The organism is Streptomyces sp. NPDC005195 (genome assembly GCF_040608315.1).
Lineage (GTDB): Bacteria > Actinomycetota > Actinomycetes > Streptomycetales > Streptomycetaceae > Streptomyces > Streptomyces kaempferi.
Window position 1 is genome coordinate 166,366 of the sequence record NZ_JBEXHZ010000006.1, and the last position, 56,374, is coordinate 222,739.

The window sequence follows — 56,374 nt, forward strand, 5'->3', positions numbered from 1 at the left end:
TTCACCGCGACGAACGTCCGTGGCGGCACGATCGGCTTCGGCACCGGCCTCGGTACCGGTTCCGGCCCCGAGGACGGCACCGGCTTCACCCCGGTCGAGTTGCTGCTCGCCGCGATCGGGGGATGCACCGCGGCCGATGTCGATGTCGCCACCGCCCGCCACGCGGAGCCCACCGAGTTCACCGTCACGGTGACCGGCGACAAGATCAGTGACGAGCTGGGCAACCGGATGACCGACCTCACGGTCACCTTCACCGTCCGTTTCCCCGACGGCGCGCCCGGCGACCGGGCCCGAGCGATTCTCCCGAGGGCGGTCACCGCCTCCCACGAGCGGCTCTGCACGGTCAGCCGCACGGTCGAGATCGGCACCCCGGTCACCGCGACGGTCGCGGACGTCTGACCGCGTCGAGCCGCACGCGCGCCCGCTGATCCCCACCGCGGCGGCCATGGCGGCCACAGCGCCCACGGGTGTTTCGGGCGTCATCGTGGTCCGGTCGGCGTGGTCCGGCGCTCAGCGGCCGGGGGCAAGAAGGACTGCTCCTGGGGCTACTCCTGGGACGACTCCGAAGACGGCTCCCGGCCGATCTCGTCCAGGGAGTCGCCGAGCAGGGCCTTGGCGCGGGTGAGCCAGTCCGCCAGTACGGCGATCTCGTCCGGGGTGTAGTCGGCGAACAGGGCACCGAGACGTTCGTAGAAGGGGCCGTAGACCTGGAGGATGCGCTCCTGGGCGGATTCCTCCATGACCACTTGGACCCGGCGCCGGTCCTGGGGGTCGGCCTGGCGGCGGATGTAGCCGGCCTTCTCCAGCCGGTTGAGGACGCCCGTCATCGCTCCGGTGGTCAGGCGGGCCAGCTCGGCGAGGTCGCCCGCGGCCGGTGTCCGGCCCGCGGTGGAGGCCTCGATGACGAAGCCCAGGCAGGTGAGATCGGTGACGTTGAGGCCGAGCCGCCGTGCGATGTCCTGCTGGCCGAACTGCGCGGTCGCGATCATCCGGTCCATCGCGTAGAGCGCCTGGCCGGCCGTCGCCGCCGGGCGCTGCTTGCCCTTCACCACGCATCCCCTTAGTGTCTAAGTTACTTATCTCGCGAGCTAAGATAGTTCGCGTCGGGTGTCCGCCGAACCGTTCACCCGACCCGCCTTCCCGAGGAGCAGAAGTGGGCATGCACGGAGACCATGATCTGGGCCACACGGTCGCGGGCTGGGCCGGGACCACCATAGCCGTCACCGGTTGCGCGGTGACGGCGGTGGCCCTCGCGGCCGGATCCGCCACCGGGCTCTGGCTGGGCGGTGCCGTCGTCGTCCTGGCCGCCCTCACCACCTGGCTTCTCCACCTGGCGGGCTGGGGAAAGGCCACCGGACCACGCCCTGTGACGGAACAGCACTGGCGTGTCCGTGACACCTCCGCCCGGCGCGGTCACCGCGGCTGCCTGGGCTGCCGCATCGCAGGCCGCGGCGCGGCCGGCGTGCCGGGCGTCAGCCCGGTGGGCTCGCCCGCTCCGGCCGAGCCCACCCCCCTGGGGCAACCGTCGTGACCGTGACCGAACGTCCGGTCACCCTGGACGTGCCCTGGCTGCCGGGCGGACCGCAGCGCCACGAACGACGTCACGTGCCGGCTGATCGGCGCGGCGCGGTATCGGTCCTCGTAGACGGGATCGTTGAGCCAGGCACCGCGACGATGACGGCGGCGACGGTGACGGCGCGCGGACCCGCCCCTGCGCGGCTGGATCGGCGCGGCGCGGTTCACGCCTCGGTCAGGCGCACCTTGTAGCCGTCCTCCTCCATGAGGACGACGGTCACGCCGAACGGGTTGGGATGGTCCATCTCCATCGGGACGAAGGAGAACTCGACCGCGGCCTGGATCGGGGGCACGAGTTCGCCGCCGGGCCGCGGCGCGGGCGCGTCCCGCCAGTCGGGATCGATCGAGGTGACGCCCTCGGGGTCGCGGGCCAGGACCCGTTCCTCGTAGGGGAACTGGTGCAGCACATGGCCGTCCTGTGTGGCGTGGACCATGTTCAGACACGGGGCCGGCCCGCTGAGGGGCAGCTCGCACGCGGTGGCCACGTCATGGGACTCCCAGGCGAGGACGACCTCGTCCGCGCCGGCCGCCGCCGCGATGTTGGACAGCTGCGCGATGCCGGTGAGCGCGTCCTCGCCGGACTTGAGCGGGCGCACCCAGATCAGCCCGACCAGCCGGCCCCGCACCAGGGGCATGATGACCGGCCGCGGTACGGCGCCCTCGGCCAGCCCCGCCGCGTAGGCCCCCTTCATCGAGTCGGCCAGCGCGTTCCACATCTGGGTCTCCACGAACTCCCCTTCACCCTCGTTCTCCGACTGTCCGCGATCACCACCGACCCTGTCACGCTCGGCCGCGCCCGTGCCAGGTGCCAGGACCACCGGCCGGTCAGGCGCCGGACGCTTGTAGGGGCTCCGTGCGCGCGTACGAGGGTCCCGCGTGACCGGAGGGTGGAGGGGAGGGGGAGGGCGTGCGGGGTCGCGGGGCGGTGTCAGTCGTCGCCCTGCCGCATCAAGATCGACTGTACGCGGAGCGCCTCCAGGTAGATCCACACCAGGGTCACCGTGAGGCCGAACGCCGCGAGCCACGACTCCTTCCGCGGAGCGCCGTACGCGACGCCGTCCTCGACCTGCCTGAAGTCCAGCGCCAGGAAGCAGGCGCCGAGGACGATGCCGACGGTCCCGAGGAGGATGCCGGGACCCCCGCTGTCGAAGCCGAGGCCGTCGCCGCCGCCGCACACCGAAGCCGCCAGGTCGACCACCAACAGGAGCAGGAAGCCCATGGCCGAGGCCAGGACGAAGCCGTGGAAGCGGCGCGTGACGCGGATCCAGCGCAACTTGTAGGCGATCAGCACACCGGCGAAGACCGTCAGGGTGCCGAGGACCGCCTGGACGACCGCACCGGGAGCGATGTATGCCGAGGTCGCGTGGGAGATCACGCCGAGGAAGGCGCCCTCGAACGCCGCGTACGCCAGGATCAGGGCCGGTGACGGCTCGCGCCTGAAGGACTGGACGAGCGAGAGGGCGAACGCGAGCAGGCCCGCGCCCGCCGCTATGCCGTACGACCGGCCTGTGCCCACGTCGTGCAGGGGCAGGATGACCCACGAGAGCACCGCGGTGAGCGCGACCGTGCCGAGCGTCAGGGCCGAGCGCGCCACCACGTCGTCGATCGTCATGGCGCCGTCGGCCGTCACGCCGACGCGGGAACGGTCCTGTGGTGGAGCGTCCTTCGACAGGCGTCGCGGGTTGCGCGAGCCGTGATCGGCGTACGGGTTCACCGTGTGCGGCCCGTACGGCTCGGCGCCGGCCGGGAGTCCGGCCGAGGCTCCGGCCGGCGCGCCGACGGTCTGCTGCCGGGGATGTCGCTCGGCGCGGCCGGCGTCGCGCGCGAACCCCCGTCGGGAGAAGACCGGATTGCTGCTCTTCATGTCACTCCTCCGTGGCCGCGTCGCGCGCGGCCCGCGCCGTGGTCGCACCGAACCCTGTGCGTCACCACCTTGACAGGTGACGCAAGGGACGGCAAGGATCGTCACCAGGCGAACCGGTGATGGTCGCGCGAGGTGGAGCCCCGGGCGGCCGGGGTGAGGGATCGCGATACGGAGAGAGGAACGAGGGAGGAACCCAATGAAGGCATCGAGGATTCTCAAGGGCCTGACGGCGATCGCGGCCGTGGTGGTCATTTCGGTCGGGTGTTTCGCGCAGATCTTCTGAGGGGTACGGCCGTCGCGGCGCCGCGGAGCGGAACCTCGCCCGAGGTGTAGTGTCCAGGTAAAGTGTCCGGTCATATTGACTGCCTGGGCGTCCCTGGGAGGCCCGCAGGACAGAGGAGGTGTCGCGCCGTGCCCAAGCCGTCCAAGCGTGACGACCTGTTGGCGTCCGCGCTGGAGACGTTCCACACGCGCGGTTTCCACGGCACCGGCATCAAAGAGATCGCCGACGCCGCCGGAGCGCCGAAGGGGTCGTTCTACAACCACTTCTCCAGCAAGGAGGAGTGTGCTGTCGAGGCCCTGCGGCTCTACGGGGCCGAGCGCCGACAGGACATGCTCGCCGACACCACGTCGCCCCCGCTGGAGAGGATTCGCCGGCACTTCGAGTTCCTGCGGGACGAGGTCGTCGACCGGGACTTCACACGAGGCTGCATGTTCGGCAACTTCGCCACGGACGTGGTCGACCACAGCGAGGAGATCCGCTCGGCCGTCGCGGACAGCCTGCGGTCGTGGAACGGCGCGCTCGCGGCGGCCCTGACGGAGGCCCGCCGCGACGGTGCCGTACGGGCGGACCTCGATCCTGACGCCACGGCCCGCTTCCTCTGCAACGCCTGGGAGGGAAGCCTGATCGAGGCCCGCGCCACCAAGTCCGCCGCCGCTTTCGACACATTCTTCGGCATGGTCTTCGAGACGGTCCTGCGCTGACGTGCGCGCGCCGTGGCCGGGTGTGGGCCGCTCGGGCACGGCCGGCCCGGCTGCCTAATCGAACAGCGGGCCGACCGTCCTTGTCCGTTTGATCTCGTAGAAGCCGGGGGTGGAGGCGACGGTCAGTGTGGCGTCCCACAGACGGGCGGCCTCCTCGCCCCGGGGAGCCGGGGTGACAACGGGACCGAAGAACGCGACCTTGCCCGTGCCGGGTCCGGGCACCGCGATGACGGGGCTGCCCACGTCGGACCCGACGAGGTCGATGGCCTCGCGGTGGGAGGCACGCAGCTCCCGGTCGTAGGCGTCGGTGTCACCCGCGTCGGCGAGGCTCGTGGGCAGTCCGGCGTCGCGCAGCGCGGCCTCGATGGTCGGGCGCGTCCTCGGCTCCTCCCGCAGATGGAAGCGAGTACCGAGCGCGGTGTAGAGGGGCTCCAGTACGGCGGGTCCGTGCGCCCGGGCGGCGGCGATCAGGACGCGTACCGGTGCCCAGGCCTGGCCCATCAGGACGCGGTGGTGCTCGGGCAGTTCGTCGAGGCGGCCCTCGTTGAGGACGGCCAGACTCATGACGTGCCAGCTGATGGCGAGAGGCCGGACCTCCCCGACCTCCAGCAGCCAGCGGGAGGTCAGCCAGGTCCACGGGCACACCGGGTCGAACCAGAAGTCGACGGGAGTGCGGGGGAGGGATTCGTTCATGAGAGGTTCCAAACGCGGTGGTGGGGGCGGGCCGGGGGCCTGGTGGGCGGTAGGCGGTCGGCGGGAAATGGGCTGCGGGAAATGGGCTGCGGGAAAGGCGGTAGAGCGGCTCCTGAGGGGGTGACGAGCCAGCGGTGCGGCGACTCCTGAGTGGGCGACGGCACAGGGAGCGACCGCGTCACAGAGCCGCGGCCAGGCGCGCCAGGGTCTGCCCGGCACCCTCGCGGCGTGCCTGCCGGTGGCCGGTGCCCGCCCACAGGTGCAGAGCGTCGGCGTCCCCCGCTCGGGCCGCCTGTTCGCGGAGCCGGCCGGTGAGATGATGCAGGGCCGGATATCCGTACGGGGCCTGGTCCCCGTACAGATCGGTGAAACGGTTGCGCAGGGCGCGGGCGGGGCGGCCGGTGAAGGCCCGGGTCACCACGGTGCCTCGGCCCCCGGGGTCGGCGAGAGCCGCCTGGTGGACGGGGGAGGCCCCGCTCTCCTCGGTGCGCAGGAGCACGGTGCCGACCATGGCGGCCTGTGCCCCGGCCGCCATGACATGGGCGACGTCGTCGGGTGTGGTGAGTCCGCCCGCGGCGATCAACGGCAGACCGACAGCCTGGCGGATCATGGCAGTCAGGTCGCCGACCGGTACCTCGGGGGGCGGCAGCCGCGGTGTCAGGGTGCCGGAGTGGCCGCCCGCCGCGGCGGCCTGCACCACGAGGACGTCCACGCCCGCTTCGGCCCCGGCGCGCGCCTCGTCCACACTGGTGACCGTCTGCGCCACCAGGCTTCCCGCCTTACGCAGCCTGGCCACCACGGCCCGTTCGGGGATCCCGAACGTGAAGCTGACCACGGGTACGGGGTCCTCGGCGAGCAGGCCGATCTTCTCCGCGAACGCGTCGTCGTCCTCGACCGGGACATGCCCGCTCAGGTCGACGTGGTGGCGGTCGGCCGTTGTCCGGACGAGCGCGGCGTAGCGGTCGAAGGCCGCGCGGTCCACCGGAAGCGGATTGGGCGCGAACACATTGACGCCGAACGGGATCCGCTCGGCACGCGCCGCGGCGACACGCTCGGCCAGCGTCCGAGCGGTGGCGTAACCGGCCGGGACGAAGCCGAGGCCTCCGCTGCGGGCCGCGGCCACCAGCAGCGCGGTGGTCGTGGCACCACCCGCCATGGGCGCCGCCAGAACCGGCGTCGTCACGCCCAGAGCCGCGAGCAGGCTGTTCATGGTGCTGTGCCCTTCTTCCTGACGTCGACGGTCGCGGTGACGGCCGACGGTGACGGATGTTTCCCGTCGGCCGGCGGGTCGCCGGGACGCGGCGAACCCCAGGTCTCCAGACTGCGGCCTGCGACGCGGTCGACGCCACGACCGGCTTCCTCCCCACTGGTAGGTGCGGCCTCGCAGTGGCCGGGGGGTCGGCGGCCATGCCGTCAGCGTTTCGTGCTCGCGGTCGCCAGGGAGCCTCGCTCGCACCGTCGTTGGGAGGCCGCGCCTTCCATCGGGGAGGAAGCCGGTCGTGGCGTCCGCCCCGGCCGTAGCCACAGGATGAGGGCGTGGACATCCGACAGCACGCCCCCGGAGCGACCGCCACCTCGTACCCCGGCCGATCCGGCCGGACCCGACCCGCTCGGGCGGACCCGACGCGTCACCTCACCAGGGCCGCGTACCCACCCACAAGGACGTCTTCATGAGCGCAACCATCCTGCGACGCTCCGAGGACCGGTCGGCCGGCCTGCTCGGTTCCCCCTGGGTCCACGTGGCACAGGCGGCCGCGGCCCTGGCGGTCGGCATGGGCGTCGGGCGCTTCGTCTACACACCGATCCTTCCCCTGATGCACGCTCAGGCGGGTCTGTCCGCCGGGGCAGGCGCGAACCTCGCCACCGCCAACTACGTCGGCTACCTGATGGGCGCGCTCGCCGGTATCCTGCGTCCCGCGCTGGTCCGTTCACCCGAGGTCCTGCGCGGCTCCCTGATCGTGCTGACCGGCACGCTGGCGGCGATGCCCCTCACGCACAGCACCGCCGGATGGACCGCGTTGAGGCTGACGGCCGGTGCGGCCAGCGCCCTGATCTTCGTCATCGCCGTCAGCTCACTCCTCAGTCACCTGCGCGACCGCCCCGCGCACCTCCCCGGCTGGGCCTTCGGCGGAGTCGGCGCGGGGATCGCCCTGTCCGGCCTGCTGGTCCTCGCCCTGCGCTCGGTCGCCGACTGGCGGGCCGCGTGGTGGGGCTCCGCGGGCCTCGCCGCGGTCTTCGCCGTCCTGTCGTGGAACCTGCGCGTCGAACTGCCGCGCGCCGAGGTCACAGGCCCCGGGGCCGTGACCCCGACGCGGTCCGCCCGTACGCACCGTTGGTTCACCGCGCTGTTCGTCGGCTACACCCTGGAGGGTGTCGGCTACATCGTGGCCGGCACCTTCCTGGTCGCCGCGATCGACCAGGCGTCCCCGGGGTGGATCGGCAGCGGCGCCTGGGTGCTGGTCGGCCTGGCGGCCGTGCCGTCCTCGGCGCTGTGGGCCTGGCTGGGGCGCCGCTGGTCCCGCCCCGACCTGCTGTTCGCGGCGCTCGTGATCCAGGCCGCCGGCATCGCGCTGCCCGCTCTGGTCGCAGGAGTGGCGGCGGCGCTGGTCTCCGCGTTCCTGTTCGGCGCGACGTTCCTCGGGATCGGTACCCTCGCGCTGGCCACCGGGGCCCATCTGCGGTTCCCCCGCTCGGTGGCTCTGCTGACCGCGGGCTACTCCGTCGGCCAGATCATCGGCCCCCTGGCCGTCGCGCCACTGCTCCACCACGGTTACCACCAGGCCCTGATCCTGGCCTCGGCCGTAGTCCTCGCCGCCGCCCTCACCGCGCTCGTCCTGCGGATCGGCTTCCCCCAGGACATGTCAAACGACATGTCCGACGAGATGTCCGACGAGCGACGCACCCGGCCGGCTTCGTAGGCTCGGCGCGAACGGACCCGGGTCCCCAGGTGTCATGGGTTCCCGGCGGCCCGGACCGGGGCCGCCGGGAGTCCGGTCATCGGCCCGGAAGCCGTGTCGTGATCTCCTGCAGCACCCATCCGTTGCCGTCCGGATCGCTGAACGACAGGAACGAGGAGTAGCTCCGGCGTTCCGGGTCCGGGCCCGGGACCCGGCCCTCGGTTCCGGCCCGGTGGAACACTCCGCCCGCGTCGTGGAACACCTCGCTCACCTCGACGCCCCGGTCGGCGAGCGCGGCGTGGGCCGCCTCGATGTCGGAGACGACGAGGTGCAGGCCCTCCGAGGAGCCCGGTGAGGCCGCGCTGATCCTCGTGCCGAAGATGATCGAACACGGTGAGCCGGGCGGGGTGATCTGCACCACCCGGAAGCCCTCCCCGTCGGTGAAGTCGGCGTCGAGCCGCCATCCGAGCTTCTCGTAGAAGGCCTTGGCCCGGTCGACGTCGGTGACCGGCACCACCACGACCTCGAGTTTCATGTCCATGACGGCTTGCTCCTGTTCGCGGGTATACGTTGCCGCTGACCGGCGTCGGCCGGGTGGCGGCGAAGGACGTCGACCGGTGTCGGTCCGTTCCGGTGGTCACCGCTCATGTACCTGAGCGTCTCCGTCCTCTCCACGTCCACCGTTGGGCCGGGGGCGGCCGCTCGCAACCCGTGCGGGGCGCGGCGGCCCGCGGCGCGGACGGGCCCGGATGACCGGGTCGGGCGGGACGGGCGGGACGGGGAGCGCGGGCTGTCGGCGGGCCAACCGGTCCGCTCCGACGACCGACCGCTCCGACGACCGACCGCTCCGACGACCGACCGCTTCGGCGAAGGCCTCCGGTGCTGTGCTTCCCGGTGCGCGACTTCGAGGCGGGGTCAGGTTCGAGGCGGGGTCAGGCCCGGTCCGGCCCGTACAGGCCCGGTCAGGCCCGTACGGCGTCGAGCACGACACGGAAGCGCGCCTCGCCGGACATCATGCGCTCGTATGCCTTCGGCGCCTCGGCGAGCGGCATCCGCTCGATCAGCGGAAGGACCCCGTGCCGCACGCTGAAGGCCAGGTTGTCCTCGTTCTCGATCGGGGTTCCCGTCAGGCTGCCGGTGATGGTCCGCGTACTGAGGACGAGGTCCGGCGTGGACACCGATATCGGGTCGGTGCCGACTCCCACCACGATCATGCGGCCGCGCGGGGCGAGTCCGGTGAGCAGGGGAGTCATCGAGGCGCCGCTGGCCGCCGTCGCGACGATGCCGTCGGCGCCGCCCAGTCGCGCCAGCGCCTCCCCGGGGTGCTCGGCGGCGCTGTCGATGTAGTCGTCCGCGCCGAGTGAGGCCGCCAGCGACGCCTTCTCCGCCCCGCGGGCGATCGCCACGACCCGGTGGCCGAGCCTGGCCGCGTACTGCACCGCGAGATGTCCGAGACCTCCGATGCCCTGCACGGCCACGAGCGACCCGGGCCGGCTGTCCAGCTGGCTCAGGGCGCTGAGGCTCGTCAGGCCGGCGCACAGCAGCGGGGCCGCCTCGGCCGACGAGATGCCCTCCGGAATCCGGGCCAGCGCGTTGGACCTGGCGTACATCACCTCGGCGTACCCGCCGTCGACGGTCGTCCCCGTCTGCTCCTGGTCGGCGCAGTTGACGAAGTCGCCGCGCCGGCACGGGTCGCACTCACCGCAGTGACCGGCCAGGAAACCGACGCCCACCCGTTCGCCGACCCGCCACGCCCGCACTCCCTCGCCCACGGCGTCGATCGTCCCGACGACCTCGTGACCCGGAACGACGGGCTGCGACGGATCGGGCCTGAGGCCCTCGACGGCGAGCACGTCGGAGTGGCACACCCCGCAGCTCTCCACCCTGATCCGTACGTGGCCCGCGCGGGGCGGGACGAGCTCACGGGTGGTCCATGCGAACTGCCGTGATCCGGTGACTTCGAATGCCTGGTACGTGGACACGCTTCTCCTGGGGGTGCGCGGCGCCCGGTTCTAGTCCCGCGTGGGAACTCCCGTCGGCCTGCCGGTCCTCGCGGTTGCGGGCGGCGCGGCCGGGGCCGCGGGCGATCCGCGGAGGCGCTATGAAGACAATATGACCGGTCGTCTTAGGCGTCAACGCGTACCCCAGGCCATGTATCCGGGATCACGGGTACTCCAGATCCCGGACAGTGTCACCGCTCGAACCAGTGACTCTACTCTTCCTCGCGAAAAGCCGTCCCCTCGCGCTCGTAGGCGCGCAGGCCGTCGACGGCGCGGTGCACGGTCTCCGTATGCCCGAACAGGCCCGGCATCCCGCCGGTGTGCAGGAGGACGCTGCGCTGCCCCGGGCGGATGTCTCCGTCCCGGACCGCGGCGGTCAGGCCGGCCATGGCGCGCCCGCTGTAGACCGGGTCGAGGACGAGACCCTCGGTGAGCGCCGCCGTACGCATCGCCTCCAGGACCGGTTCGTGCAGCACCCCGTATCCCGGGCCCACTTGGTCGGTGCGGATCCGCAGGGAATCGGCGGCGATGTCGCGGCCGGTCAGAGCGCCCGCGAGCCCGGCGACGATGACGGCCGGCTCTGCCACCGCCCCGCAGTGAACGCCGAGGACGCGCCGCTCCCCGAGTGCGCCGATCAGTCCCGCCATGGTGCCGCCGGAACCCAGGGCGACCACGACGTGCTCCACATCGGGCAGTTGGGAGAGCAGCTCCTCACCGCCGTCCACATATCCCCGTGCGCCGAGGGGACTTGAACCGCCGAAGGGGATGGCGAAGGGGCGCGCCCCGTCGTGGCTCAGCTGACGGCACACCTGGTCGGCGACGTCGGCCATCGCGCTCGGCTCGCTGTCGCCGGCCCAGAAGACCCTGGCTCCGAAGAGACTGTCGAGAACGAGGTTGCCGGAACCGTTCACGGCACTGTCGCGGGTGCCGGGGAACACGAGCACGACGTCGAGCCCGAGGCGGGCGCCGGCGGCCGCGGTGAGACGGGCGTGGTTGCTCTGCGCGGCACCGGTGGTGACCAGCGTGTCCGCGCCGGCCGCGAGGGCGGCGCCGACGGTCCACTCCAGTTTGCGGGCCTTGTTGCCACCGCCTCCCAGACCGATGAGGTCGTCCCGCTTGATCCAGAGGTCGGCCTCGCCCAGCCCCAGCGCCACCGCCAGCCGCGGCGCACGCTCCAGCGGTGTGGGCCATGTCGACAGGGCGATCTTGTCACTCATGAGATCTCCAGCTCGTCGAGTGGTACGCGCACCACCGATGGCGGATGGGGAGAGGAACTGTCGTGGCGGAGCACGGAGTCACCGTACGGCGGGCCCTTCCGGCTCCCGTCGGCCGCCCACCCGGGCGGGGACGGGGACTCGCGCGCCCGTCCACTCCCGGGCGGGAACTACAGGGCCAGCAGGGCCTGTTCGACCACTTCGGTCAGTGCCGGGTGGATGTACAGCACGTCCCGGGCGATCCTGTCCACCGTCAGACCGAGTTCCATGGCCTGGATCAACTGCTGGATGAGTGTCGCGGCCTGTGGGCCGATGATGTGCGCGCCGAGGATCGTCCGCTCGACAGGATCGGTCAGGATCTTCACGAAGCTGGTGGTGTCCTCCAGCGCCCATCCGTACGCGGCGTCCCCGTAGTCACGGACACTCACGAGGTGGCCGACGCCGCGACGGCGGGCCTCCTGCTCGGTCAGCCCGATACTGGCGATCTGCGGGCTGGTGAAGACCGCGTGCGGGGCGGCCTTGTGGGGCAGTGTGCGTATGTCCTCGGGATGGAGCAGGTTGTGCCGCACGAGCCGGACCTCGGCATTCGCCATGTGCTTGAGCTGGAAGTGATTCGCCGTGTCGCCCAGGGCCCATACCCCCGGTACCGACGTGCGGTAGGCGCTGTCCGTCACGATGTGGCCGTGCCGGTCGAGGTCCAGACCGCCGGCGGCGGCGTCCAGCCGGTCGGTGTTGGGCCGGCGGCCGACGCACACCAACAGCGCCGCGGCCCGGACGACATGGTCGCCGTCCGGGCAGGACACGGTGAGCGCGACGCCGTCCTCACGCCCTTCGACGGAGGTGACGGCGGCGTCGAGGAGTACGCGATGACGCCGCGACGCCAGGTCGGTGAAGCGTGCCGACACCTGCTCGTCCTCCGCCATCAGCAGACGCGGCCCCCGCTGCACGATCGTGATGTCGGAGCCGAACGCGCCGAAGACATGGCCGAACTCGGCGGCGATGAAACCGCCACCGATGACGACCATGGACGCGGGCACCTCGTCGATCCGCATGATGGTGTCCGAGGTGTGGTAACCGACGGTGCCGAGACCGGGGATGTCCGGCACCACGGGCCGTGATCCGACCGCGACGACGAACGTGTCGGCGGTGATCCGCTCGGCTCCCACCCGCAACACCTTCGGTGCGACGAACCGTCCCTCCTCGGTGTACACGTCGATGCCGTTCTCCCTGCGGTAGTTCAGCGCGCTCGCGTGCAGCGGATCGATGCGGTGGAACACCCGGTCGCGGATGGCCTTCCAGTCGACGTGTTCGACGGTCGCGTGGACGCCGAGACGTGCCGCCGCCCGCGCGTCCTCGACCGCGTCGGCCGCGACGACGAACATCTTGCTCGGAATGCAGCCCCGGTTCAGGCATGTGCCGCCGAAGCGGTCGGGTTCGACGAGGGCGGTGCGGAGATGAGCGAGTTCTTCGTTGGGCAGCATGTTTCCGCTGCCCGCTCCCAGAACCACGAGATCGTAGTGACGCACGTCCGTTCACCTTCCGTCGACGAGCCGTCCGGCCTGGCGCCGCACCGCCCGGGGGTGAGGGAAGTGCCCGCGCCACCCCGCTTCCCTGTCGCGCGGGCACTTCGACCTGCCGGGGGCGATCCGGGTCATCCGGAGGACCCCGCGTCCTGCAGGGGCTGCTCCGCCCAGACCGTCTTTCCGTGCCGGTGATGGCGGGAGCCCCACTGGGCGGCGAGGCTGGCGACGATGAACAGGCCACGGCCCGTCTCGTCGACCGTGCGGGCGTGTTTGACGTGGGGGGCGCTGGTCGCGCCGTCGCTCACCTCGCAGGTCAGCATCCGGTCGAGGATCAGCCGTAGGCGCAGGGGCGGGGCGCCGTGACGGATCGCGTTGCCGACCAGCTCGCTGACGATGAGTTCGGTGGTGAAGGCCGTCTCCTCGTCCACCCCCCAGACCTCGAGCTGGCGGCGCGCCGCGCGCCGGGCGAGGGGTGCGGCCTCGGGATCAGACGGCAGAGGGACCGTCCGTACGCGGTCCGCGGGCAGCGCGTGGGTACGAGCGATCAGTATCAGTGTGTCACCGGTGGGCCGGTGATCCGTGAGCGCGGCGGCGAGGTCACCGCAGAGTTCCGGCAGGGGCCTGGCACCGACGGAGTCGAGGAGCGGGCGCAGGGGACCGGAGGGTGCCAGTACCTTGTCCGCCGCGGTGGTCGTGCCGATCGCGAGGGTGGTGCCTTCGGGGAGGGCGACGGTGGTCGCGGGGAAGGGAGCGCTGCTCATTTCGGCGAGAAACGGTCCCGGTGGGACGGGCAGTTCGGTGGAGGTGCCGTCGGGGAGGACGGCGACGGGCTGCGGGAGACCGGCGCGGGCGAGGGTGCAGGTGAGTTCGACCGGGTCGTAGATCGCGACGGCGCAGCCGGTGGTGAGTGACTCGCGGCACATGGGATCCCCGGGCGGCAGGGCGGCGCAGGCCTTGGCGAGACGGCCCGCGGTGTCGCTCAGGCGTGCCAGCAGCTCGTCGGGTTCCAGGTCCAGGGCGGCGAGGGTGTGGACGGCCGTGCGCAGGATTCCCACCGTGACGGCCGCGCCGATGCCCTGCTTCGCCACCTCACCGACGACCAGCGCGGTCCGTGCGCCGGGCAGCGCGATCGTGTCGGACCAGGCCCCGCCGCCGTCCGGGTCGGGAAGGAACAACCGGGCGATCTCCAGGGTGTTCGGGGTGCCCGAATGCTGGGGCAGAAGCCTGCGTTGGACCGTGGCGGCGATGATCCACTCACGCATGTACCGCCGGGCGGTCTCGACGCAGAGCGAGGTGTGCGCGCACACGGCCGAGGCCACCGCGACGTCGTCCTGCGTGAAGGGGTCCTCCTGCCGGTGGCGGTAGAAGCTGACCACGCCCAGAGCCTGGCCGCGCACCGCCAGCGGAGCCACGATCAGGGAGTGGGCGCCGGATCGCTCGATGGCATCGGCACGGGACGGGTCGGCGGTGAGCCAGTCGGTGTCCTCCCCGATGGAGAGAAGGCGTGGCCGCAGGTCGGACAGCACACGCGCGAACGGGGTGCCTCTCGGCAGGGGGCGCACGTCTCCGACCGGGTAGGCCGAGACCGGACCCCGGAAGGCGGCCCGGCGCAGCACGGTGTCCTCGTGGACGGGTACCAGCGGAGGCTCCTCTCCGTGGACGACGTCCTCGATCACCTCGACCACGGTGATGCCGGCGAAGCCGGGCACGACCGCCTCCACCAACTCCTCGCACACGGCACCCACGTTCATTCCCTGTCCCACCTGGGTGCGTACGACCTCCAGCAGGGCCAGCCGGTGATGGGCGTTCTCGCGCTCGGTGACGTCGAGCGCGGACGCCACCAGTCCGAGCACATCGCCGTGGGAGTTCTCGAGGCGGACGTACGAGACGGAGTAGATACGTCGTCCGAACTCAGCCGGCGCGTCGGCGAGGGTCCGTACGAGCCGGCTGACCACCGGCTCACCCCCGTCCAGGACCTGCTGCGCCACCGCGGCCTCTTTTTCGGGGTCCTCCAGGTCGTAGGCCTGGGCGAAGTACGTGCCGGCCAGGTCTTCCGCCGGCGTGCCGGACGGACCGTGGGTGGCGCCGGGCACGCGGGCCACCCGCAGCTGATGGTCGAGTACGTGCAGTCGTGCCGGGGAGTGGGCGAACATGGCCTCCAGGATCGCCACGTCCTGCCCCGACACCGCGTCCTGCGCCGCGAGGACCTGCCACATCACGGAAGTGCCCCGCAGCACCGGCTTGACCAGTACCGGAATGCCGGCCGCGAACCCTGCCCGACGCCCTTCACCGTCAGCCGTGGTCTCGCGCACGAGCGCGGTCACCGCGTGACCGACGGCCTCCTCGGCGGACCACCCGAACAGTTGCTCGGCCTCGCGTCGCCACTCGACGATCCGGCCGTCCTCATCGATGAGCACGAGCACGTCACCGCTGGGCATTCGACAGCACCTCCGCTTCCATCGGTTCCTGCCCGCCCCGCCCGTACGAATGAACGGGTCTACGCCACTGGTGACTTGGGCGTCCGGACCGGCGAAGTGGACGACGGGGAGCCGCACCGGGACGGCGGCACGCGCGGGGGCCGGGGACCGGGCGCGAACATCGCGGGGGCAGAGCACCACCGTGTCCTGGGCCGGGAGACACCGTCCCGGTCAGGACAAGAGGGGGGAACCGCCGTGTCATGGCCGCTCTACCGCCGCAGCGCGTCCATGTGGAGCGCGGCGTCCGCGGCCGCCTCGTCGGGAGCCCGGCCGTGCTCACGGGCGGTCATGTAGGCGGCGTACCAGTCCCACCAGTCGTGCTCCGGAGCGGTCGCCTCGTAGAATCCGTGGTGCTCCGCGGTCTCCTGCAGGAGTGCCGCCAACGCGGTGACGTCCATGACGAAACCTCCTCGGTCGTACGGGATCCCGTCACCGTCCGGGAAGTCGTACCTGGACCTCCTTCGAGCCGGCTGCCCCATGCTGTCCGGGTCGCCGGACGACGCGGACGTGGCGGGACCGCGACGTACGGATCCGATCCGGCCCCCGGTTCCTGGACGCCGGAGTCATGGGCTTCGTGGAACACGTCCCTCGCGTCGGCGTCCCCGGACCTCGGTGGAAGCGCGGGGCGCGGCCGACGTCGGAGGGACCGACTGACGTCACAATTGTCGCTTACTGGACAAGGTCCGGCGAGGCGAGTCGTCGTACCCGGTGCCGCGACCGGTTCGGTGACGCGCGCGGACGGATCGTGGACGGCCGCCCGTCCGCTGGCGCCCGCCCGCCGTCACCGACGACGCGCCCGCGCCCCGTGCGGCGCCGTCACGAACTCCGCCTCCGGCTCAAGCCGCGCGCGTGACTACCGTACGCGTTGCTCGAGTTACGGTGGGAAACGGGATCCGGGTGGCGAGGCGGTGGTGACGGGCGCCGAGTGCGACCCCCTGGGCTGACGCGCCGGCACAGCCGCCCGTCAGTGGGCGGTGCCGGTCTGCCAGGCGATCCGGTCGCCGACCGCGATGACCATGTTCCCGGTCTCCAGCACCTTGAGCGTCGCGCCGTCGGCGCCTGGGGTGTTGCTGGCCCACAACGGCTTGCCCTGGGCGCTGTAGACCACCAGGTTGCCGTCCGCCTGGAGCACGGCCGTGTTCCCCGCGCCCTGGGTCCGGCTCGCCCAACGTGCCGTGCCGGACTCGTCGTAGAGCACCAGGTTGCCGTCCGTCTGCATGATCAGTCGCGAGCGCACGGTCTGCACGAACTTCCCGACCTCGAACGTGAAGGGGGGCTTCAGCACCAAGGCGTCGGGCAGGTGGCTCCCGTCCGCGGAACCGCCTGCGCCTGCGCCTGCGCCTGCGCTTGAGCCCGAGCTGGGGGTCGCGTCCGCGCCTGCGCCCGCGGCGGACGGGGATGCCTTCGCTCCGCTTTCGGAGGGACCGGCCGACCTGTCGGCGGCACGGTCGGCACTGGTGGAGGGGGTGGCGCGCGCGGACCCGGAGCCGTCGTCGCCGAAGGCGTGGAACAGGAACAGCGCGGAGGCGGCGACGGCGACCAGCGCGCCCGCGCCGATGGCGGCAGCCCTTCCGCGCCGTCCGTTGTGGGGCCCTGTGCCGTCCGGCCGCGCCGTCGGAGCGGTCACCGGGTACGCGCCGTCCGGGTGGGCGCCGTATGTGCCCGCCGTGTAGGGGCGCGCGAGGGGGCCGGGGCCCGCTCCCGGTGCGAGGAGGGTGCCGGGTTCGGCTTCCCGGGTGCCGACCGCGGTGGCCGTCGTCATCGGCGGGGAGAGCGGCGCCGTCGCGTCCGAGAGGCCGGCCGCCATACCGCTCCCCGGACCGCCTCCCGCACCGCTTCCCGGGCCGGCGACGGTCGCGGCACGTTCCCGTTCCGGGGCGGGGCCCGCGGCGAGTGCCCGCTGGTAGGCGGGATGCTGGACCAGATCGGTCTCGGCCTGGCAGAGTTCCACGATCCGCTGCAGGTGGGGACGCCGGGCCGGATCGCTGTGCACGCAGGCCGAGATGAGCTCGGCGACGCCGGGGTCCACACCCCGCAGGTCGATCTCCCCGTGCACCGAACGGTAGGACACGGCCGCGAACGACCCGTCCCCATAGGGCGGTCGGCCGGTGACGGCGAACGCCAGCGTGGCGCCCAGGGCGAAGACGTCCGCTCCCGGACCGGTCTCGCTGCCCGTGATCGTCTCCGGTGCGATGTACCCGGGACTGCCCATCGCGCTGCCGACCTGGGTCAGGTCGGAAGGACCGCTGTTGCGGGCGATGCCGAAGTCGATCAGCTGAGGGCCGGTGGCGGAGAGAATGACGTTGTGCGGCTTGAGGTCCCGATGCCACACCCCACGGACGTGGATGGCGTCCAGACCCTCGGCCAGCGCGGCCAGCATGATCCGCGCCAGGTCTGCCGCGAGCGGTCCGTGGGTCATGACGGCGGCGTGGAGCGTGGGCCCCGGCACGTACTCGGTGGCCAGCCAGTACGGGGGTGTGTCCAGTTCCGCGTCGATGAGTGATGCCGTGTACGCGCTGCGGACCGTGCCCAAGGTGTCCACCTCGCGCCGAAACCTGCTGAGGGCGTGCTCGTCGTGGCGGAGGTGGTCGTTGATCACTTTGACGGCGACCGGACGGCCACCCGGCGAACGCGCGAGGTACACCCTCCCCATACCGCCCTCACCGAGCCTGCCGACCAGCCGGTAGCGGCCCATGTGTGACGGATCGGAGCCATCGAGCGAATGCACTGGACCTGTCCTCCTGAAGTGGAACCCACAGTCACCGGATCCGCCGTGAGGTCGGCTCGGCCGGGCTCCAACTCCGTTGCCCAGTGGGGTGCGAGTACCAGTCCGTCGACTCCACGTCTGGACCGGACACCGACATAGTAGAGGGAGACGACACCCTCGCCTCACCCGATGCGGTGGTGTCACCCCGGCTGTGCGGCCGGCCCTTCACCGAGGCAGCCGAGAGGCGGAGAGGGGCTCCAACTCGCCCGTCCGGAACGGAAGTTGCGGGACGCCTTCGCGGGAACACGCGGCGGGGCGAAGAGCCCGTCCGGGTTCGAGGACACAGGTGTCGACGGGGGAGGGGCCAGGCGGCGCCCCATGGCATGCGGAACACAGGGCCTTGGGGCCCGGCGGTCCGGGCGCGCCCTGCCATGGCACGGTACGGCCCCGTCCTGGGCGACGTCGGCACCGTATGGGCCACGCCCGTGCCGGCCTACAACTTCCTGCCGGAGCCGTCCTGAACGGAGGGGCCGGCGTCGCCGGGACGGCGGGGCCTGTAGGCGTGGACGGCGTCGGCCAGGGCGCCGTCCTGGCCCTGGCCACGGCTCCGGAGCCCGTGGACGACACCGCCGATGTCGGTCTCGGAGCGGTTCTGGCTGAGTTTGAACTTCGCCTCGATACGGGTGATGGAGAGTTCGACGCCGACGATCGCGCGCAGTTGGCCTCGGAGGTAGGGGGCCGGAGCGTCGTCGACGGACCAGGGGGTGGCGGCGCCGGCCTCGTGTTTGTCGGTGAGCCTGCGTACCTGGTCCTCGACCCACGCGGGGTCGTCGTGGACGAGCAGGTTCCCGTGGACGTGCGCGGTGATGTAGTTCCAGGTCGGAACGTGTCGATGGTGCTCGGCCTTGGAGGGATACCAGGTGGGTGTGACGTAGGCGTCGGGGCCGCGCACGATGACCATGGCCTGGCCGGCCGTGGGCAGCTTCCACTGCTCGTTGTTGCGGGCCATGTGCCCGATGAGGGAGCCGTGCGCACCGGCCTCGGGGTCGTGCACGAAGGGCAGCAGGGTGGCCTGGAGGCCGTCCTCGGTCACCGTGACCAGGTCGGCGGCGCCATGGCGGTTCAGCAACTGCCGGACGTCCTCGTCGGTCGGGGAGAAATGTCGCGGAACGTACACGGTCGGCCTTTCGCGGACGGGGGCGGGTGGGCCGTCCTGTCCCTGGGGGCGATATCGCACCGGAATTGCACTAGTGCAATACGTCATTTGAATTAGTGTAAACGTAGCAAACGGTCGTCTCTCGCGAAAGGGACGCGGGGCGGCGGGGGTGGCGCCCACGTGGCCCCGGACCCCGGCCGGCGGCGCCGTCGGCCGGGACGGTCCCACACCGTGACCAGTAGATTGGGCGTTCCTTGGAAGCGCGCATGTCCACGTTCAGGTGGACGCGGTGGGGGCCGGTGCGTGAGGCGCGCCCGGCCGAGGATGCCGAAGAACGGGAGAGGGATGTCGGACAAGCGCCGGGACGGCGGCCGTCCGCACGGCGAGCTCGTCGCGGAGGTGCCGGCCGTGCTGTCGGAGGCCGGAGAGCCGTTGACCGCGCGGCAGGTCGACGCGGCGCTCGGCAGGGGGCCGGTGAGGACGACGACGGCCACCATCCTGACCCGGCTCCACGAGAGGGGCACGGTGCGCCGGATCCCGTCGGGCCGGGGCCTCGCCTGCGAGCAGGTGCGGGACGCGGCCGGGCTCCTCGCCGGGCGCATGCGCCACGAGACGGGGAGGGAGCCGCGTCGTGACCTGGTGCTGAGGCGCTTCGCGTCCTCCCTGTCCGCGAACGACGAGGACACGTCGCGGCGCCTGCTTCTCGAAGCCGGGGACGGCTCCGAGTGACCTGCGTCCTCGGCCTGGTCGTGCTGGCCCTCGCGTTTCCGTGGGGCGCCTCCGCGGCCGCTCGCCGTCTCGCCGGTGTTCTTCCGCCCCGGGAGGCGTGCTGGACCCTGACGGCCGCGGCGGTCCTCATGGCAGGCGGCACGATCGCGGCGCTGACCGGCCTGTTCCACGTGCCGTTCCTCGCGGCACTGGAGCAGGTGCCCCTCACGCGGGTGCGGGAGGCGTGGCCGGCGGTGGTCCCGGTGGCCTGCGTGGCCGGTGCGGTCCTGCTCGTCCAGCTCGTGCTGCTGGTGCGGCGGTGGTTCCAGCACCGTTCGCTGCTCAGGCGCGCCTGGCGGTCGGCCGCCGAGGGAACGGGCGCCGGCGACCTGCTGGTGGTGCCGGGCGGCGAGGTGGACGCCTTCGCGCTGCCCGGCCGCCGGGGACGCGGCGGCCGGATCGTGGTGACCTCTGGCATGGTGCGGGCCCTGAGGGCCAGGGAGCGCGAGGTGCTGCTGGCCCACGAGCGCGCCCACCTGTCCGGCCGCCACCACCTGCTGTCGGCCGTGGTCGACCTGTGCACGACCGTGCACCCCGCGGTGCGGAGCCTGCGGGAGTCGCTGGGCTTCCACCTCGAGCGATGGGCGGACGAAGCGGCGGCGGCCGCCGTCGGTGACCGCAAGGTGGCGGCGGCGGCCATCGCCCGGGCGGCCCTGGCCGGAGCGTCGCAGAGGCGGCGTACCGGTGGCGGGTATCCGCTGCTGTCGGTGACGACCGGGCCGGTGCCCCAGCGGGTCGAGGCGCTGCTCCGGCCGGCGCCCGCGGCACCGCAGGGGGGAGCCCGGCAGGCGGGTGCCCTGGGTCTGGCGCTGGCGGTGGCCGCTCTGGCGCTGGCGGCCCTCGCGCTGGCCTACAGCCTGCACGAGTACGTGGAGTACGCGGCCGTCGCCGTTCGAGGACTCTGACCCGCGGACATTCGAGGAGGCTGACCCGCGGCCAGTCGAGAAAGCCGGTCCCAGCCATCCGCCGGGCGAACGGACTTGACGCCTTCCCGCCGGGGGGAGCGACCTGGCCGGACCGACGTGAGGCGGGCCGGCGGAGAGGTGCCCCGGTTCAGCTGCGGATCAGTCCTACCCTTCGCTCGGTGGCGGGCGTGCGCGGGCCGGACGCGGTGCGGTCGGGGACGACGTCGGCGCGGCCGGAGACCAGGGCGTGGTCGTGGGTGACGAGGACGACCGCGAGGCCCCGCCCGGCTCGCGGGGCGGCGAGGGGGCCGGGGACCACGGCGTGTTGTGCCGGTGGAGCTCCCGGGGCTGTGGCCGCATGCCCGGGACCGGGTCCACCGGCCGCCGGATATTCGCCGGACCGCTCCGGCCGTCAGGCCGGCAACGCCGTGCGGCGTTCCTGGATCTGGGCGTGGGCCATGAGGCCGAACAGGGCGGCGAGCAGCACGGCGGACGAGCCGGCGGTGCCGAGGTCGAGTCCGCCCTTGGCGTGCGGTTTGGTGAGGAAGTCACCGGCGGTGGCGCCCAGCGGCCGCGTGAGGACGAAGGCGATCCAGAACAGCAGGACGTTCGGCACCACCGGGACCTTCATCAGCGCGACGAGGACCGCCAGCACCCCGGAGACGAGCAGCGCCCCGCCGAGGTAGCCGAGGCCGGAGCTGTCGGAGAGGAAGTCGCCCATGGACGTACCGAGCGTGTTCGAGACGAGGATCGCCGACCAGAACAGGGCCTCGGCGCGGAAGGTCACGATGTCGCGGATCTGGAACGTCATCCCGGTCAGTTTCCAGGCGAGGAAGATCGCGAGAAGGATCGAGACCAGGATGGCGGCGCCTTCGGGGTAGCCCAGCCCGAGGCCCTGCGGGCCCCAGCCGAGCGACGTCGCCCCGTCCGAGAGGTACTTGGCGCTGGCGTCGCGGTTCATGAAGTCGGACATGGTGGTGCCGGCCATGCTGGTGGAGAGGATCACGGTCCAGTAGAAGAACGGGTTGTAGCGACGGGACCTGAGCTGGACGACCAGTGTCACCACGAACATCAGGAACAGGGCGATCGTGGTCACGAAGTAGCCGAGCTTGAGGGTCTGGGCGAACAGGTCGCCCGCCGTCTCGCCCAGGGTCGTCGCGGCGATCTTCATGATCCAGAACGCCAGAGTGACCTCGGGCAGCTTCTTCATCACCGAATGCGTCGACGTCAAGAGAGTGCTCCTGTCGTGCCTGGGGGATTCGACGTCCGTCGGACCCTGACAAGGTCCGGCTGAACTCATCCGAACCACCCCCTCGTGACGGACAGCACACACCGCCGCCGGTCCATAGGTCCCCATCCGGAGGTGCTCGATCCCGCTGTGCCCCATGAATCCACCCGACAGGGCGACGGCGGAGGTGTCTCCCCTCGCGGCACCGCCGAAAGAGGCGTACGGAGCTATGCGTTCCGGTCCGGGCCGCCGTCCTTGCGGCCGGCCGCCTCCTGCCCGTCGTGCCGCTCCTCCTCGTCGACGGGGACGAGCAGGGTGAACGTGGTGGGGTCGGCGTTCGTCAGCAGGAGCCGGCCGCCGAGGGAGGCGGCCAGGTCGCGGGCGAGAGCGAGGCCGATCCCCGTGCCACCGGCGTCACCGCCCGAGTGGCCGCGGTCGAACAGGCGGCCGGGCTCGATGTCCAGTACGCCTTCGTCGGCGACGTCGAAGGCCAGCGCGCCGGCGAGGTCACGTACCGAGACCCGGACACTGCCCCGCCCGTGCGTCCGCGCGTTGTCCAGTACGACGCCGAGGATCTCGGCGACCGGTCCGCCCGGAACGCGTACGTCGGCCGGGGCGTCCTGCACCCCGCACTCCAGGCGCCGTCCGTCCTGCGCGAAAAGTCCGTGCCACAGTTCGTCGGTCTCCTCCAGTAGTGCGGCCACCGGGCGGTCGGACGCGGGCCGGTTCGGTGGGAGCGGCGAGCCCGCCAGGCGCAGCACCTCCTCCACGGTGTGGTGCAGTCGACGGGTGGCGGCCAGGGCCTCCCGCAGGACCGGCCGCAGTCGGCTGTCGTCCTCCTGAGAAAGGCCCGCCTCCAGGGTGAGCTGGAGCCCCGTCAGCGGTGTGCGCAGCTGGTGGGAGGCGTTGGAGGTGAAGTTCCTCTCGTGTCGCAGGAGTTCGGACAGGCTGTGCAGCATGTCGTTGTGCGTGAGGGCGACTTGCCGGATCTCGGCGATGGCGCTGGGGGCGGCACGGGCGTTCAGGTCGCCGGCGGTCACGGCCCGGCAGTGCCGGGAGAGGTCCTCCAACGGGCGGGCGAGGGCACGTGCCTGGTGCCGGGCGACGAGTACGCCGACGGTGAGGGCGAGCACGGCCGCGCCGAACAGCGCCGCCCAGCCGAGGAAGACCTGGGTACGGACGGCGGACACGGGGGAGGAGGTCCGGACGACGCCGATGACCTTCTCGTTGTGGGAGACGGGCACGGCGACGACGAGTTCGCCGCCCGACCCGGTGCGGGCGATGACGCCCCCGAGCGACCGGCGCACCGCCGTGTCGCCGGTCCGGGGGCCGCTGCCCGCGCGCAGCCGCGGGGCGGGGTCGTAGAGGCCCAGATGTCCGGCCCCTCCCGGTGACGGCAGTTCGACGGGGTCCCCCGTCGTGTAGTCGGGACTGACGCGGACGGCGGCGGCGAGAGCGGAACGTTCGAGGGTGTCGCGCTGGTGGGCGTACAGGGAGGACCTGATGGCGAGAGCCAGGGGGATCGCGAGGAGGATCAGCGCGACCAGCACCGCGGTGACCGCCACCCGCACGACACGCTGTCTCATGTCACTCATCATGCGGGCCCCCGGCTTCGGGGCGCGGGGCGCGCCACGCGCTTTTGCCGTCGTCTAACCCTCGTCGTGCGGAGCGTTAACCAGGCGGTTCCTAGCGTTGCCGACAGGACCGCCCGTCCCGGGGCGGTGGCCGGTTTTCCAGGAGGGCAGTGGCCATGTCGCGCGCACGTACTTACGGTGTCGTCGCACTCGTACTCGCGGCGGCGGTGAGCACCGGATGCTCGGGGGCCTCCGCCGGCCCGGACCCGGGTCCCGCCCCGGGGTCGAAGGAAACGTCCGGCGCCGCCGCGCCGCCCACCGAGTCCAATCCCCCCGGTGACATCCCCGACAACCAGGCGTACGTCGCCCATCGGCCCTCCGGGGGCGGATTCACGGTCAAGGTGCCCGAGGGGTGGGCCCGTACCGCGCAGGGCACCGCCACGGTCTTCACGGACAAGCTGAACCACGTCCGCGTCGAGGCCGTCGCGGCCTCCGCGGTTCCCACCGTCCCCTCCGTCACCGGCCAGATCGTCCCGCGGCTGAAAGGGCAGGTCCCGAAGTTCGGCGGAGCCGAGGTGACGCGGGTGACCCGGCACGCGGGACCGGTCGTCCTGCTGAAGTACCAGGGCGACAGCGCCGCCGACCCGGTGACCGGGAAGGTGGTGCGCGACGCGTTCGAGCGGTACGCGTTCTACCGCCAGGGGCACGAGGTGGACGTCACGCTGTCCGGGCCCGTCAACGCCGACAACGTGGACCCCTGGCGGATCGTCAGCGACTCCTTCGCGTGGCAGTGAGAAGGAGCATCGTGCCTGTCCCCGCATCCCCGTTCTGGTCACGCGTCCGCTCACGCACCCGGCCCCCGGCCCCGCACCGGCCGCCCGCGCAGTCCCCGTCCGGGTCCCCGGACGCCCTCGAAGCACGGGAGCTGTACCGCTTCCTGCGCGCGGGTGACGAGGAGACCCTCGCGCTGCGCGGGGTGTCGCTGCGGGTCCGGCGCGGCGAGACGGTCGCCGTCGTCGGACCGTCCGGAGCGGGCAAGTCCACGCTGCTGTCATGTCTCGCCGGCCTCGACGAACCCTCGGGCGGCGAGGTGCGGGTTGCGGGCGTGCGCATCAGCCACCGCCCCGAGACCGAACGCGCGCGGCTGCGCGCCCGCCACATCGGCGTGCTGCTCCAGACCCGCAACCTCGTGCCCCACCTCGACGTGCGCGACAACGTCCGCCTCGCCCAGAGCGCTGTACGCGGCCGGCCCGACGTGCGGGCCACGGAACTGCTCGGACAGGTCGGACTCGCGGGGCGGGTCCACGCGCTGCCCCAGCAGCTCTCCGGCGGGGAACTGGCACGGGCGGGACTGGCCGTCGCCCTCGCCAACTCCCCGGAGGTCCTGCTCGCCGACGAGCCCACCGGTGAACTCGACGGCGACACCGAACGCCTGATCCTGCGCATGCTGCGCGACCGCGCCGATCTCGGCTGCGCCGTACTGATCGTCACCCACAGCGCCGAGGCCGTACGGGTCGCCGACCGGGTGATCACCCTGGACGACGGGAGGGCGAGCCATGTCCCCGCGTGAACCACTGACGCGCCACGGCGAACCCACCACGCCGCCGGCCGCCGGGCCCGGGGCCCCGGACGACGCTCTGGTCGTCTGCCTGGACGCCGCCCTCACCTTCGGCCGCGGCACCAACGCCGTGGTCGCCGTGCACGGGGCGTGTCTGACCGTGCGGGCCGGTGACCGGCTCGCCATAGTCGGGCCCTCGGGGTCGGGCAAGTCCTCGCTGCTGCATCTGCTGGCCGGACTGGAACGGCCGACGAGCGGCACGGTCGTCCGGCCTGCCCTGGACGGCCCCCGCGACATCGGGCTCGTCTTCCAGGGCGACAGTCTGGTCCCCGCCCTCGACGTCGCCGAGAACACCGCGCTGCCGCTCGTGCTCTCCGGGACGGCCGACGCCCGGGCTCGGCGGGCGGCCGTCGAGGCGCTGGCTCTGGTGGACGCCGCCGACCTGGCGGATCGTCTGCCGGAGGAGATCTCGGGGGGCCAGGCGCAGCGCGTCGCGGCCGCCCGCGTCCTCGCTCAGGCTCCCCGGCTCATCCTGGCCGACGAGCCGACCGGACGCCTCGACCACGCCACCGGTGCCCGTGTCCTGACGGCCCTGCTGACCGCGGCCGACGAGACGGGCGCGGCCCTCGTCGTCACCACGCACGACCCGGCGGTCGCGGCCCGTCTCACCACCCGGCTCACCATGCGCGACGGCCGGCTGCTGGGCACGGCGGAGACTGCGCCCGGCCCCGCGGAGACCGCGCCCGGCCCGGAGGCACGGCCGTGAACCTCCTCGCCACCCGGTCGGTCATGCGCACCCCCCGCGATTCGGAGACCCCGTCATGAACACCGCATGGGCAGGCGGACTGGCCCGGCACCGCACCGGCCGGCTGCTGGCCGCCGTCGCAGGGGTCGCGCTGGCCGTCGCCCTCATCGCCGCACTCGGCTCCTTCCTCACCGCGTCGAAGGCGACCATGACCCAGCGCGCCGTGCGCTCGGTCGCGGTCGACTGGCAGGTCGAGGTCCAGCCCGGCGCCGACCTGGGGGCGACGCTGTCGCTGATCCGGCACACGCCCGGCATCCGCACCGCCGTCCCGGTCGGGTTCGCCCACAGCAGCGGGTTCACCGCGCGGACCGGGGGCAGCACCCAGACGACGGGCCCCGGCATGGTGCTGGGCGTGCCCGACGGATACACGCATCTGTTCCCGGGCCAGGTACGCCGGTTGACCGGCGCGGCCGACGGCGTCCTGCTGGCCCAGCAGACCGCCTCGAACCTGCACGTCGCTCCCGGCGACACCATCGGCATCCGCCTCCCCGGAAGCGGCCGGGAACAGGTCCGGGTGGCGGGCGTCGTCGATCTCCCCCAGGCGGATTCGCTGTTCCAGAAGGTCGGCGCACCCGGCCAGTCGCAGCCGGCCGCGCCACCCGACAACGTCGTCCTGCTCCCGTCCGCCCGGTTCGCCTCCCTGACCGCCCACGCGGGCGACGCCGCCGCCGTCACCACCCAGATCCACGCCTCCCGCGACGCCCGGCTGCCCTCCGACCCCGCCGCCGCCTTCTCCGCGGTGACCGGAGCCGCCCACAACCTCGAGGCCCGCGCCCTCGGCGGGGCGCTCGTGGGCGACAACCTGGGCGCCGCCCTCGACTCAGCCCGCCAGGACGCCCTCTACGCGCAGATCCTCTTCCTGTTCCTGGGCGTCCCGGGCGCGATGCTGGCCGCCGCCCTGACAGCCGCCGTCGCGGCCGCCGGCGGTGAACGGCGCCGCCAGGAGCAGGGCCTGCTGCGACTGCGCGGGCTGCCGCCACGGCGCATCGCCGCCCTGTCGGGCCTGGAGGCCGCGCTGGTGGGCGTCACCGGCGGCCTGGCCGGAACCGGGCTCGCCGCGCTGACCGGCCGATTCGCCTTCGGCTCCGCCTCCTTCGGGGCACGGACGGCCTCCTGGCTCGTCTGGTACGCCGTCGCCTTCCTGCTGGGCGCCGCCGTGGCGGCGGCGGCCGTGCTGATCCCCGCGCTGCGCGACCTGCGGTCCGTGACCGTCGCCGACACCCGCAGGCCCGGACGCCGTACCGGGTCCGCGTGGTGGATGCGGTACGGGCTCGACCTCGCCCTGCTGCTCGGCTCCTGGCTGGTCTTCCGGGCGTCGTCGGGCAACCAGTACGCCCTCGTCCTCGCCCCGGAGGGTGTGCCGAGCGTCTCCGTGTCGTACTGGGCGTTCCTCGGCCCCGCACTGCTGTGGGCGGGCTCCGCGCTGCTGCTGTGGCGGCTCACGCTCCTCTCGCTGACCCACGGCCGGCGCCTGCTGACCCTGCTCTCACGTCCGCTGGCCGCGGACCTGGCCGGGACGACGGCGGCCGTCCTGTCCAGGCGGCGACGCCCGCTGGCCCGTTCCGTGGTCCTGCTGGCGCTCGCGGTGTCGTTCGCGGTGTCCACGGCGACGTTCAACACGACCTACCGTCAGCAGGCCGAGGTCGACGCGCGGCTGACCAACGGCGCCGACGTCACCGTCACCGAGCCGCCCGGGGCCGCGACACCGCCCGGCGCGGCAGCCTCCCTGAAGGTCTCCGGCGTGCGCCGGGTCGAGCCGCTCCAGCACCGGTTCGCCTACGTCGGCTCCGACCTCCAGGACCTCTACGGGGTACGGCCCCGGACGATCGCCTCGGCGACCTCACTCCAGGACGCCTACTTCTCGGGAGGCAGCGCCAGCGCACTCATGGACCGGCTCGCACGCCAACCCGACGCACTGCTGGTCAGCGCCGAGACCGCGCACGACTTCCAGCTGGCGCCCGGTGACACCGTCAACCTCCGTGTCCAGGACGGCCGGACGAAGACGCTGCGCACGGTGCCCTTCCACTACGTGGGGATCGCCAAGGAGTTCCCCACGGCGCCGAAGGACAGCTTCTTCATCGCCAACGCCTCGTACGTGGCCCGGGCCACCGGCACCGACGCGGTGGGCGCCTTCCTCGTGGACACCGGCGGCACGCGTCAGAAAGAGGTCGCCGCACGACTGCGACAGCACCTGGGCACGGACTCGACCGTCACGGACCTCACCACCACCCGGGGCACCGTCGGCACGAGTCTCACCTCCGTCGACCTGGCCGGACTCACCCGGATCGAGCTGGTCTTCGCGGTGCTGCTGGCCGCCGGCGCGGGCGGGCTCGTCCTCGCCCTCGGCCTCGCCGAACGGCGCCGCACCTTCGCCGTCGCCACGGTTCTCGGCGCCCGGCGGCGTCAGCTGCGCGGCATGGTTCTGACGGAGGCGCTGCTGCTGACGACGGCCGGCCTGGCCGGTGGCGCGCTCATCGGCTGGGCGTTGTCGGACATGCTGGTCAAGGTACTGACAGGGGTGTTCGACCCGCCGCCCACGGCTCCGGCGGTGCCCGGCGGCTACCTGGCGCTGACCGGTCTCGCGGCGGCGGCCGCCGTCCTGGCCGCTGCTCTGAACGGGGTGCGTGGGGCCGCCCGCCCGGCGGTCGAGGAACTCCGGGATCTGTGACGGTGCCACCACGCTCTACGCTGCCGGGCATGCGTACGCCCACCGCAGTGGACCCCGCCCGAACCCGTCCTGTCCAGGTCCTCGTCGTCGAGGACGACGAGACCATCGGCCGGCACCTCGACACCGGCCTGCGCGGCAACGGCTACGCGCCCACCTGGAGCAGGACGGGTTCGGGCGCGCTCGCCGAGGCCGCGCGGTCCGTCCACGACGTGCTCCTGCTGGATCTCGGGCTGCCGGACATGGACGGGCTCGACGTGGCCCGTACGCTGCGCGCCCGCTTCCCGGACCTGCTGATCGTGATCCTCACCGCCCGCACGGACGACATCGACGTCATCGCGGGGCTCGACGCGGGGGCCGACGACTACCTCGTCAAGCCCTTCAGCCTGACCGTGCTGCTGGCGCGGCTGCGCGCCCACATGCGGCGCCGGACGATCGCCTCGCCGCCGCGGGAGCCGATCCGGCTCGGCGACCTGGTCGTCGACATCACGGCCCGCCGTTGCACGCTCCAGGAGCACGAAGTGCGGCTGCGCCCGAAGGAATTCGAGCTGCTGGCGGTGCTCGCCCGGCACGTGGGCGAGGCGGTGTCCAGGGAGACCCTGATGTCCGAGGTCTGGGACGAGAACTGGTTCGGGTCGACCAAGACGCTCGACGTCACCATGGCGGCGCTGCGACGCCGACTCACGGGCCCGGTGGCCCAGCCGTACCGCATTCCACGCGTCACCACCCTGCGCGGGCACGGCTACCGGCTCGAACTGCCCTGAGGGCGGCGGCGCATGCGCGGGCGGTGACATGGGACCGACGCCGCCCCGGTCACCTTCCGGGCGCCGCGGCGGCGGATATCACCGCCCGGCCGTGCCCCCTCGCGCGCAGCGGCCGGCGCTCCGTCGACGTCGTGGAGCGCGACGGGGGAAGCGGAGGAGGACGGGCGGATCCCGCGCACAACTGGCCGCGGGAGCGGGCTCAGTCGGCCCCTGTCGTGTCCGTTGGCGCTCGGGGGGCGTCGCGCCGCACGAGGCGGTAGCCCTTGCTGTCGGCGGAAGCCGGCCACGGCCGACGGCGCCCGGGGGCGGCGAGGTGCTTCGACTTCCGCGGCCGTACGCTGCGTGCGGCGTTCACCAGGGCGACCATGGCCGGCGAGGCGCCCCACAGCTTGCGGTACTGGTGCGTCGAGATGCCGGCGAGCCGGGCGGCCGCCGGCCAGGTCCCACCCCGGCTGAGGGCGAGCAGCATCACCCTGAGCTGTGCGGCCGTCACCCTGCCGTGGAGGTGCGGTCCGTGGGCGGCCGCCAGTTCACCGGCCGACTTCACGGCCGCGGCGAAGGCGGAGTCCTTCTCCAGCCAGCCGTGAAGTACCCGCTCGGGCACTCCCGCCCATAGCGCGGCCGCGCCGGGGTCGAGCCCCTGTGCCGTGGCCTGGAGTACGCCGGCCATCCGGGACACCGTCTCGTCCTGCTGGCTCGGCAGGCCGCCGAGAGGCTCGCGCAACGCGTTCTCGACCTCTTCGCGGGCGTTGAGCCATGCCACGACGTGGGCCGCGCGCCGACCGCTCTCCGGCTCCTCCGGTTCGTACACCGCCCGCCCCTGCTCCGCGACCTGAAGTGAGTGAGTGACCGACAACGAGCGACTACGACACGGTAGACGGTCTACCGAACTGTAGACGATCGGCGGGTCCCGGGTGTTCCCGAGTGCGGGGAAGGCGTGAGGCGTTGCCCCGCCATCCGTGGTCGCACAGCCGGCCCACCTGGTAGCCCCGACTCGCGCAGGTGTCGAGTATCCGGGGGAGGGCCCCCAGGGTCGCGCGCCAGGCCTCGGGCGCCGAGGTGCAGTCGGAGTCGTGGAGCAGGATGGTGCCGCCGTCGTCGAGGTCGGCGGTGACGACGCGGTGGACGGACTCGGGGGTGGCGTGTGCCGTCCAGTCCTCTCCCCAGCACGTCCACAGCACCGGGGTGAGGCCGAGGCGGTGTGCCGCGAGGTGGGCCGCGGTCGACATGACGCCGTACGGCGGCCGGAAGAGGGTGGGTGGTCGCCCGGTGAGGACGGCGACGGTGTCGCGGGCCCGGGCGAAGTCGTCGTACGTGGCGCGCGGGCCACGGAGGAGGAGCGGGCGGTGCAGCCAGCCGTGGACGCCGATCTCGTGGCCGGCGGCGGCGATCTCCCGTACGACGTCCGGAAACCGCTGGGCCTCTCTGCCGAGCAGGAAGAAGGTCGCACGGACCTCGCGTTCCGCGAGCAGTCGCAGGAAGCGCGGGGTGGACCGCGGGTCGGGTCCGTCGTCGAAGGTCAGGGCGACGTGGTCGGGGCGGCCGCGGCCCGAGAGACGGGGCATGGCGCGGTTGCGCAGCGGTCCGAACGTGGAGACCACGGGGGCGGCGTGGGCGGCGACGAGCGCCGGCAGGGCGGCCAGTGCGGCCGTGCGGAGCACGCGGTGGGCGGTCATGAGTGGTGGCTTCCGGGTCCGACGCCGTGGCCGTCCCCTGGGCGGAGGTCGTCCAGGTCGAGGCCGTGGCCGATGGTCCGCACCAGGCTGGGTCCGTCGAGCGCCGTGGCGCCTCCCGTGACCACGGCACACGCCCATACGGCGCACGCGACCGCGGCCGTGGCGGCGAGTCGACGGGGTGTGGGGCGTGCCCGGCCGGCCGGGGCCGAGCCTTCCCGCGCCGGTGCCTGCCGCGGCAGGGGGCCGCGCCGGTGCCGGCGCGCGATCTCAGCCGCCGGGCCCTGGCCGGGAGTTCGGGTGAAGAGGGCGAAGGCGGCCTCGCGCTGCCGCACTCCGAGTGTGCCGTCCGTCAGATCGGTGAGCACGGCCTTCAGATCCGCCGGGTCGCGGATCCACGCGGCCACGCCGGCCTCGTGGAGCGCGGCGGCGTTGGTCAGACCGTGGCCCGGTATGCAGCGGTAGCTCGCGACCGGCAGCCCCGCCGCGAACGCCTCCAGCGAGGTCAGACCACCCGCGTTCTGCACCAGGACGTCGGCGGCGTTCATCAGGGCGGGCATGTCGTCGACCCACCCGTAGGCGTACTCGATGCCGTCGGCGCGCAACCGCGCGGCCAGCGCCTCGTTGCGTCCGCAGACGACCACCGGTACGACCGCGCCCGAGTCACGCAGTTCCAGGGCCACCTGCCGGACAGGCCCGACGCCCCACGAACCGGCCACCAGCAGTGCCAGCGGGGCCTCCTCCGGCAGGCCGAACCTGTCCCGTGCCCGATCGCGTTCCGTCCCGGTGCGGGGCCGGAAACGCGGATCGGTGACCGGCCCGCACACCCGCACGGTCCGGGCGCCGGCGGCCCGCGCCTGGGCGGCGGTCACCTGATGGGCGGCCAGATGCACGTCCACACCGTCCGCCACCCACAGCGGATGTACGGAGAAGTCGGTCAGGTAGGTCAGGACGGGAACGGCCAGCCTGCCGTCCCGGCGCAGACTGCCCAGCACCTGGCTGGCCCCCGGGTAGGTGGACACGACGGCGCCGGTGCCCGGGCGCAGGGCGTGCAGCACCCGGCGTTCGGCCGCGCGCAGCAGCGCCCGCGCGGCCGGGCCGCCGCCTCCGGCGCGCTCGCTGCTGGAGTAGATCCGCTGATAGGCCCACGGGGCACGGACGAGCATCCGGTGGTAGCCCGTCCGGACCGCCCGGCCGAGTCCGGCGGGCAGCAGGTCCAGCAGGTCGTGGCGGTCCACGGTGAATCCGTCCGCCGTGAGGCGGCGGGCCAGTTCGGCCGCCGCGCCGTCGTGGCCGGCGCCGACGCTCGCGGAGAAGATCGCGATCCGGCCCGCATGCGGCGTCATGGCCGTGCGAGGGCCCGGCAGGGCATTCGCGACCACGGGCCGGGGAAGCGCGGGTCCGTGGAGCATGCGTTCGGCGTGGGGCATGGGCTGTTCCTCCACCGTCAGAGGGCATGCGGGATCTACAACATGTAGTAGTTCACGCTTTGAAGCCCGGAGCTTACCTCCTACGTTTAGTAGGAGATCGCCGGGTAGTCTGTCCCGAACGCGGGAGCGGGAGGTGGACTGTGAGCGAACACAGGGGACAGGAACCCCCCGGCGGATCTGCCGGATCTGCCGGATCTGCCGGATCTGCCGGATCTGCCGGATCCGGCAGACGGGCCCGCGGCGAGCTGGAGAGCGACGTACTCGCCGCGCTCTGGGCCGCGGACGGTCCGATGACCGCTCGTCAGGTACGGGAGCGTCTTGCCGCCGGCCTGGCCTACACCACGGTTCTGACGATCCTGACCCGTCTCCACGGCAAGGGCATGCTGGTCCGGCACCGCGAGGGCCGGGGATACGCGTACACGCCGGCCCGGGACGAGGCCTCGCACACCGCCCGGCGCATGCGATCGCTCCTGGAGGGCGGACCGGACCGCGAGGCGGTGCTGACCCGCTTCGTCTCCGAACTGTCCGAACGGGACGAGGAACTGCTGCACACCCTGCTGTCCGAGCACGAGGCGCGCGGCGGCGACGCGACGTCCGACGGAAGGCCCTGAGCCGGTGCGGATCAGCGTCTACGTTCCGTTCCTCGTATCCGCCCTGCTCACGCTGACGGCGCCGCGTCTGACGCGGCGGCTCTCCCCGCGCCCCGCAGCCTGGGCCCTGGCCTGCGCCGCGCTCGTCACGGCGGCCGGATGGACGGGATCGCTGGCGCTCTTGGCGTTCACCGGCATCGCGCGGATACCCCAGGTCGCCGCCGAGGGCCACTGGTCGGTTCGGGCGCTGCGAGCGGAGGACCCGGTGCACGTCACCGTCGCGGCGGGCAGTGCGCTCCTCCTGGCCGTGAGCCTCGTACGGCTGGCCGCGGCCGCCCTCCGGCACGCCCGCCAGGTCGCCCGGGCCCGGCGGGAGTGTGCCCGGCTGCCCGGAGACACCGAGCTGGCCGTCCTCGACGACGACGCGCCGCTGGCGTTCGCGCTGGCGGGTACGCCCGGACGGATCGTGGTGTCCCGGGGCATGCTGCGGTGCCTCGACGACGACGAACGCGGCGCTCTACTGGCTCACGAGCGGGCGCATTTGAACGCCGGGCACCATCGCTTCCAGACCCTCTGGCGGCTCACGGCCGCGGTGAACCCGCTGCTGCGGCCCCTGGCCGACACCGGCGCGTTCGTGCTGGAACGCTGGGCGGACGAGGAGGCCGCCGCGCGGGTCGGCGACCGCGCGGTCGTCGCCCGCGCGGTCGGGCGAGCCGCCCTGGCGTCCGCCGCCGTGTCACGCCCCAGCGCCATGGCGGCCACGGGCGGGGTCGTCCCCCAGCGGGTACGGGCCCTGCTTGCCCCGCCTCCCCCGCGCCGGACGCTGCCCTTCATGGCGGGCGCACTGCTGCTGACCCTGTGCTTCGTGAGTCTCGCCGACGCCGCGTCCGACAGCGACGAGATGGTCGACAGCGCCAAGCGTGTGCTGTGCGCCGCGCACCGCGCTCCGGCCGGCACGACAGCCGCCACGACGGACCACCGGCGGCAGCGGCACGACTTCTGCCGCCGTTACCGGGACCGTGCCGAGATCAGGGGACACCGCGTATAGCCGAGCGGTACGTGGGTTCCGAGCGGTACCTGGGTTCCGAGCGGTACGTGCGTTCCGAACGGTACGTCCGCGGACGATGACCGTTCGGCCTTCACCCTGGCGCGCCGACGCGGTGGGTCGGCGGAGGTGGGGTGGCGGAGGGGAGGCCGGGGCGATCGCTCGGTCGTGCGGGCGCGGTCCGGTGCTGTGCCGTGGTGGGGGTACAGCGGGTGAGCCACCTCATGGCCTCGTCCGGGGTGCCGATCGGGCCGGTGGCCGGTGGCCGGGCGGGCCGGCTGCGGGAAGCGTCGCTACGCGGAGTCCGACCAAGGCCCTCTCTCCCGGGCGTGGTCACCGTCGGCCCCCGCGACGCCGTCCTGACCTCGGCCGGGTGCAGGCGGCTGCCGCGGTGTCCGCGCGCCCCGCGCCGCGGCGAGCGGGCTCAGGTGCCGCTCGGCGCTGTCCAGCAGCCCCAGGTCGGCCTTGGTGTGCGCGACGGCCGCGTCGATCAGCAGGGCGACCAGTGGCTCGCCGGCGTGCGCCCTGCGCTGCTGTGCGAGGCCCGCGAGTTCCGACAGGTACGTCTGCCGCTGGGCCTCGATCAGGGTGACCAGCGCCTCCGCGCCCAGGGCGACGGCTCCCAGGAGCTTCAGGAAGACCTCGTCGCGGAAGCCGCCGGTACGTACCCAGGCGGTGGTCGCCCACGAGTCCATCTCGGCCCTGCCCGCGGGAGTCAGCGTGTACAGGTTCTTGTCGGGCCGGTCGGTCTGCGCGACTTGCGAGCGCGTGACGTATCCGTCCCGGACCAGCCGTTCGAGGATCTGGTAGAGGTGGCCGATGTTGAGGCCTCCCCACTGAGGACCGATGGTCTCCTCGAACTGGGCCTTGAGTTCGTAGCCGTGGCTCGGTCGCTGCGTCAGAAGCGCGAGCACGGCGTGGTGAAGCGGCATATACCTCCCTCCTGCATTGTGACAATATACCTGTGAATTGCGGCAATGTAGGGGAGTGGGGCTGCATCTATGGCTGCTGTGAGCGTGGCGTTGCGAGGGGTGAGCCGGCGGTACCCCGGGCTGATCGCCCTGGACGAGGTCGACCTGGAGGTCGCCCCCGGGGAGGTGGTGGTGCTGACCGGGGCGTCCGGGGCCGGGAAGTCCACGGTGCTGCACGTGACCGGCGGGATGGACCGGCCCGACGAAGGCAGCGTCGAGATCGACGGGAAGGAACTGCTGCCTCGTGACCTGGACGGCCACCGGCGGCGCATCGGGTTCGTCTTCCAGCGTTTTCACCTGCTGCCCGCACTCACCGTGCTGGACAACGTGCTGGCGCCCGTACTGCCCCGCAGGGTCGACTTCGACCGGCGTGAACGCGGCATGGAACTGCTGGAGGCGGTCGGCCTGGGCGGCCGGCCCGACGCCCTGCCGGCGGAGTTGTCGGGCGGCCAGCAGCAACGCGTCGCCGTGGCACGCGCGTTGATCAACCGGCCGGGGCTGCTGCTGGCCGACGAACCGACGGGCAACCTCGACAGCGTCATCGGCAGGGAGATCATCGACCTGCTGATGTCCCTGCGGGAGCGCTACGGGATGACGATGCTCATCGCCACCCACGATCCCGAGGTCGCCGCCAACGGCGACCGGGTGGTGCGTCTGCAGGACGGCAGGATCATCTCGAACCAGCGGATCACCGCGTCCGGCGACGTGCTCGACCGACTGGGAGGTCTGCGTCCGTGATAGCCATGATTATCGGTCAGCTCCGGCGTCGGCGCGGACGCGCCATGGCGCTGGCCGCCGGAATCCTCGTGGCGGCGACCAGCTTCACCCTGCTGACCTCGACCGTGCACACGAGCCAGGCCGGCACCGTGGGCACGGTACGCAAGAACGCCAGGTCCGCGTACGACGTCCTGGTGAGGCCGCCGAACTCGCAGACGGACGTCGAGCGGCAGGACGGCCTGGTCGCGCCGAACTTCCTGTCCGGCACCTTCGGCGGCATCACCATGGAGCAGTACCGGCGCATCGAGGGGATGACCGGAGTCGACGTGGCGGCTCCGGTCGCCAACATCGGCTACCTGATGGTCCACAACACGGTCTCCGTCGACGTGTCCCGCTTCCTCGACAGCGAGGCGCCCCGCCAGATCCTGCGCATCACTCCGATGCTCGCCGCCGGCCTGAGCACCCATCGTGCCGCCGATCAGTACGTCTACCTCACCCGCTCCCCCCTCACCTCGGGGAAGTCCGACGACGTGTTCGAGTCCGACACCCTGGAAAAGGGGGCGATCGACAGGAGCACACGGCGGTACATGATGAACGGGAAGTACAACGTGTGCTTCTACTTCAACGGGGACAAGACGGAGAAGACCCGGTGGAGCCTCGAACTGCCGATGAAGGAGAGCATCATCGGCGAGGACCTGAGCGACAGGTCCGCGTTCGACCCCGACCTGCACTCGCGGCTCAACTGCCAGTCGGGACAGGGCAAGGCCACCATCGACATCCCCGTCGCGTACCCGGTCCTGCTGTCCGCCGTGGACCCGCGGGCCGAGGACCGGCTGGTGGGCCTGCGCCGCACCGTCACCTCGGGCCGGATGCTCACCGAACATGACAAGTCGTACGTGGTGCCGCCCTCGAAGGACCCTCAGGGCCAGCGGGAAACGTACGTGCCGGTGGTGCTCAGCAGCCGCGCGCTGACCGCGGGGAAGATCAGCGCCACCGTCGAGCGACTCGACATCGGAGACCCTGCCGAGCTGCCCTCGAAGCTGGGCAACCCGACAGCGAACACCTTCGTCAAGAACCTGCACGGCACGCCCGTGGGCCGCGTCGGCGCCGACCTCGGACAGGGCTACCGCAAGGCGGTGCCCACGTACGGGGTCGACAGCCTCAACTACTGGACCGTCGGCCCGGTCACCTACCGCCGGACATCCGGCGGCGACCTCGCCGCACAGCCGCAGCCTCCGCAGAAACCCGACCTGTGGGTGACCAATCTGAACCAACAACCGGTCCCGGACGTCCCCGAGGAGAACACGGGCGCGCAGTACCGGAAGGTGACCAGCCACGCCTCCACCTTCTGCAACGGGAAGGGCGTGTGCGAGGGGCCCGACTACGGTCGCGCGTCCAGCCCGGTCATCCGCGTCGTAGGCCGCTTCGACACCGCCGAGCTGCCCGGCTTCTCCCCGCTGACCGAGGCACCGTTGGAGACCTACCAGCCTCCCCAGGTCACCGGCGAGGACAAAGCCACCCGCACCGCACTGGGCGACAAGCCGCTACGGCCCGACCGCAACCTGGGCGGCTACCTCACCCCACCCCCCACCATGCTCACGACGATGGACTCCATCACCGCGCTCACCAGGAGCCGCCGTACCCCGAGCCTCCAGGACACGGCACCGGTCAGCGCCATCAGACTGCGAGTAGCCGGAGTGACCGGCGTCGACGCCGCCTCCCGCGCACGGGTCAACGCCGTGGCCGGCAACATCCGCACCGCCTTCCCCAAGCTCCAGGTCGACGTGACCGTGGGCAGCTCACCCACCCTCCAGACGGTCGCGCTGAGCGCCACGGCGAAGGTGACGGAACGCTGGGTGGCCAAAGGCGTGGCGCTACGGATCCTCAAGGCCGTCGACACCAAGAGCGCGCTCCTCTTCACACTGGTCCTGGTGGTCTGCGCGCTGTTCCTCGGCCAGGCGGCGCTGGCCTCGGTACGCTCCCGCCGCACCGAGATCGGCACACTGCGCTGCGTGGGCTGGAGCGGCGGCGAGGTGCTCAGACTGGTCCTGGGCGAACTGGCCGTGATCGGTCTCGCGGCAGGAGTCGTGGGGGCGATGCTCGCGTACGGGCTCGGCAGGCTGCTGGGTCAGCCGGACGCCGGCGCCAAATCGCTCCTCGTCCTCCCGGTGGCGCTGTTGCTGGCCACGGGCGCGGGCCTGGTTCCGGCCTGGCTCGCCACCCGGCTCGGTCCCATGCAGGCCGTCCGGCCTCCGGTGACGGCGGCCCGCCGGGCCCGCCCGGTGCGCTCGGTGGCCGGGCTGGCGGCGGTCAACCTCCTGCGGGTGCGGGGCCGCACCCTGCTCGGCGCGGCGGGCCTCGCGCTCGGAGTGGCCGCCTTCACGGTGCTCCTCGCCCTGACACTGGCCTTCCAGGGCGAGGTGGCGGGCTCGCTGCTCGGCAACGCCGTCGTGGCACATGCGCGGACCGCCGACTACCTCAGCGTCGCCCTGTCCCTGGTGCTCGGTGCCGCGGGAGCCGTCGACGTACTGGTGCTCTCCCAACGCGAACGCGCCTCCGATCTCGCTGTACTGCGGGCCACCGGCTGGACCAACCGCGAACTCGCGAAACTGACCCTCTACGAGGGGATCGGACTGGCCCTGCTGGGGGGCCTGGCGGGTGCCGCGGCGGGTCTGGTGGCGGTGGTGGCGCTCGGCCAGGGCGTACTGCACGGCCATCTCCTCGCGATCACCGGCGCCGCACTGCTGGCCACGCTGGCCGCCACCGCACTGGTCAGCGCCGCCCTGACCGTGCCCGTCCGGACACTGTCCCGGATCGCCCCCGCCCACCTGCTGGCCGCCGACTGAACCTCTCGCCGACCGGAAATCCACCCGAAGCCCCAGGACATCCCGCAGCTACGGCGACCGTTCCGCTCCTCCGTACCGTTCGTACGCGGCGACCGGTTCCCGCTGAGCCCGCCCCACAGCCATGGCGAGCCGGCCGCCCGGCTGGGGCGGGCGATTGGCCGGCACACGGAGACTTCGGTGACCGAGGACTCCCGGCTGACAGTCGGCGCATTCCTGCTCCCGCCCTGAACGGCTCCGCCTTCCGGTCGGCGGACGGACGAGGGGCGCCTGACAGCCAGTTCGCCCGGTCCGGCGCGCTTTCCGGTCCTGGAACCGGGCTTCGTCGACCAGACCGGCTGGGCCGGCCTCACCGGTCACGTCGGCCTGACCGTTCTGGCCGCGCGGTCGAATACGAGGCCGCCGGGTTCAGGTGGATCGCTCAGAGCACCAAACGGGTTGCGCCAGGGCGCCCCGGCGCGAGGTCGAGGCGGGTGTAGCGGTGGTCGGGGTGTCCGGTCATCTGGCCGAGGGCGTCGTGGGTCAGTACGGCTTCGGGGCGGAAGTCGCGCGCGTCGCGGTATCCGAGCATGCGGGGGTGGCCCGCGCCGAGGACGGACAACGCCGTCGCGAGTTCTGGTGCGCGCGTACTGTCCGAGGCCCAAGTGGTGGTCACGACGGTCGTACGAGCCCCGCTCGCGGAGTGCAGAGCGAGCACGCCGCCCGCGAGCAGGTCCTCCCACAGGTGCGGTGCCAGGACCCACATCCGGGTCGCCGGCGGCGGATCGTCCCGCAGCAGGAGCATCTGCTCGCGCGGTGCGACCGTGGAGGACGGGCCGCGGTCGTGCAGGTCCGTGTGCAGGAGCGAGAGGACCAGCGGCGCGCCGGGGCGCAGGCCGTCGCGCAGCGCGGGCAGCGAGCGGTGCGGGTCGATGAACCCCATGGTGCCGATGGCGTATGCGGCATCGAAGGGCTCGGCCCCGGCGAGGTAGGCGACCACGTCCGCCCGCACGAACTCCACGCCCGGAACGTGGGCGTGGGTGGAGACGGCGCGCTCGTGCTGGGTGGGCGACAGCTCGATCCCGGTGACGCGCGCGTCGTGGGTCCGCGCGAGATGCACGGCGGGCGCCGGAGCCGATGTCCAAGACCCGGCGGCCTGCGATGTCGCCGAGGATCTCCGCACCCGGCCCGACCCCCTCCCAGGGCGTCCAGGCCCGTTCTTCGGGGACGGGCGGTATGTGCGAACGGGAGAGCTGGCGCTGTCCGTAGACGGTCCAGGCTCGGCTGTTGATGTCTTCGACGGACACGGGTGTCTCCTCGGGATACAGCGCGACGTGGGTCAGGTGTGCGTGACGAGGTAGGCGGTGCCTTCGCCGAGCCGGGCCCGTTCGACGGCGGCGAGGCGGGCGAAGGCCCCCGGTCCCATCAACCGACCCCTCCCTGCGAGGTGGTGGACGGCCCACATGTCGTGCTCCGGGGGATCGAGGAGAATCCGGCGGAGGCGCTCCCCTCACCAGAGGGTGTGCCCTGCGTTCCGGCTGCCCTGGCGCTGTCCTGTGGCGTGGTTGGCCCGGTCGGGCACGGGTCACGCAGGATCACGAAGGCCAGGCCTCCGGCGTCGTGCAGCGTCGGGCTTGCCCAGCCGGCCTGCAGCTGGGCGAGTTCGGCCTCGTCGAGAGCGATGCGACGCCGCTCGGCCGGGGTGTCGGCGGCGCGTGGCGTGATGACCACGATGGCGCCTTCGGGGCGCAGGCGTCGGCCCAGGGCGTGCAGGGTTCGGGCACGGGAGGTGAGTAACGGAACCACGAATCGAAGGGTGATGAGGTCGTAGCCGTCGGCGTGCAGTGGTGTCCCGTCGTCGTTCTCGTAGTTCTCGTAGTTCTCGTCGTGCTCGTCGTGCTCGTGGTTCTCGATGTCGAGGCGTAACCACCGCACGGCCAAGCCGTGTTGGGCGGCGGCTTCGGTCAGGGCGGTTTCCGACCAGTCGACGGCGTCCACGGCGTAGCCCAGCGTGGACAAGTGGGCTGCGAGTTCACCGACTCCGCAGCCGATGTCGAGGGCCCTGCCATCGGGCGGCGGAGGCGCGTGCGTGGCCAGCAGCGACCGCTCGCGGTCACTGAGTCGGCTGAAACGCCGACCGTCGGCGTAGCTGCGGTCCCATTCGTCTTGCGTGGCGAACATGCGCACGGCAGGTCCTTCCCGAGAACGGCAGCCCTGAGGGGCAGCGGACGGAGGGGTGTCAGGTCCAGCCCATCGTGGTGTAGAGCGTGCCCGCGGGGATCGCCTCCAAGGCGGCTCTGGCGTAACCCACGGTCGGTTCGGGCAGCGCGCTGAGCGGCCACCAGCGCCACTCGGTGCACCGGTCCGGCTGAAGGACGGCGGGCTCGCCGCTCCATCGGGACACGGCGAAGAAGAACTGGATACGCGGGATCGCGCCGGCGGGGTCGAGGAGGTCGACGACGTGCACGAGTGACAAGTCGGCCTCGGAGACGGCGAGTCCGCTCTCGGGCCCACTGCCCGGGCCGCCAGATCGGCTTGGTCGCCGAGCGCAGATGGAGCAGGTAGCGCCCCTCACCGTCCGTGAGAAGGGCCGCGGTGCCGGCCACGACCGGCCAGTCGATCGCGACGCGGGTGTGCCTCTTGATGAACACGTGCGGATCGCGCGCAGGGGAGGCAACGGCAGCACCGCCGGTCACGGGCTCGATGGTGATGCGCGGGCACAGCGCGGCGCGGTGGTTGCGCTGCCAGCGGCGGACCTGTTCGGCCATCTCCTGGGCGGCGAGGCGACCGGTGGGGCCGTAGCCGTGGACGACCAGCTCGTACACGCCTCCGCCGTCCTCGCCGTCGTGGACGCGCTCGGTTGCAAGGCATGCCAGCGAGGCACCGCGCACGATGGCCACACCCGGCCAGTGCCGCGGCGGCGGGTTCAGGACCCAGCGGTCGCCGCCGGGATCGACGACAAGGCGGCAGAAGCCGGGCAGCGCACCGGCGAGGAAGAGGGCGAGGGCGTCGAACGGTTCCTGGCCGCCGACGGTGACATGCGTGTGCACCACGGACGGCTCACGGGTGAGGACGGGGGCGAGCCGGTCGACCGGCAGGGGGGTGCCGTCCTCCCAGACGAGATGGACACCGGTGCCCGGAACCGTACGGCGGGTGGACTTCCACGCGCCGGCGCCCCGCATGGCCACGAAGCCGCAGACGATGAGTGGCTCTTCGCTGTGGAGGGCACCGTCGCGCTTGGTGAAGCCCATGGCCCAGGTGTACTGGTGCAGGCGCAGCGGTGCGACGAGGCGGCCGCCCTCGGCGAAGGCGCCGATCCAGGGCAGGTCCCAGCTGCCGACGGTCACGATGATGGCGTCGAAGCCTTCGTCAGGAGTGATGTCGGACGGGAGGTGTTCGGCGTCGGCGGTGACTACGCGCACGCGGTCGTATCCCGTATCGGTGAGGAATCGGGTGGCGCGGTCGGTGACGGCCGGGTCGATGTCCACGGTGGTGACGCTGCCCGCGGAGCCGACGAGTTCGGCGATGAGAGCGGCGTTGTAGCCGCCGGAGCCGATCTCCAGGACGCGGTCACCCGGCTCGATGCGGGCCGCTTCGAGCATGTCGGCCTGCAGCCAGGGGGCGGAGACGGAGCTGGTGACGCGACCCGCGTCGGTGTGGCGGGTGGCGACGATGTCGTCGGCGTACGCCGATACGACAGGAACCTCGGGGGCGAAGGCGTGCCGGGGCACGGTGCGGAAGGCGTGCTCGACGGCGGCGGTGCGGATGTGGCCGGCCGCGGTGAGCCGGTCGGTCAACTGGTGGCGCAGGGCGTTCGTCCCGTCGGTGTCGGCGGTGTCGGCGGTGTCGTCGATGGGAGGCATGGACCCGGCCGGCCTTTCGAACGGCCTGGTCACGCGGGATCCGGGACGGTGGGTGCGGCGGGGTTCGGGATGCCGGAGCTGGGTGCGTACTGGGCGGCTTGGGCGGCGAACATGGCGGCGTACCGCCCGTGGGCGGCGACGAGTTCGTCGTGGGTGCCGTGTTCGGCGAGATGCCCGTGGTTGAGGACATAGATGCGGTCCGCGTGGCGGACACCCGACATGCGGTGGGTGACCAGGACGACGGCCCGGTTCGGCGCGGCGAGACGGCGGATCCGGTCGAAGGCTTCGATCTCGGCTTCCGGATCGAGGGCGGAGGTGGGTTCGTCGACGATGAGGATGCTGTCCGCAGGGCAGGTTGCGCTGCGCCAGTGGGTACGGGCCAGGCCGATCTTCTGCCATTCGCCACCGGAGAGCTCGATGGCTCCCCGGAAGACGCGTGCCAGCAGGCTCTCCAGCCCGTTGGTGAGTTTGGTGATGACGGGGCCCGCTCCCGCGTAGTCGATCGAGGGCTGTAAGTCGTCCGGGCGCGCGTCCTGGTCCGGGCGGCCGATGCGGATGTTCATCGCCGCGGTCACCGGCCAGCGCTGGAAGTCCTGGGTGAGCAGCGAGACGCGGTCGAAGACCTGGGTGCGTTGCAGGTCCGCGACATCGGCCTCGTCCCAGCGGACCGTCCCTTCCTGGGGCAGCAACAGCCCGGAGAGGACCTTCATCAGAGTGCTCTTGCCGGAGCCGTTCTCGCCCACCACGGCGGTGACCGACCCCATGGGGAGGGTCAGCGACACGCTGTCCAGCGCCGGGCTCTCGCGGTCGGGGTAACGGTAGGTGACCTGGTCGAGGACGATGCGCTCAACCTTGGCCGGGAGCGGCGCGCCGCCCGAGGGGATGGCCCGCTCGGCAGCCTCCTGCAGGAAGCGTCCGTGGTCGCGGACGTACAGGGATTCCTCGTGCAGCTGGTTCACGTTCATCACCAGGGCTCCCAGGCTGGCGGAACCGGATCGGACGGCGATCACCGCGGTGCCGGCCACCGCCAGGCTCATGTGCCCGCTCGCGATCAGCCAGATCATGACGCCGTAGGTGGCGGCCATCGCCAGCCCGGACAGCGCCGATGCGGCCCACTCGGTGACGGCTTTGCCGGCGGCGAGCCGCTCCTGCTCGGCTTCGGCACTGTGGGCCATGCGCTCGTACCGGTCGAGCAGAAACGGCCCGACCGCGTGGATGCGGACCTCCTGCGCCGCCGTGCGTTCTGTGAGGAGATTCCCGATGAGGCGGCTGGCCCGCAGGTGCTCGATCCAGTTCATCATCGACACGTAGCGTTCCTGGGCCACCCGCATGGCGCCCCAGCCCCGGGGGGCCGCGATGACCAGCAGCATGGGCAGCAGCGCAGGGTGCAGGACGGTGAGGACACCGGCCGTGGCGACGAGCGAGATGGTGCTGTTCAGGGCCGAGACACAGGCACCGATCATGCGGCGGGCGGAGGCCGGCCCGTACTGGGCGATGTCGATCAAGCGGCGGAAGTCAGGGTCGTCGATGGCTTCGAGTTCGACGGCGGTCGCCGCTGCCAGGTACTGCGTGGTGGCGATCCGCTCGACCAGCGGTTCGAGGCGACCGGCCCGGGAGGTCGACCAGCCGGCCAGGGCGGAGTTGACGACAGCGACGCCCGCGGCGGCGAGCAGTCCGGGCAGGAGCGCGTGCAGCCGCTCGTCGGCGCTTCCGGTGCCGAGCAGGGCGTGCATGACCGCGTTGACGGCGAGCAGGCTGACAGCGGCGGCGACGCCCTGGGCGATTTCGCTGATCGCCACGGCGACGAGCGCACGGCGGTCCGCGCGCCACGCCATGCGCAGTGTGGCACCGACGAGTGGGGGCATCTGGCGCAGCGCCGACCGCATGGTCAAGTCCAGCCCCGCGTGCTCGTGTTGGGACCAGCCCATGTCATAGCGCAGCGGGCCGCCGAACAGTTCGCGCTCGGCGTCGGACACCTGGGGCTCCGCCAGGCGGACTTTCCCGAAGAAGTTCTTCACTCGTCGTCCCCCTGTGTGTACCGGTTCAGCGCCCGGTGGAACGGGCCGTGGGTGAGCGTGTCGGAGGTGTCGGCGGTTCCAGGGTGGCAGTCCGGCGGGAGATTCTCGATCGGGGCCCAGAACTGACGGGCAAACCCCGGCCGATTCTCTTGGCCGACCAAGACCGGGACACCGGGGGCGCCCAGGCGGGGGGCGCCCACCGGGTTTGTGGCAGGGCATGCCCGCGGCCGAGTCTCTTCCCGAGCCCCTGGCTCTCGCGTGCACCACCGGGGTCCGGCCGATCCGGCCCCGGTTCCGGAGCGCGCGGCGGGGTCATCGACTGGCCGGCCCCGTCCTCGAAGCCGATCGCCGCTACCCGCGGCCAGGCTTCTCGTCCGTGTCGACGGCGCCTTCCGCCCGAGCCACCGCATGGTCTCCGCTGGTGTACTCTCCACCGACACAGCAGTGTTCGTGGGGGAGTTGGGGGGCCTTGCGGTGATCGAACTGAAGATCCCGGAGATTTACTGGGACGACGAGAAGGCCGTACGCCGGCTGGTCGAGTACTTCACCCGACGACGCTCAAGCGGTGACCTGTTCTATTCCGGCGCGCACTTCGAGCGCCTGGGCGGGGGCGGGGACGCAGAGCAGGTCGCGGACCGCTTCGACAGCAACGACCTGGTGGCCATCACCACGCTCAGCGTCTCCCTCAAGCCGCACGGGGCGATGAACCTGCTGACCGACCCCGACGGGCACTGGGCGCGCCTGCTGTCGCTCATCCCTCGTGACGCGCGCTTGGAGAATCCTGGAAGCGATGCGCTCATGGAGGAGGGCGGACCTGCGTGGGAGTTGTGGGAGCGCCTGACCGGCAGCAAGCAATACCCCGGAAAGCCCGATGGTGGCGGTCCGGTTGTCGCATCCAAATTGCTGGCCCGCAAGCGTCCCCATCTCATTCCCGTCTACGACATCCGCGTCAAGCAGCTGTTCGAGCGACCGAGAGTGGACCACTCCTTCTGGGCCGCGTTGGCAGCGGCCCTGCGGGCGGACAACGGTGCCTTGCACGATCAGCTGGTCCGTCTCCGCGCCAAGGCGGGTATCGGTGAGGACGTCGGCGTCCTGCGTGTGTTCGACGTCATCGCCTGGATGCATCAGGGCTGAAGAGGCGGCGGCGAGGAGCTGAGCTTTGAGGTGGTCCGCGGTGGGGGCAGGGCAGGGGCTCCGGTAGGGGCGGGCAGGGCCTGCGGCCGACCGCCGGGGATGGTGCTGGCCGGCATCCAGGTGTTCGAACTGGCCGGCCCGAAAACCTCAGGGTTGGTCCTTGGCCCACCACAAGAACGCGGCGGCGTGCTGCTGGTTGGCGAAGCCCTCGCCGACCAGGGTGTGCAGGACGTCGTTGCTCCAGAGGATGAGCCGACCGAGTGTCCAGTCGACCGACTCGGGTGCCGGCAGATCCAGTCCGTAGACCGTCCGGGCGATCTCGCGCTTGCCGCCCGCCTCCGTCGTGTACTTGAGGATCGACAGGAACCGGTCAGGCCGCGTCACGCAGAGAACCCTGGTCAGGAGGGCTTCTTTGAAACCGGTCATGGCGAACGGCTTGGTGCCGGCCAGTAGTTCCTGCAGTCGGTCCTCGAGCGGCACGTGGGCAGGTCCGTACAAGAGGTAATCGATCGTCTGGCGGGTCGCCTTCCCGGCCGCGGCGCTGCCCATGGCGTTCCAGGCGGAGTTGAAGGTGGCCTGGTTGCCGGGGTGGGCGCCCATGTCGGAGTTGGCGAAGTCCTTGAGGAGTTTCGGGTCGCACGTCCGCAACCCGTCGGGGGAGAAGATCCTCTGGTACTTCGCCCAGTAGGCCGCCACCTCGGAGTCGAAGCCCGGCTTGGTGGCAAGGTACTGCTCCTTGAGCCGGGCCGCGCGTTCCACCCACGTGGGCTCGACGTCCTCGGGTTTCGGGAAACGGGCCCTGAGATCGTTGAAGGAGCGCGCAGGCTTCTTCGGGGCGGCGGGCTCGCCGTGCTCCCATTCGTAGCCGCAGCGGTGCTTCACGACGCGACGCCCGTCATCGAGCGCGCGGACCATGTCGATGTCCTCGTCGTCGCTGCACAGTGGGCACATGGCCACCACCATGGCTCTCCCCCCCGCTCCGCTGGTGCTCGTGCCCCGCACCGCCGGCCGGTGCACCCGCCCCTCAAGGGGCCATTCTCACATTCGGACAAGGCGGGCGGGTCCGGTACCACCCAGTCGAGGAGGACGCGGCCACTCTTGACGTCGGCGGGCCGACTCACTTCCTTGCCACGCAGGGTGCGCACGTACCGTGCTCGGGTCGGACCGCCGGTGACGCCGCGTAGCCTGAACGAACACCTCGGGCGGCCGTCCATCAACTGTCGTGGTCGGCGGGGAGAGTTGTGACCGACCGTGAGTTGTGGCCGCGCCCTCTGCAGGACAGTGGATACGGGCAACTGGCCACTGACACACTGACAGCCCAGAAGGACGCAAGCTCCAGCACGGCCCGCACCACCCCACACAGCGACGCGTGACAGGCGAGTCGTCCGCCGCGTCGTGCTGTGGCGGATTCTCAAAGGAGAGGGGATGTCCATGGCCGATACGCAGCTGACGCATCAGCAGGCTCTCGGCAAGGTGGTACAGGTCCTCGGCGGCACGTGGGATGCGCAGCGCGCCGTACTGGCCCTGAGGGTGGCGGGATACCAGCCCGCCGACCAGCGGACCGCGGAGAAGGAGGCGCGGCGGAACCTGCGCCTGCTGGCCGAGAGCGGACTGATCGTGAAGACCGACCCGGACAGGGCTGTGTACGAGCTCGCGTAACCCATGGCAACCGCCCGCCGGGTCCTCTGCGGCTGCGATACGTCAGCCATCGGCTGCGGGACGGGGGCCAGCGTTCGTGCGCACTCATCGCGTAGTGCGATCCCCCTGCGAGGCCCATCAGAGGATAGGTGTTCGCATCCATCGGTCCGCCTCGGGCGTTGGCATCGGCGTCCGCAGGCAATGGGTAAGGGACGCGATTTGCACCGGGTTGCCCCCAACGCGGCGTGTTCGCCCTCGTTCTTTCCACGATCAGTTGGAGTGCCCGCTGTCACCGAGGGTGCGCACGCCGGGCTCTCCACCCTGCGCGGGTTGCGCGACGGGGCTGCACCAAGCGGCAATCACGACATCGTGGCCCAGCGAGTCATCGACGTTGCGATGCAGGGCGAGATCGACGATGCGATCGTCGTTCGGCCTGTACGGGCGGTCCGGATCCGGCATTCCGAGCACCGGCCCCAGCGCATCGATCGCGGGCTTCCAGAGTGTGGACCAGTTGCGGCTGGCGGACAGGCGGAAGCAGAGCGCGAGTTGCAGCGGCCCGTCCGGATCCGGTACTGGCTGCGCTGCCCGACATGCCTGATGGATGGCCTCCTTCCATGCCGCCGACGTGGCGGACACGCTGGTGCGTACGGACAGGAGGGGCGGCGCCTCGGTACGGTCCGGGTGCGCCGGTGTGGCTGGTCCGACGGCGATCGTGGAGGAGGTGGCATGGCGTTTGCAGGCGAAGACGGCGTCGAACCGGCCGGCCCCGAACGCGCGTGCCAGGGGGAAGAGGTAGTTGTCGAGGTCGTGGCCGCCGCGGGTGAGCGCGATACGGTCGGCGAGCCCCACGTCGAGCGCCAGGGCCAGGTGAGCGGTGTCCCCAGCGAGAGCGGGACCGACCAGGGCCGAGACGGAGTCCAGGTAGGCGCGCAGACGCTGCTGGTTCGGGTGTGAGGTCGCGTCCCAGCTCTCGAGTACGGGCGGTTGCGACAGCCGGACGGGCGTGACTGCGGGTGGCGAGAACAGCAGGGGCATGCGGCCCAGTGTCCCTGCCGCGGGCCGTGCTCGCCTGGACTTCCGGTGGCCATCAGACTGGACTCAACTGGCCGCACACCTGGACTCTGTCACTGATCCAAGAGGGTGGAGGTGCGTCCCTCGCGCGTGGCCCCGGAAAGTTCAGCCCACCACACCGAACGGGGTGACCTGGACTCGTCCTTCGCATGGGCTGATCTGCACGGTTGGAGCCAGCCTCAGAGCCCGTGCATCGTCCGGCACCCGTATGTCGACGCCGTAGGACGGATCGATATGGCACTCCCCGCTCCACAGGATCGTGAAGGACGTGGTGTGCGCCGGGGCGAGGACGATGTCGGGAAGGTCATGTGTGGAGGTCCGGGTGACCGAGAAGTTGCGCCGTCCTGACGTGCTCTCCGGCTTGCCGCAGCGGGGTGAGGGATCGCCCGCGCCGCAGCCCCGGATGATTCCGTCACCGAAGAACGTAAGGCCGGGCCAGCCTCGCAGGTGGCATGTCGAGCCGGAGTGGTTGCGTAGGAAGATCTGTGTGGCGAAGTATCCGGGAGGGCCGGCCACTGGTGGGCCGGTATGCCCCTCCCACACCGTGAGAGCGCTCGACCCGCAGGCGGGAACGAAGGGCGCGACGGGTGCCGACGTGGCGGACGGCGCGTTGGCGGGTGTTGTGCTCGGCCTCGCCGCCGATGTCCCGACAGGTGACGGCGTGGCCGGGCGTGCGACGCGATCGCTTCCGGGCAACGCAGGCGACGCGGCGGCGTGTTGGACCGTCGCCGCCGCGGTCGGAACATCCGGGTCGCCCGAAGGCGGCGCCCCGGTGTCACTGCATGCGGTGATGGTGAGGGCGAGGAGTCCGACCGTCGCAAAGATTTTCCCCCACGCGGCCATGAGGCGGACCCTATCCGCATCCGCCATGCTCACAGGCTTGCTGTAGCAAGGCGCCATGATCCATTTGCACGAAGTTCATCGGCTTGCCGTTCGCCCCGTGGGCAGGTCCCGCGGCGCGGAATGGGCAAGCCGTCACGTTGTTCGGGCGTGGGCCTCCAGCCCAGTGGCCGGAACCGGCCGGGGCGCTTGTCGCCACCCGATCGGCGCACCCTGCGGCCCTGAGCAACCCGTGCCCGCCCTGCCTCGTGGATGTCGTCGCGTCGTGGTCGTATCCGCGGTCTGCGAGAAGCGCGTCGGGTCGGCGTCTGGGCCGGCCGACAACGCCGGCCACGGCAGGGACCTTGTCCAGCAAGGGCAGCAAGGCGCGGAGCCGGCGGGACCGTGAGCCGCGGTCTGGCAGACATGGACGGAACACTTCGGCTCGCGCGGAGGCGACCGATGCGTGGTCTGTCAGGAGACGAACATCAGCGCTGCAGCCCCTGCGAATGACCGATGCACACGCCAGTTGTAGGTAGCGCTCCTCCGTGGTGCTGGATCTCCCGGGCCTGTGTGCATGAGCCGAAGGGGTGCGCAGCTCAAGTGGTCGACGCCAACGGTCCTGTCAGGGACGGCTTCTGACTGTGTGACAGGAGGGCGGGGATGGTGAGAGCTGCCGCGCCTGCGGCGAGCAGCATGCCCGCGATGATGACGAAGCCCCGTATGTAGCCTCCTTCGGTCGGGGCGCCGCCCGCGTTCTGGGTGGCGGCCAACACGCCGGCGAGTACTCCCGAGCCGATGGAGCCGCCGATGGTGCGGAGATTGGCGTTCATGCCGGAGGCCACTCCCGTCTGCGCCGCCGGTACAGCGGTCACGACGACGTTGGCGAGGAGGGCGAGCGTGAACCCGACGCCGAGGCCGTTGACGCCCGCACCGAGGTACAAATGCCACGTGTGGTCGTGCATGAATGCGATCATGGCGCTGCCGGCCCCGCCCGTGCACGCGCCCAGCACCATGAGCCGTTTCGCTCCGAACCGGGCCGCCGCCGGTGCGGCCAGCAGTCCTGCCAGGAAGCTGAGGAGGCAGCCGGGCATCATCATCAGCCCTGACTCGCTGACACTGACGCCCAGTCCGAAACCGGAGGCGGGGGACGTCTGGGCGAGTTGGGGCACCAGGGAGCTGAAGGCATACAGGCCGAAGCCGATCAGCAGTGCGACGAGGTTGGCGGCCCACACTCCGCGGCGTCGCATCAGACGGATGTCGATCAGCGGTACCCGGGAGACGGTCTCGATCCGGATCCATGCCACCAGCAGTGCGAGGGACCCGGTGAGCAGCCCGAGGAGCTGGGGAGAGCTCCAGCCCCAGCGCGGGCTCTCGCTGATGGCGAGGACCAGCATGATCAGCCAGGCGGCCAGCAGCACGACGGGAGTGACGCTGATCCGCTCGCGGCTGCGCACCGGTGAGGACGGCACGTAACGGAACGCCGCGGCGGCGGCCGCGGCACTGGCACCGCAGGGCAGCCAGAACAGTGCACTGGAGCCGAGCGCGTCGGAGAGCGGTCCGGCCAGCACGGTGCCGCAGCCGATGCCGAAGGCCAGCAGCGAGGAGGTGAAACTGACGGCGAAGGGCACCCGCTCGGACGGGAACTCGTCGCGGATGATGCCGAACGACACCGGGAGGATGCCGCCGCCCACGCCTTGGACGGCGCGGCCCGCGATGAGCCACGCGGCGTCGGGCGCCAGCGCGGAGATGGCGCATCCGAGCGACAGGACCGCGAGGCATCCGACGAGTACCCGGTCCTTGCCCCAGGCGTCGCCAAGTCGGCCGAGTACAGGAGTGAAGACCGATGCTGACATGAGGTAGGCGGTGAGCAGCCAGGTGATCGTGGAACGGTCGGTGTCGTACTGCTCCGCCAGGGTTCCCATGACGGGGATGATGAGTGATTGGACGAGTGAGAAGGCCGTGACACCCACCGTCAGCACCATGAAGGTCGGGCGGTGGGCGGCGGCCGGTGCGTGGGGAGCCACTCAGGTCGCGCTGACGAATGAGGCGACGAGGCGGTTGAACTCTGCCGCATGCTCGATCTGGGCCCAGTGACCGCAGCGGTTGAGCAGTACCAGGCGGGAGTCGGGCACGACCGTCGTCAGGCGCAGGCTGTTCTCGAAGTGCACCACGCGGTCGTCGCGTCCGTGGATGGCCATCGTCGGGGTGGTGATGGCTCCTAGCCGGGGCGCAAGGCCGAAGAAGGCGGCCGCGGACGACTTGGCCGGCGGCGCTGTCGCCTCTTCGAGGAAGCTGCGCAGATGTTCGGGGTGAGCTCCAGCCGCCTGGGAGCGTAGGGCCGCGAGTTCGTCGGTGGCCATCGCGGGGTCGAAACACATGATGCGGACGAGGCGCTTCATGTTCTCGGCGGTGGGCTCCTGGTAGGCCGCGAGAAGCACCTTCAGTCCCTCGCTGGGCCCGTTGCCGGCCGAGAAGAGGTTGGGGCCGGGGCACGGGGCGCCCATGGTGACGAGGTGGCTGACGCGGTCCGGGTGCCGGATCGCGGTGGAGATGGCCGTCATTCCGCCCATCGAGTTGCCCACCAGGGCCGCTCGTTCGATGCCGACCTCGTCCAGGAAGTCGATCAGGGTCGCGGTGTGGTCACGGCCCGTCTCGGCGGTCTGGGTGTCGCTCTCGCCCCAGCCGGGCATGTCGACGGCCAGGACGCGGTGTTCGGCGCTGAGCGCCTCGATGTTGGGACGGAAGTTGCTCCATCCGGTTGCTCCGGGGCCGCTGCCGTGCAGCAGGACGAGGGGGTGGCCTTCGCCTGCCTCGTGGTAGTGGATGCGAAAGCGTTTGGTCCGGGCGAACCGGCTGGTGCTCTCGGCGGTGAGGGCCGGGGATGGGGACGTCACGTGCGGTGCTCCTCGTGCTGGGGCGGTCAAGTCGTGTGAGTGCCGGGTGCGCGCCTGTCGCCGGATCCGCGTACCGGTCCTGCGTGTCTCCGGTCTTGTTCAGGGACCCGGTCGGCGTGGCGTGCCGAAGGAGCTGATGTCGAACACGGTGCCGGTCACGCTGGCGGAGTTTTCGCGGGATGCCAGCAGCACGTAGGTGCCGACGTAGTCCTTGGCTGTGATCTCGCGCTGGAGGGCGGAGTGGTTGATCATCAGCTCACGCAGCGGCAGGGCATCGGTGATCTTCGTGTCGCCGAGTCCCAGGGAGGCGGGCCCCCGTAGATCGGTTGCCATGCCGCCGGGCGCCACGCCGTTGACCCGGATCTCGGGCGACAGCTCGAAGGCGAGCTGTTTGACCAGGCCGGCGCCGGCGTGCTTGGAGGCGGTGTAGAGCGGGCCGCCGCCGCCGGGGAAGAACGAGGCGTTGGACAGCGTGAAGATCATGCTGCCGCGCGATGTGCGCAGGGCTTCGGCGGAGGCCCGGGCACCCAGCACGTAGCCCTTGACGTTCACTGCGAACAGCTCGTCGAAGCCCTTGGCGAGGTCCTCGGGCGAGGTGTCCAGCAGGGACCGGGAGAAGTCCCAGACCCCGGCGTTGGCGATGAAGACGTCAAGTGCGCCGAAAGCGTCGACGGCCGTGTCCACCGCGGCGGCATTGTCCGCGGCCGAGGTGACATCGCCCTGGACCGTTCGTACGTGCTCACCCAACTGCCCTGCGACGTCCTCGAGTTTGTCCGCCGAGCGGTCGAAGACGGTGACGTGGGCACCCTCGTCGACGAACCTCTCCACGATGGCCCGGCCCATGCCCGACCCTCCGCCGGTGACCAGTACGGACGTGTTGTGCAGCCAGCCCATCGCTCAGCTCTCCTGGGGGACCGTGTAGTCGACGGGCAGGTTGACCAGCACCTCGTCGCCGTCGGCGCGTATTTCGTGCACCCGGACGGCGTTGACGGCGGGCGGGCACAGTGACCTGCCCGAGCGGAGGTCGAACTTCGCCATGTGCAGGGTGCACTCGACGACGCAGTTCTCGACCCACCCTTCGGCGAGGGAGAAGTCCTCGTGGGTGCAGGTGTCGTCGATGCAGAACAGTTCGTCCTCGCAGCGGTAGACCGACACCGGGGGAGTCGTCGCGATGCGCAGCCCCTCGTCGTCCTCCAGCTCGGACAAAGTGCACAGCCGCACCCAACGGGTCTGTATGTCGGTGGTCATGAACTCTCCTGTTACCTTTCCCCTGGCTACCGCCGCGCGACGGTCAGAAGAAGATGCTGACGCTGGGTGCGAGCAGGGTGGTCTGCTCGAAGACGATCTTGCGGTCGGCAATCCGGTACGGATAGCCGAAGCCCTCCTCCTGCGGGCGCAGGACGTCGAAGCGCTCGCCGGCGAACCAGTCCTGGTGGCGCTCCAGGCGGCTGCGGTAGACCCAGAAGTTGGTCCGCACGTCGAGAGTGCCGTCGGCGCGCTCGTCGATCCGCACATTGGTCAGCAGGCGCCGGGTGCGCGACGGCGGCTCCTCCGACCACTGGATGCCGGAGGTGACCCGGCGGACACGCCCGGCCAGCTGCCGGTGGTCGTCGTAGGCGTGGGCGCCCGTGCCGGGCGCCGCCAGCTCCTGGCCGCGCTCGCGGATGGTGCGGGTCATCCGGGTGGGGATCCAGTAGTGGGCGTCCTCGGTGAAGAGGGTCAGCCACTCCTGGTAGCGGTGGTCGTCCAGCAACTCCGCCTCGGCGAAGAGGAACTGCTCCACGCGGTGCTGGAGCTCCACGGACGTGGTCCGCAGTACGGAGCTCGTCACGGTCTCAGGCTGCTGCTCGGCGGTGGTCATGCGGACTGAACCTCCTCCTCGGAGGCCCGGCGGGCGGCGTCGAGCTCCGTGATGCCGGCCCAGGAGGTGCCGAGCATCAGGTCCTTCCATCGCTGGTAGAAGCCGCGGGCGGCGGTCTCGCTGTACACGTCGTTCGACCTGCCGGGCAGTCCGTAGGTGTCGCGTTCCTCGTAGCCGAGGCCCATCTGCGCGTTGAAGGTGTTCTGCCGCGCCTTCCAGCCGCGCAGCACCATCTGCACCTCGGTCCAGTTCTCGCCGTCGTCGGTCTCGAAGACACCGGCGGGGCTGAAGGTGAACTGACTGGTCCTGGTGATGTCCTCCTTGACCTCCTGCGGCGCGTCCGCCGGCACGAAGGTCCACGCCCAGACCTCGATCTGGCCAGGGCCGCGCGGGTGCCACACCCGCATGGTGTTGGACTGGCCGAGCCACGAGAAGTTCGGGAAGACGGTGTTGTGCGCGAAGACCTTGTGGGCGCGCTCGACACCGATCCGCTCGAATACCTTGTCGCGGTTGGCGATGTTCCACGCGTTGTACGCGGGGCCGTACTGCGGGTCCGGGCCGAACTCGGGAAGCCAGAACGATCCGGAGCCGTGACCGTTGCCGGCGAACTGGCGGCCGGGGGCCTCCTTCGGCGGCGACATCATCGCCCGCATCGCCGGGTCCTCGAACAGCGCGACGGCGGCCGAGGCGTGCGAGATCGGAGCGTGGTACATGTCGCTGGCGAACTGCTCGGCCGCGAACTTCCAGTTGCAGTCGATGACCCACTTCATCGGGCCGGGCACCAGCTCGATGCCGCCCTCGTACCGGTCCAGGATGGCGTCGAGGTAGTACGCCATCTCGCCGAGGTACTCCTCGATCTCCGGCACGTCGGCGGACCAGGTGCCGAAGATCAGCCCCTTGTAGTGGGTGACCCGCGGGACCTTGAGCGCTCCCCACTTCGACTTGTCGATGTCGCCCCGGTAGGCGCGGTCCTCCTCGGGGACGTTGATGAGGTTGCCCTCGAGGTCGTACGCCCAGCCGTGGTAGCTGCAGGTGAAGGTCTTGTTGGTGCCCTCGTCCGCGCGGCAGATGCGCATGCCGCGGTGGCGGCACTGGTTGAGGAACGCCTTGACGCTGTTGTCGCGCTGCCGCACCACCAGCACCGGGTCCTCACCCATGTACGTCTGGATGAAGCTGCCGCGCTTGGGGAGCTGGGAGTCGTGCGCGAGGAACAGCCAGGAGCGGCCGAAGACCTGTGCCAGTTCCTGCTGGTAGACGTCCGGGTCGGTGTAGATCTGCGGGTCCAGCAGACCGCCGGACGGGTCGAAGGCGGAGATGTCGATCACGGGTGGCCTCCCTTACAGGCTCGGCGCGGCGGCGGCGGCGGCGGTGGCGGTGGCGGGGGCGGGCGGCGGGGGCGGCGGCGTCGTGAACTTGTGGCCCCAGTTGCTGGGGGAGCTGTAGTGGCCCACGGTCCAGTCCGCGTCGTCGATCAGCAGGCCGTTCCAGCCGTACTCGACGTCGAAGCCGGAGGGGGTCTTCACGTAGAAGGAGGTCATCCGGTCGTTGGTGTGCTCGCCGATCGCCATGGTGAGCGCTTCGGGTGACTCGGCCACCAGATCCAGAGCCCGGCCCACGGCGTCGAGGCGGTCCACCTCGATCATCAGGTGGCCGATGCCGGACGGAGCGCCCGGGAAGGTGGCCAGCGCGATGGTGTGGTGGCGCGAGTTGCAGTGCATGAAGATGCCCTCGGCGATGCCGAAGTCGATGGTGTCGCTCAGCCGGAAGCCGAGGACGTCGATGTACCACTCCGAGGCCTTCCGGGCGTCGGAGGACAGCAGGAAGGTGTGGCCGACACCCATGTCGCCCGTCACGAAGTTCACCGCGCGCGGCGAGACGAACGTCCGGTGGTCCGTCTGCTGCCCGTAGTAGGCCTCAAGGGTGTTGCCGTCGAAGTCCTTGAAGGTGAACAGCCGGCGGACCTGTCGGCGCCTGGCCAGCTCCGGGTTCTCCGTCACTTCGACGCCCTTGGCGTCCAACTGCTCGGCCAGCGCGTCGAGCGCTGCCGCGTTGGCCGTCTCGAAGCCCAACGCGACCAGGCTGGTGGGGCCGCCCGGCTCGCCGTCCTCGACCAGGATCCGGTAGGCCCGGTCGTCCATGCGCAGCCGCAGCTCGCTGTCGGTGGAGCTGTCGGCGACCTGTGCACCGAGAATGCCGGTGCCGTAGCGGCGCCATTCGGCGACCGGGCCCCTCACCACGAGGTAGCCCAGGGCGTGGATGGTGGACATGCACTTCACCCTTCGTTGGACGCTGTGTCTTGGACTTTTTGGACTTCTTGGACTTCACGGTCTTCGCGGCGGGACTGCCGCTGGGCAGGCCAGGTGCCGGTCCGGTATGGCACCGGGGACCGCGCCGAACCAACGGGGGTGGTGCCCGGTGGCTGCGTGTCCCGAGTCTCGGTCCGAATCGGACGCGGGAACATGCGCGGT

The 56,374-nt window shown here is 71.7% G+C and carries 50 protein-coding genes and 3 pseudogenes (1 of these 53 cut by a window edge); 17 read left to right on the plus strand and 36 right to left on the minus strand.

Features of this window, described 5'->3' with window-relative positions:
- Nucleotides 1-399 carry the 3' portion of an OsmC family protein gene (locus tag ABZV34_RS10115; RefSeq protein ID WP_356273141.1) on the plus strand. The gene continues 54 nt to the left of window position 1, outside the view, so only the last 399 of its 453 coding nucleotides appear in the window; its start codon lies beyond the left edge, outside the window; it ends in the stop codon at nucleotides 397-399.
- Nucleotides 400-545: 146 nt separating this feature from the next.
- Here the strand turns inward: ABZV34_RS10115 and ABZV34_RS10120 are convergent, their stop codons facing one another.
- Nucleotides 546-1,049: a MarR family transcriptional regulator gene (locus tag ABZV34_RS10120; RefSeq protein WP_356273143.1), complete on the minus strand. Its 504-nt coding sequence runs from the start codon at nucleotides 1,047-1,049 to the stop codon at nucleotides 546-548.
- A 104-nt stretch (nucleotides 1,050-1,153) separates the two neighbouring features.
- Between ABZV34_RS10120 and ABZV34_RS10125 the strand changes: the two genes are divergently transcribed.
- On the plus strand, nucleotides 1,154-1,531 hold the full coding sequence (locus ABZV34_RS10125) for an HGxxPAAW family protein (protein WP_356273145.1): 378 nt from the start codon (nucleotides 1,154-1,156) through the stop codon (nucleotides 1,529-1,531).
- A gap of 208 nt (nucleotides 1,532-1,739) precedes the next feature.
- Here the strand turns inward: ABZV34_RS10125 and ABZV34_RS10130 are convergent, their stop codons facing one another.
- Together ABZV34_RS10130 and ABZV34_RS10135 are read right to left on the minus strand one after the other, a co-directional pair.
- On the minus strand, nucleotides 1,740-2,303 hold the full coding sequence (locus ABZV34_RS10130) for a hypothetical protein (RefSeq protein ID WP_356273147.1): 564 nt from the start codon (nucleotides 2,301-2,303) through the stop codon (nucleotides 1,740-1,742).
- A gap of 200 nt (nucleotides 2,304-2,503) precedes the next feature.
- Entirely contained in the window at nucleotides 2,504-3,439 is a 936-nt protein-coding gene (locus ABZV34_RS10135) for a Bax inhibitor-1/YccA family protein (RefSeq protein WP_356273149.1), read from the minus strand.
- Nucleotides 3,440-3,850: 411 nt separating this feature from the next.
- On the opposite strand from ABZV34_RS10135, the gene ABZV34_RS10140 reads away from it, so the two are divergent.
- Nucleotides 3,851-4,423, plus strand: coding sequence for a TetR family transcriptional regulator C-terminal domain-containing protein (locus ABZV34_RS10140; RefSeq protein WP_356273151.1), 573 nt, complete (start codon nucleotides 3,851-3,853; stop codon nucleotides 4,421-4,423).
- A 54-nt stretch (nucleotides 4,424-4,477) separates the two neighbouring features.
- Here the strand turns inward: ABZV34_RS10140 and ABZV34_RS10145 are convergent, their stop codons facing one another.
- Both ABZV34_RS10145 and ABZV34_RS10150 read right to left on the minus strand, forming a co-directional pair.
- Entirely contained in the window at nucleotides 4,478-5,116 is a 639-nt protein-coding gene (locus ABZV34_RS10145) for a DsbA family protein (protein ID WP_356273153.1), read from the minus strand.
- Between the two features lie 178 nt (nucleotides 5,117-5,294).
- A complete protein-coding gene (locus ABZV34_RS10150) occupies nucleotides 5,295-6,326 on the minus strand; it encodes a nitronate monooxygenase (protein WP_356273155.1) in 1,032 nt (343 codons plus the stop codon).
- A gap of 562 nt (nucleotides 6,327-6,888) precedes the next feature.
- Here ABZV34_RS10150 and ABZV34_RS10155 point away from each other — a divergent pair.
- Complete coding sequence (locus ABZV34_RS10155; protein ID WP_356273295.1) at nucleotides 6,889-8,034, plus strand: YbfB/YjiJ family MFS transporter; 1,146 nt, start codon at nucleotides 6,889-6,891, stop codon at nucleotides 8,032-8,034.
- 76 nt (nucleotides 8,035-8,110) lie between these two features.
- Here the strand turns inward: ABZV34_RS10155 and ABZV34_RS10160 are convergent, their stop codons facing one another.
- From ABZV34_RS10160 to ABZV34_RS10195, 8 genes are all read right to left on the minus strand, one after another.
- Nucleotides 8,111-8,554 carry a VOC family protein gene (locus ABZV34_RS10160; protein ID WP_356273157.1) on the minus strand — a complete coding sequence of 148 codons (444 nt, stop codon included), beginning with the start codon at nucleotides 8,552-8,554 and terminating at the stop codon, nucleotides 8,111-8,113.
- A gap of 421 nt (nucleotides 8,555-8,975) precedes the next feature.
- Nucleotides 8,976-9,995, minus strand: coding sequence for an alcohol dehydrogenase catalytic domain-containing protein (locus ABZV34_RS10165; RefSeq protein WP_356273159.1), 1,020 nt, complete (start codon nucleotides 9,993-9,995; stop codon nucleotides 8,976-8,978).
- 230 nt (nucleotides 9,996-10,225) lie between these two features.
- Entirely contained in the window at nucleotides 10,226-11,230 is a 1,005-nt protein-coding gene (locus tag ABZV34_RS10170) for a D-cysteine desulfhydrase family protein (RefSeq protein WP_356273161.1), read from the minus strand.
- Nucleotides 11,231-11,397: 167 nt separating this feature from the next.
- Nucleotides 11,398-12,753, minus strand: a complete 1,356-nt coding sequence (locus ABZV34_RS10175; RefSeq protein WP_356273163.1) for a mycothione reductase — start codon at nucleotides 12,751-12,753, stop codon at nucleotides 11,398-11,400.
- 125 nt (nucleotides 12,754-12,878) lie between these two features.
- Complete coding sequence (locus ABZV34_RS10180) at nucleotides 12,879-15,188, minus strand: SpoIIE family protein phosphatase (RefSeq protein WP_356273165.1); 2,310 nt, start codon at nucleotides 15,186-15,188, stop codon at nucleotides 12,879-12,881.
- 248 nt (nucleotides 15,189-15,436) lie between these two features.
- Nucleotides 15,437-15,625 (minus strand): bleomycin resistance protein, encoded by a 189-nt coding sequence (locus ABZV34_RS10185; protein ID WP_356011638.1) that lies wholly within the window; start codon nucleotides 15,623-15,625, stop codon nucleotides 15,437-15,439.
- 566 nt (nucleotides 15,626-16,191) lie between these two features.
- Nucleotides 16,192-17,955 carry a protein kinase gene (locus ABZV34_RS10190; protein WP_356273167.1) on the minus strand — a complete coding sequence of 588 codons (1,764 nt, stop codon included), beginning with the start codon at nucleotides 17,953-17,955 and terminating at the stop codon, nucleotides 16,192-16,194.
- A gap of 472 nt (nucleotides 17,956-18,427) precedes the next feature.
- Nucleotides 18,428-19,111 carry an FMN-binding negative transcriptional regulator gene (locus ABZV34_RS10195; RefSeq protein ID WP_356273169.1) on the minus strand — a complete coding sequence of 228 codons (684 nt, stop codon included), beginning with the start codon at nucleotides 19,109-19,111 and terminating at the stop codon, nucleotides 18,428-18,430.
- A gap of 324 nt (nucleotides 19,112-19,435) precedes the next feature.
- On the opposite strand from ABZV34_RS10195, the gene ABZV34_RS10200 reads away from it, so the two are divergent.
- The gene (locus ABZV34_RS10200) at nucleotides 19,436-19,819 is read left to right on the plus strand and encodes a BlaI/MecI/CopY family transcriptional regulator (RefSeq protein WP_356273171.1); all 384 of its coding nucleotides are present in this window, start codon (nucleotides 19,436-19,438) and stop codon (nucleotides 19,817-19,819) included.
- Nucleotides 19,816-20,763 carry a M48 family metalloprotease gene (locus ABZV34_RS10205; protein ID WP_356273173.1) on the plus strand — a complete coding sequence of 316 codons (948 nt, stop codon included), beginning with the start codon at nucleotides 19,816-19,818 and terminating at the stop codon, nucleotides 20,761-20,763. The genes ABZV34_RS10200 and ABZV34_RS10205 overlap by 4 nt, the downstream gene beginning before the upstream one ends.
- Before the next feature lie 148 nt (nucleotides 20,764-20,911).
- Here ABZV34_RS10205 and ABZV34_RS10210 read toward each other — a convergent pair whose 3' ends face one another.
- The 3 genes from ABZV34_RS10210 to ABZV34_RS10220 form a co-directional block, all read right to left on the minus strand.
- On the minus strand, nucleotides 20,912-21,082 hold the full coding sequence (locus tag ABZV34_RS10210) for a hypothetical protein (RefSeq protein WP_356273175.1): 171 nt from the start codon (nucleotides 21,080-21,082) through the stop codon (nucleotides 20,912-20,914).
- 93 nt (nucleotides 21,083-21,175) lie between these two features.
- Nucleotides 21,176-21,994: a hypothetical protein gene (locus ABZV34_RS10215; RefSeq protein WP_356273177.1), complete on the minus strand. Its 819-nt coding sequence runs from the start codon at nucleotides 21,992-21,994 to the stop codon at nucleotides 21,176-21,178.
- 224 nt (nucleotides 21,995-22,218) lie between these two features.
- The gene (locus ABZV34_RS10220; protein WP_356273179.1) at nucleotides 22,219-23,577 is read right to left on the minus strand and encodes a HAMP domain-containing sensor histidine kinase; all 1,359 of its coding nucleotides are present in this window, start codon (nucleotides 23,575-23,577) and stop codon (nucleotides 22,219-22,221) included.
- 164 nt (nucleotides 23,578-23,741) lie between these two features.
- On the opposite strand from ABZV34_RS10220, the gene ABZV34_RS10225 reads away from it, so the two are divergent.
- From ABZV34_RS10225 to ABZV34_RS10245, 5 genes are all read left to right on the plus strand, one after another.
- Nucleotides 23,742-24,359, plus strand: coding sequence for a hypothetical protein (locus ABZV34_RS10225; protein WP_356273181.1), 618 nt, complete (start codon nucleotides 23,742-23,744; stop codon nucleotides 24,357-24,359).
- A 131-nt stretch (nucleotides 24,360-24,490) separates the two neighbouring features.
- A complete protein-coding gene (locus tag ABZV34_RS10230; protein WP_356273297.1) occupies nucleotides 24,491-25,135 on the plus strand; it encodes an ABC transporter ATP-binding protein in 645 nt (214 codons plus the stop codon).
- Nucleotides 25,122-25,889 carry an ABC transporter ATP-binding protein gene (locus ABZV34_RS10235; protein WP_356273183.1) on the plus strand — a complete coding sequence of 256 codons (768 nt, stop codon included), beginning with the start codon at nucleotides 25,122-25,124 and terminating at the stop codon, nucleotides 25,887-25,889. The genes ABZV34_RS10230 and ABZV34_RS10235 overlap by 14 nt, the downstream gene beginning before the upstream one ends.
- 55 nt (nucleotides 25,890-25,944) lie before the next feature.
- Nucleotides 25,945-28,596, plus strand: a complete 2,652-nt coding sequence (locus tag ABZV34_RS10240; RefSeq protein WP_356273185.1) for an ABC transporter permease — start codon at nucleotides 25,945-25,947, stop codon at nucleotides 28,594-28,596.
- Nucleotides 28,597-28,625: 29 nt separating this feature from the next.
- A complete protein-coding gene (locus ABZV34_RS10245; protein WP_356273187.1) occupies nucleotides 28,626-29,357 on the plus strand; it encodes a response regulator transcription factor in 732 nt (243 codons plus the stop codon).
- A 199-nt stretch (nucleotides 29,358-29,556) separates the two neighbouring features.
- Here ABZV34_RS10245 and ABZV34_RS10250 read toward each other — a convergent pair whose 3' ends face one another.
- From ABZV34_RS10250 to ABZV34_RS10260, 3 genes are read right to left on the minus strand one after another with little or no spacing between them, the layout of a single operon-like run.
- Nucleotides 29,557-30,168, minus strand: a complete 612-nt coding sequence (locus ABZV34_RS10250) for a hypothetical protein (protein ID WP_356273189.1) — start codon at nucleotides 30,166-30,168, stop codon at nucleotides 29,557-29,559.
- 52 nt (nucleotides 30,169-30,220) lie between these two features.
- Nucleotides 30,221-31,033, minus strand: a complete 813-nt coding sequence (locus tag ABZV34_RS10255) for a polysaccharide deacetylase family protein (RefSeq protein WP_356273191.1) — start codon at nucleotides 31,031-31,033, stop codon at nucleotides 30,221-30,223.
- The gene (locus ABZV34_RS10260; protein ID WP_356273299.1) at nucleotides 31,030-32,376 is read right to left on the minus strand and encodes a glycosyltransferase; all 1,347 of its coding nucleotides are present in this window, start codon (nucleotides 32,374-32,376) and stop codon (nucleotides 31,030-31,032) included. The genes ABZV34_RS10255 and ABZV34_RS10260 overlap by 4 nt, the downstream gene beginning before the upstream one ends.
- A gap of 329 nt (nucleotides 32,377-32,705) precedes the next feature.
- Between ABZV34_RS10260 and ABZV34_RS10265 the strand changes: the two genes are divergently transcribed.
- Both ABZV34_RS10265 and ABZV34_RS10270 read left to right on the plus strand, forming a co-directional pair.
- Entirely contained in the window at nucleotides 32,706-33,071 is a 366-nt protein-coding gene (locus ABZV34_RS10265) for a BlaI/MecI/CopY family transcriptional regulator (protein WP_356273301.1), read from the plus strand.
- Nucleotides 33,072-33,075: 4 nt separating this feature from the next.
- On the plus strand, nucleotides 33,076-34,098 hold the full coding sequence (locus ABZV34_RS10270) for a M56 family metallopeptidase (RefSeq protein ID WP_356273193.1): 1,023 nt from the start codon (nucleotides 33,076-33,078) through the stop codon (nucleotides 34,096-34,098).
- A 290-nt stretch (nucleotides 34,099-34,388) separates the two neighbouring features.
- Here the strand turns inward: ABZV34_RS10270 and ABZV34_RS10275 are convergent, their stop codons facing one another.
- Nucleotides 34,389-35,027 (minus strand): PadR family transcriptional regulator, encoded by a 639-nt coding sequence (locus tag ABZV34_RS10275; RefSeq protein ID WP_356273195.1) that lies wholly within the window; start codon nucleotides 35,025-35,027, stop codon nucleotides 34,389-34,391.
- Nucleotides 35,028-35,096: 69 nt separating this feature from the next.
- On the opposite strand from ABZV34_RS10275, the gene ABZV34_RS10280 reads away from it, so the two are divergent.
- Together ABZV34_RS10280 and ABZV34_RS10285 are read left to right on the plus strand one after the other, a co-directional pair.
- Nucleotides 35,097-35,804, plus strand: a complete 708-nt coding sequence (locus ABZV34_RS10280; protein WP_356273197.1) for an ABC transporter ATP-binding protein — start codon at nucleotides 35,097-35,099, stop codon at nucleotides 35,802-35,804.
- Between the two features lie 5 nt (nucleotides 35,805-35,809).
- Nucleotides 35,810-38,629 carry an FtsX-like permease family protein gene (locus tag ABZV34_RS10285; RefSeq protein ID WP_356273303.1) on the plus strand — a complete coding sequence of 940 codons (2,820 nt, stop codon included), beginning with the start codon at nucleotides 35,810-35,812 and terminating at the stop codon, nucleotides 38,627-38,629.
- A gap of 469 nt (nucleotides 38,630-39,098) precedes the next feature.
- On the opposite strand, the pseudogene ABZV34_RS10290 reads toward ABZV34_RS10285, so the two are convergent.
- From ABZV34_RS10290 to ABZV34_RS10310, 5 genes and pseudogenes are all read right to left on the minus strand, one after another.
- Nucleotides 39,099-39,371, minus strand: a pseudogene (locus ABZV34_RS10290) (hypothetical protein); the annotation flags it as partial.
- A gap of 165 nt (nucleotides 39,372-39,536) precedes the next feature.
- Nucleotides 39,537-39,788: pseudogene (locus tag ABZV34_RS10295) on the minus strand (class I SAM-dependent methyltransferase); the annotation flags it as partial.
- Between the two features lie 242 nt (nucleotides 39,789-40,030).
- Nucleotides 40,031-40,657 carry a class I SAM-dependent methyltransferase gene (locus tag ABZV34_RS10300; RefSeq protein ID WP_356273305.1) on the minus strand — a complete coding sequence of 209 codons (627 nt, stop codon included), beginning with the start codon at nucleotides 40,655-40,657 and terminating at the stop codon, nucleotides 40,031-40,033.
- Nucleotides 40,570-42,468 (minus strand): methyltransferase, FxLD system, encoded by a 1,899-nt coding sequence (gene fxlM, locus ABZV34_RS10305; RefSeq protein WP_356273199.1) that lies wholly within the window; start codon nucleotides 42,466-42,468, stop codon nucleotides 40,570-40,572. The genes ABZV34_RS10300 and fxlM overlap by 88 nt, the downstream gene beginning before the upstream one ends.
- A gap of 29 nt (nucleotides 42,469-42,497) precedes the next feature.
- On the minus strand, nucleotides 42,498-44,486 hold the full coding sequence (locus ABZV34_RS10310) for an ABC transporter ATP-binding protein (protein ID WP_356273201.1): 1,989 nt from the start codon (nucleotides 44,484-44,486) through the stop codon (nucleotides 42,498-42,500).
- 474 nt (nucleotides 44,487-44,960) lie between these two features.
- Here ABZV34_RS10310 and ABZV34_RS10315 point away from each other — a divergent pair, with 474 nt between their 5' ends.
- Nucleotides 44,961-45,620, plus strand: a complete 660-nt coding sequence (locus ABZV34_RS10315; RefSeq protein ID WP_356273203.1) for a DUF6308 family protein — start codon at nucleotides 44,961-44,963, stop codon at nucleotides 45,618-45,620.
- A gap of 147 nt (nucleotides 45,621-45,767) precedes the next feature.
- Here ABZV34_RS10315 and ABZV34_RS10320 read toward each other — a convergent pair whose 3' ends face one another.
- On the minus strand, nucleotides 45,768-46,571 hold the full coding sequence (locus ABZV34_RS10320) for a hypothetical protein (protein WP_356273205.1): 804 nt from the start codon (nucleotides 46,569-46,571) through the stop codon (nucleotides 45,768-45,770).
- A 480-nt stretch (nucleotides 46,572-47,051) separates the two neighbouring features.
- On the opposite strand from ABZV34_RS10320, the gene ABZV34_RS10325 reads away from it, so the two are divergent.
- On the plus strand, nucleotides 47,052-47,279 hold the full coding sequence (locus tag ABZV34_RS10325) for a hypothetical protein (protein ID WP_356273207.1): 228 nt from the start codon (nucleotides 47,052-47,054) through the stop codon (nucleotides 47,277-47,279).
- 249 nt (nucleotides 47,280-47,528) lie between these two features.
- Here ABZV34_RS10325 and ABZV34_RS10330 read toward each other — a convergent pair whose 3' ends face one another.
- From ABZV34_RS10330 to ABZV34_RS10375, 10 genes and pseudogenes are all read right to left on the minus strand, one after another.
- Nucleotides 47,529-48,293 (minus strand): hypothetical protein, encoded by a 765-nt coding sequence (locus tag ABZV34_RS10330; protein WP_356273208.1) that lies wholly within the window; start codon nucleotides 48,291-48,293, stop codon nucleotides 47,529-47,531.
- Nucleotides 48,294-48,434: 141 nt separating this feature from the next.
- Nucleotides 48,435-49,229 (minus strand): DUF4232 domain-containing protein, encoded by a 795-nt coding sequence (locus ABZV34_RS10335; protein WP_356273210.1) that lies wholly within the window; start codon nucleotides 49,227-49,229, stop codon nucleotides 48,435-48,437.
- A gap of 205 nt (nucleotides 49,230-49,434) precedes the next feature.
- Nucleotides 49,435-49,521: pseudogene (locus tag ABZV34_RS10340) on the minus strand (IS5/IS1182 family transposase); the annotation flags it as partial.
- Nucleotides 49,522-49,747: 226 nt separating this feature from the next.
- Nucleotides 49,748-51,133 carry an MDR family MFS transporter gene (locus ABZV34_RS10345; protein WP_356273307.1) on the minus strand — a complete coding sequence of 462 codons (1,386 nt, stop codon included), beginning with the start codon at nucleotides 51,131-51,133 and terminating at the stop codon, nucleotides 49,748-49,750.
- A gap of 42 nt (nucleotides 51,134-51,175) precedes the next feature.
- On the minus strand, nucleotides 51,176-52,045 hold the full coding sequence (locus ABZV34_RS10350; protein WP_356273212.1) for an alpha/beta hydrolase: 870 nt from the start codon (nucleotides 52,043-52,045) through the stop codon (nucleotides 51,176-51,178).
- A gap of 99 nt (nucleotides 52,046-52,144) precedes the next feature.
- Nucleotides 52,145-52,939 (minus strand): 3-(cis-5,6-dihydroxycyclohexa-1,3-dien-1-yl)propanoate dehydrogenase, encoded by a 795-nt coding sequence (gene hcaB, locus ABZV34_RS10355; RefSeq protein WP_356273214.1) that lies wholly within the window; start codon nucleotides 52,937-52,939, stop codon nucleotides 52,145-52,147.
- A 3-nt stretch (nucleotides 52,940-52,942) separates the two neighbouring features.
- On the minus strand, nucleotides 52,943-53,293 hold the full coding sequence (locus ABZV34_RS10360; RefSeq protein ID WP_356273216.1) for a bifunctional 3-phenylpropionate/cinnamic acid dioxygenase ferredoxin subunit: 351 nt from the start codon (nucleotides 53,291-53,293) through the stop codon (nucleotides 52,943-52,945).
- A gap of 43 nt (nucleotides 53,294-53,336) precedes the next feature.
- Entirely contained in the window at nucleotides 53,337-53,906 is a 570-nt protein-coding gene (locus ABZV34_RS10365; RefSeq protein ID WP_356273218.1) for an aromatic-ring-hydroxylating dioxygenase subunit beta, read from the minus strand.
- Nucleotides 53,903-55,231, minus strand: coding sequence for an aromatic ring-hydroxylating dioxygenase subunit alpha (locus tag ABZV34_RS10370; protein ID WP_356273220.1), 1,329 nt, complete (start codon nucleotides 55,229-55,231; stop codon nucleotides 53,903-53,905). Before ABZV34_RS10370 ends, ABZV34_RS10365 begins: the two co-directional genes overlap by 4 nt.
- Nucleotides 55,232-55,243: 12 nt before the next feature.
- Nucleotides 55,244-56,173: a VOC family protein gene (locus ABZV34_RS10375; RefSeq protein WP_356273222.1), complete on the minus strand. Its 930-nt coding sequence runs from the start codon at nucleotides 56,171-56,173 to the stop codon at nucleotides 55,244-55,246.
- Between the last annotated feature and the right edge of the window lie 201 nt (nucleotides 56,174-56,374).

Excerpts from the sequence above, each read along its gene's own strand:
- ABZV34_RS10320 (WP_356273205.1), bottom strand. The coding sequence starts at position 46,571 with ATGTGCCCACTGTGCAGCGACGACGAGGACATCGACATGGTCCGCGCG.
- ABZV34_RS10220 (WP_356273179.1), bottom strand. The coding sequence starts at position 23,577 with ATGAGACAGCGTGTCGTGCGGGTGGCGGTCACCGCGGTGCTGGTCGCG.
- ABZV34_RS10150 (WP_356273155.1), bottom strand. The coding sequence starts at position 6,326 with ATGAACAGCCTGCTCGCGGCTCTGGGCGTGACGACGCCGGTTCTGGCG.
- ABZV34_RS10160 (WP_356273157.1), bottom strand. The coding sequence starts at position 8,554 with ATGGACATGAAACTCGAGGTCGTGGTGGTGCCGGTCACCGACGTCGAC.
- ABZV34_RS10135 (WP_356273149.1), bottom strand. The coding sequence starts at position 3,439 with ATGAAGAGCAGCAATCCGGTCTTCTCCCGACGGGGGTTCGCGCGCGAC.
- ABZV34_RS10345 (WP_356273307.1), bottom strand. The coding sequence starts at position 51,133 with ATGGTGCTGACGGTGGGTGTCACGGCCTTCTCACTCGTCCAATCACTC.
- ABZV34_RS10200 (WP_356273171.1), top strand. The coding sequence starts at position 19,436 with ATGTCGGACAAGCGCCGGGACGGCGGCCGTCCGCACGGCGAGCTCGTC.
- ABZV34_RS10275 (WP_356273195.1), bottom strand. The coding sequence starts at position 35,027 with ATGCCGCTTCACCACGCCGTGCTCGCGCTTCTGACGCAGCGACCGAGC.
- hcaB (WP_356273214.1), bottom strand. The coding sequence starts at position 52,939 with ATGGGCTGGCTGCACAACACGTCCGTACTGGTCACCGGCGGAGGGTCG.
- ABZV34_RS10240 (WP_356273185.1), top strand. The coding sequence starts at position 25,945 with ATGAACACCGCATGGGCAGGCGGACTGGCCCGGCACCGCACCGGCCGG.
- ABZV34_RS10280 (WP_356273197.1), top strand. The coding sequence starts at position 35,097 with ATGGCTGCTGTGAGCGTGGCGTTGCGAGGGGTGAGCCGGCGGTACCCC.
- ABZV34_RS10145 (WP_356273153.1), bottom strand. The coding sequence starts at position 5,116 with ATGAACGAATCCCTCCCCCGCACTCCCGTCGACTTCTGGTTCGACCCG.
- ABZV34_RS10325 (WP_356273207.1), top strand. The coding sequence starts at position 47,052 with ATGGCCGATACGCAGCTGACGCATCAGCAGGCTCTCGGCAAGGTGGTA.
- ABZV34_RS10360 (WP_356273216.1), bottom strand. The coding sequence starts at position 53,293 with ATGACCACCGACATACAGACCCGTTGGGTGCGGCTGTGCACTTTGTCC.
- ABZV34_RS10365 (WP_356273218.1), bottom strand. The coding sequence starts at position 53,906 with ATGACCACCGCCGAGCAGCAGCCTGAGACCGTGACGAGCTCCGTACTG.
- ABZV34_RS10170 (WP_356273161.1), bottom strand. The coding sequence starts at position 11,230 with ATGAGTGACAAGATCGCCCTGTCGACATGGCCCACACCGCTGGAGCGT.
- ABZV34_RS10235 (WP_356273183.1), top strand. The coding sequence starts at position 25,122 with ATGTCCCCGCGTGAACCACTGACGCGCCACGGCGAACCCACCACGCCG.
- fxlM (WP_356273199.1), bottom strand. The coding sequence starts at position 42,468 with ATGCCTCCCATCGACGACACCGCCGACACCGCCGACACCGACGGGACG.
- ABZV34_RS10255 (WP_356273191.1), bottom strand. The coding sequence starts at position 31,033 with ATGACCGCCCACCGCGTGCTCCGCACGGCCGCACTGGCCGCCCTGCCG.
- ABZV34_RS10225 (WP_356273181.1), top strand. The coding sequence starts at position 23,742 with ATGTCGCGCGCACGTACTTACGGTGTCGTCGCACTCGTACTCGCGGCG.
- ABZV34_RS10180 (WP_356273165.1), bottom strand. The coding sequence starts at position 15,188 with ATGCCCAGCGGTGACGTGCTCGTGCTCATCGATGAGGACGGCCGGATC.
- ABZV34_RS10260 (WP_356273299.1), bottom strand. The coding sequence starts at position 32,376 with ATGACGCCGCATGCGGGCCGGATCGCGATCTTCTCCGCGAGCGTCGGC.
- ABZV34_RS10185 (WP_356011638.1), bottom strand. The coding sequence starts at position 15,625 with ATGGACGTCACCGCGTTGGCGGCACTCCTGCAGGAGACCGCGGAGCAC.
- ABZV34_RS10330 (WP_356273208.1), bottom strand. The coding sequence starts at position 48,293 with ATGCCCCTGCTGTTCTCGCCACCCGCAGTCACGCCCGTCCGGCTGTCG.
- ABZV34_RS10285 (WP_356273303.1), top strand. The coding sequence starts at position 35,810 with ATGATTATCGGTCAGCTCCGGCGTCGGCGCGGACGCGCCATGGCGCTG.
- ABZV34_RS10155 (WP_356273295.1), top strand. The coding sequence starts at position 6,889 with ATGGGCGTCGGGCGCTTCGTCTACACACCGATCCTTCCCCTGATGCAC.
- ABZV34_RS10245 (WP_356273187.1), top strand. The coding sequence starts at position 28,626 with ATGCGTACGCCCACCGCAGTGGACCCCGCCCGAACCCGTCCTGTCCAG.
- ABZV34_RS10335 (WP_356273210.1), bottom strand. The coding sequence starts at position 49,229 with ATGGCGCCTTGCTACAGCAAGCCTGTGAGCATGGCGGATGCGGATAGG.
- ABZV34_RS10375 (WP_356273222.1), bottom strand. The coding sequence starts at position 56,173 with ATGTCCACCATCCACGCCCTGGGCTACCTCGTGGTGAGGGGCCCGGTC.